45 protein-coding genes (2 of these 45 running past the window's edge) are annotated in these 57,671 nt (G+C 59.2%); 26 read left to right on the top strand and 19 right to left on the bottom strand.

Features of this window, described 5'->3' with window-relative positions; all coding sequences use genetic code 11:
- Positions 1-665 carry the 3' end of a M1 family aminopeptidase gene (locus J4D97_RS10420; RefSeq protein ID WP_208307525.1) on the top strand. Its footprint begins 1,795 nt before the window's first position, so 665 of the gene's 2,460 nt are visible here — the last part of the coding sequence; its start codon lies beyond the left edge, outside the window; its stop codon occupies positions 663-665.
- Between the two features lie 40 nt (positions 666-705).
- Here the strand turns inward: J4D97_RS10420 and J4D97_RS10415 are convergent, their stop codons facing one another.
- Positions 706-1,140: a winged helix-turn-helix transcriptional regulator gene (locus J4D97_RS10415; RefSeq protein ID WP_208307524.1), complete on the bottom strand. Its 435-nt coding sequence runs from the start codon at positions 1,138-1,140 to the stop codon at positions 706-708.
- A 99-nt stretch (positions 1,141-1,239) separates the two neighbouring features.
- On the opposite strand from J4D97_RS10415, the gene J4D97_RS10410 reads away from it, so the two are divergent.
- Positions 1,240-2,100: an SDR family oxidoreductase gene (locus tag J4D97_RS10410; protein ID WP_208307523.1), complete on the top strand. Its 861-nt coding sequence runs from the start codon at positions 1,240-1,242 to the stop codon at positions 2,098-2,100.
- A gap of 152 nt (positions 2,101-2,252) precedes the next feature.
- Here the strand turns inward: J4D97_RS10410 and J4D97_RS10405 are convergent, their stop codons facing one another.
- Both J4D97_RS10405 and J4D97_RS10400 read right to left on the bottom strand, forming a co-directional pair.
- Positions 2,253-3,089: an MIP/aquaporin family protein gene (locus J4D97_RS10405; RefSeq protein ID WP_208307522.1), complete on the bottom strand. Its 837-nt coding sequence runs from the start codon at positions 3,087-3,089 to the stop codon at positions 2,253-2,255.
- A gap of 106 nt (positions 3,090-3,195) precedes the next feature.
- Complete coding sequence (locus J4D97_RS10400) at positions 3,196-5,589, bottom strand: TonB-dependent receptor (RefSeq protein ID WP_243900240.1); 2,394 nt, start codon at positions 5,587-5,589, stop codon at positions 3,196-3,198.
- A gap of 270 nt (positions 5,590-5,859) precedes the next feature.
- Here J4D97_RS10400 and J4D97_RS10395 point away from each other — a divergent pair, with 270 nt between their 5' ends.
- Positions 5,860-7,197 (top strand): PepSY-associated TM helix domain-containing protein, encoded by a 1,338-nt coding sequence (locus tag J4D97_RS10395; protein WP_208307520.1) that lies wholly within the window; start codon positions 5,860-5,862, stop codon positions 7,195-7,197.
- A 10-nt stretch (positions 7,198-7,207) separates the two neighbouring features.
- Here J4D97_RS10395 and J4D97_RS10390 read toward each other — a convergent pair whose 3' ends face one another.
- The 4 genes from J4D97_RS10390 to J4D97_RS10375 all read right to left on the bottom strand — a co-directional run bounded on the left by J4D97_RS10390 (position 7,208) and on the right by J4D97_RS10375 (position 11,947).
- Positions 7,208-7,660, bottom strand: a complete 453-nt coding sequence (locus tag J4D97_RS10390; protein ID WP_185284077.1) for an ankyrin repeat domain-containing protein — start codon at positions 7,658-7,660, stop codon at positions 7,208-7,210.
- A gap of 243 nt (positions 7,661-7,903) precedes the next feature.
- Positions 7,904-8,932, bottom strand: coding sequence for a bile acid:sodium symporter family protein (locus J4D97_RS10385; protein WP_208307519.1), 1,029 nt, complete (start codon positions 8,930-8,932; stop codon positions 7,904-7,906).
- A gap of 189 nt (positions 8,933-9,121) precedes the next feature.
- Entirely contained in the window at positions 9,122-10,162 is a 1,041-nt protein-coding gene (locus tag J4D97_RS10380) for an LLM class flavin-dependent oxidoreductase (RefSeq protein ID WP_208307518.1), read from the bottom strand.
- A gap of 186 nt (positions 10,163-10,348) precedes the next feature.
- Positions 10,349-11,947 carry an MDR family MFS transporter gene (locus J4D97_RS10375; protein WP_208307517.1) on the bottom strand — a complete coding sequence of 533 codons (1,599 nt, stop codon included), beginning with the start codon at positions 11,945-11,947 and terminating at the stop codon, positions 10,349-10,351.
- Between the two features lie 134 nt (positions 11,948-12,081).
- Between J4D97_RS10375 and J4D97_RS10370 the strand changes: the two genes are divergently transcribed.
- Positions 12,082-12,852 (top strand): sulfite exporter TauE/SafE family protein, encoded by a 771-nt coding sequence (locus J4D97_RS10370; RefSeq protein ID WP_185284069.1) that lies wholly within the window; start codon positions 12,082-12,084, stop codon positions 12,850-12,852.
- Between the two features lie 172 nt (positions 12,853-13,024).
- Here the strand turns inward: J4D97_RS10370 and J4D97_RS10365 are convergent, their stop codons facing one another.
- Positions 13,025-13,492 carry a hypothetical protein gene (locus J4D97_RS10365; RefSeq protein WP_208307516.1) on the bottom strand — a complete coding sequence of 156 codons (468 nt, stop codon included), beginning with the start codon at positions 13,490-13,492 and terminating at the stop codon, positions 13,025-13,027.
- Between the two features lie 195 nt (positions 13,493-13,687).
- Between J4D97_RS10365 and J4D97_RS10360 the strand changes: the two genes are divergently transcribed.
- From J4D97_RS10360 to J4D97_RS10305, 12 genes are all read left to right on the top strand, one after another.
- Positions 13,688-14,713: an SDR family NAD(P)-dependent oxidoreductase gene (locus J4D97_RS10360; protein WP_185284066.1), complete on the top strand. Its 1,026-nt coding sequence runs from the start codon at positions 13,688-13,690 to the stop codon at positions 14,711-14,713.
- A 421-nt stretch (positions 14,714-15,134) separates the two neighbouring features.
- Positions 15,135-17,054 (top strand): tetratricopeptide repeat-containing sensor histidine kinase, encoded by a 1,920-nt coding sequence (locus tag J4D97_RS10355; protein WP_208307515.1) that lies wholly within the window; start codon positions 15,135-15,137, stop codon positions 17,052-17,054.
- A gap of 78 nt (positions 17,055-17,132) precedes the next feature.
- A complete protein-coding gene (locus J4D97_RS10350; protein WP_208307514.1) occupies positions 17,133-18,299 on the top strand; it encodes a hypothetical protein in 1,167 nt (388 codons plus the stop codon).
- Between the two features lie 177 nt (positions 18,300-18,476).
- Positions 18,477-19,106 carry a response regulator gene (locus J4D97_RS10345; protein ID WP_208307513.1) on the top strand — a complete coding sequence of 210 codons (630 nt, stop codon included), beginning with the start codon at positions 18,477-18,479 and terminating at the stop codon, positions 19,104-19,106.
- 65 nt (positions 19,107-19,171) lie between these two features.
- Positions 19,172-20,932, top strand: coding sequence for a tail fiber domain-containing protein (locus J4D97_RS10340; RefSeq protein ID WP_208307512.1), 1,761 nt, complete (start codon positions 19,172-19,174; stop codon positions 20,930-20,932).
- 57 nt (positions 20,933-20,989) lie between these two features.
- Positions 20,990-22,849, top strand: coding sequence for a tail fiber domain-containing protein (locus J4D97_RS10335; protein WP_208307511.1), 1,860 nt, complete (start codon positions 20,990-20,992; stop codon positions 22,847-22,849).
- A gap of 66 nt (positions 22,850-22,915) precedes the next feature.
- The gene (locus J4D97_RS10330) at positions 22,916-24,646 is read left to right on the top strand and encodes a hypothetical protein (RefSeq protein ID WP_208307510.1); all 1,731 of its coding nucleotides are present in this window, start codon (positions 22,916-22,918) and stop codon (positions 24,644-24,646) included.
- Between the two features lie 41 nt (positions 24,647-24,687).
- Positions 24,688-25,161 carry a hypothetical protein gene (locus tag J4D97_RS10325; protein ID WP_208307509.1) on the top strand — a complete coding sequence of 158 codons (474 nt, stop codon included), beginning with the start codon at positions 24,688-24,690 and terminating at the stop codon, positions 25,159-25,161.
- Positions 25,162-25,194: 33 nt separating this feature from the next.
- The gene (locus tag J4D97_RS10320) at positions 25,195-26,436 is read left to right on the top strand and encodes a hypothetical protein (protein ID WP_208307508.1); all 1,242 of its coding nucleotides are present in this window, start codon (positions 25,195-25,197) and stop codon (positions 26,434-26,436) included.
- 12 nt (positions 26,437-26,448) lie between these two features.
- Positions 26,449-27,864: a T9SS type A sorting domain-containing protein gene (locus J4D97_RS10315; RefSeq protein WP_208307507.1), complete on the top strand. Its 1,416-nt coding sequence runs from the start codon at positions 26,449-26,451 to the stop codon at positions 27,862-27,864.
- A 193-nt stretch (positions 27,865-28,057) separates the two neighbouring features.
- Positions 28,058-28,300 carry a hypothetical protein gene (locus J4D97_RS10310; protein WP_208307506.1) on the top strand — a complete coding sequence of 81 codons (243 nt, stop codon included), beginning with the start codon at positions 28,058-28,060 and terminating at the stop codon, positions 28,298-28,300.
- Between the two features lie 130 nt (positions 28,301-28,430).
- Positions 28,431-28,667, top strand: coding sequence for a hypothetical protein (locus J4D97_RS10305; RefSeq protein ID WP_208307505.1), 237 nt, complete (start codon positions 28,431-28,433; stop codon positions 28,665-28,667).
- Between the two features lie 242 nt (positions 28,668-28,909).
- Here the strand turns inward: J4D97_RS10305 and J4D97_RS10300 are convergent, their stop codons facing one another.
- The 4 genes from J4D97_RS10300 to tkt all read right to left on the bottom strand — a co-directional run bounded on the left by J4D97_RS10300 (position 28,910) and on the right by tkt (position 36,405).
- The gene (locus tag J4D97_RS10300) at positions 28,910-30,556 is read right to left on the bottom strand and encodes a MutS-related protein (RefSeq protein WP_208307504.1); all 1,647 of its coding nucleotides are present in this window, start codon (positions 30,554-30,556) and stop codon (positions 28,910-28,912) included.
- Positions 30,557-30,835: 279 nt separating this feature from the next.
- Positions 30,836-31,189: a spore germination protein GerW family protein gene (locus J4D97_RS10295; protein ID WP_208307503.1), complete on the bottom strand. Its 354-nt coding sequence runs from the start codon at positions 31,187-31,189 to the stop codon at positions 30,836-30,838.
- Positions 31,190-31,315: 126 nt separating this feature from the next.
- Positions 31,316-34,126 carry a bifunctional transaldolase/phosoglucose isomerase gene (locus J4D97_RS10290; RefSeq protein WP_208307502.1) on the bottom strand — a complete coding sequence of 937 codons (2,811 nt, stop codon included), beginning with the start codon at positions 34,124-34,126 and terminating at the stop codon, positions 31,316-31,318.
- Between the two features lie 227 nt (positions 34,127-34,353).
- The gene (gene tkt / locus J4D97_RS10285) at positions 34,354-36,405 is read right to left on the bottom strand and encodes a transketolase (protein ID WP_208307501.1); all 2,052 of its coding nucleotides are present in this window, start codon (positions 36,403-36,405) and stop codon (positions 34,354-34,356) included.
- Positions 36,406-36,641: 236 nt separating this feature from the next.
- Here tkt and modA point away from each other — a divergent pair, with 236 nt between their 5' ends.
- The 5 genes from modA to J4D97_RS10260 all read left to right on the top strand — a co-directional run bounded on the left by modA (position 36,642) and on the right by J4D97_RS10260 (position 40,666).
- Positions 36,642-37,409: a molybdate ABC transporter substrate-binding protein gene (gene modA / locus J4D97_RS10280; RefSeq protein WP_208307500.1), complete on the top strand. Its 768-nt coding sequence runs from the start codon at positions 36,642-36,644 to the stop codon at positions 37,407-37,409.
- 168 nt (positions 37,410-37,577) lie between these two features.
- Positions 37,578-38,252, top strand: a complete 675-nt coding sequence (gene modB, locus J4D97_RS10275) for a molybdate ABC transporter permease subunit (protein ID WP_208307499.1) — start codon at positions 37,578-37,580, stop codon at positions 38,250-38,252.
- Positions 38,249-39,103 carry an ATP-binding cassette domain-containing protein gene (locus J4D97_RS10270; protein ID WP_208307498.1) on the top strand — a complete coding sequence of 285 codons (855 nt, stop codon included), beginning with the start codon at positions 38,249-38,251 and terminating at the stop codon, positions 39,101-39,103. Before modB ends, J4D97_RS10270 begins: the two co-directional genes overlap by 4 nt.
- A gap of 253 nt (positions 39,104-39,356) precedes the next feature.
- Entirely contained in the window at positions 39,357-40,217 is an 861-nt protein-coding gene (mutM, locus tag J4D97_RS10265; RefSeq protein ID WP_185284047.1) for a DNA-formamidopyrimidine glycosylase, read from the top strand.
- 44 nt (positions 40,218-40,261) lie between these two features.
- The gene (locus J4D97_RS10260) at positions 40,262-40,666 is read left to right on the top strand and encodes an STAS/SEC14 domain-containing protein (RefSeq protein WP_208307497.1); all 405 of its coding nucleotides are present in this window, start codon (positions 40,262-40,264) and stop codon (positions 40,664-40,666) included.
- A gap of 181 nt (positions 40,667-40,847) precedes the next feature.
- Here the strand turns inward: J4D97_RS10260 and J4D97_RS10255 are convergent, their stop codons facing one another.
- Together J4D97_RS10255 and J4D97_RS10250 are read right to left on the bottom strand one after the other, a co-directional pair.
- Positions 40,848-41,726, bottom strand: a complete 879-nt coding sequence (locus tag J4D97_RS10255; protein WP_208307496.1) for a membrane-binding protein — start codon at positions 41,724-41,726, stop codon at positions 40,848-40,850.
- A gap of 214 nt (positions 41,727-41,940) precedes the next feature.
- Positions 41,941-44,259 carry a hypothetical protein gene (locus J4D97_RS10250; protein ID WP_208307495.1) on the bottom strand — a complete coding sequence of 773 codons (2,319 nt, stop codon included), beginning with the start codon at positions 44,257-44,259 and terminating at the stop codon, positions 41,941-41,943.
- A 396-nt stretch (positions 44,260-44,655) separates the two neighbouring features.
- Between J4D97_RS10250 and J4D97_RS10245 the strand changes: the two genes are divergently transcribed.
- The 3 genes from J4D97_RS10245 (at position 44,656) to J4D97_RS10235 (ending at position 47,980) form a co-directional block, all read left to right on the top strand.
- Complete coding sequence (locus J4D97_RS10245) at positions 44,656-45,087, top strand: YsnF/AvaK domain-containing protein (RefSeq protein ID WP_208307494.1); 432 nt, start codon at positions 44,656-44,658, stop codon at positions 45,085-45,087.
- A gap of 39 nt (positions 45,088-45,126) precedes the next feature.
- Positions 45,127-45,981, top strand: coding sequence for a YsnF/AvaK domain-containing protein (locus tag J4D97_RS10240; protein WP_208307493.1), 855 nt, complete (start codon positions 45,127-45,129; stop codon positions 45,979-45,981).
- A 196-nt stretch (positions 45,982-46,177) separates the two neighbouring features.
- Positions 46,178-47,980 (top strand): glycoside hydrolase family 15 protein, encoded by a 1,803-nt coding sequence (locus J4D97_RS10235; RefSeq protein WP_208307492.1) that lies wholly within the window; start codon positions 46,178-46,180, stop codon positions 47,978-47,980.
- A gap of 106 nt (positions 47,981-48,086) precedes the next feature.
- Here the strand turns inward: J4D97_RS10235 and J4D97_RS10230 are convergent, their stop codons facing one another.
- The 4 genes from J4D97_RS10230 to J4D97_RS10215 all read right to left on the bottom strand — a co-directional run bounded on the left by J4D97_RS10230 (position 48,087) and on the right by J4D97_RS10215 (position 52,464).
- Positions 48,087-50,279: a bifunctional alpha,alpha-trehalose-phosphate synthase (UDP-forming)/trehalose-phosphatase gene (locus J4D97_RS10230; RefSeq protein ID WP_208307491.1), complete on the bottom strand. Its 2,193-nt coding sequence runs from the start codon at positions 50,277-50,279 to the stop codon at positions 48,087-48,089.
- 575 nt (positions 50,280-50,854) lie between these two features.
- A complete protein-coding gene (locus J4D97_RS10225; protein WP_185284039.1) occupies positions 50,855-51,082 on the bottom strand; it encodes a hypothetical protein in 228 nt (75 codons plus the stop codon).
- Positions 51,083-51,450: 368 nt separating this feature from the next.
- The gene (locus tag J4D97_RS10220) at positions 51,451-51,651 is read right to left on the bottom strand and encodes a hypothetical protein (RefSeq protein ID WP_208307490.1); all 201 of its coding nucleotides are present in this window, start codon (positions 51,649-51,651) and stop codon (positions 51,451-51,453) included.
- A gap of 3 nt (positions 51,652-51,654) precedes the next feature.
- Entirely contained in the window at positions 51,655-52,464 is an 810-nt protein-coding gene (locus tag J4D97_RS10215; RefSeq protein WP_208307489.1) for a chemotaxis protein CheB, read from the bottom strand.
- A gap of 178 nt (positions 52,465-52,642) precedes the next feature.
- Here J4D97_RS10215 and J4D97_RS10210 point away from each other — a divergent pair, with 178 nt between their 5' ends.
- Both J4D97_RS10210 and J4D97_RS10205 read left to right on the top strand, forming a co-directional pair.
- The gene (locus J4D97_RS10210) at positions 52,643-55,714 is read left to right on the top strand and encodes a CheR family methyltransferase (RefSeq protein WP_208307488.1); all 3,072 of its coding nucleotides are present in this window, start codon (positions 52,643-52,645) and stop codon (positions 55,712-55,714) included.
- Between the two features lie 168 nt (positions 55,715-55,882).
- A complete protein-coding gene (locus tag J4D97_RS10205) occupies positions 55,883-57,538 on the top strand; it encodes a PAS domain-containing sensor histidine kinase (protein ID WP_208307487.1) in 1,656 nt (551 codons plus the stop codon).
- Between the two features lie 7 nt (positions 57,539-57,545).
- Here the strand turns inward: J4D97_RS10205 and J4D97_RS10200 are convergent, their stop codons facing one another.
- Positions 57,546-57,671, bottom strand: partial view of a hypothetical protein gene (locus tag J4D97_RS10200; protein ID WP_208307486.1) — the 3' portion only. Its footprint extends 114 nt past the window's final position; only the last 126 of its 240 coding nucleotides appear in the window; the start codon falls outside the window, past its right edge; its stop codon occupies positions 57,546-57,548.

Raw genomic sequence — 57,671 nt, 5'->3', positions numbered from 1 at the left:
AACAGCTGTTGGTAGCGGGCCTGGCCGATCAGTCGCCGGTACTGCGCCAGTTTGCTATCGAAGCCCTGGCGCTCCAGCAGGCGGGTTTGCGTAAAGCGGCTACGCCCGCGCTGCTACAGCTCGCTACTATCGATTCGTCGGTGCAGGTGCGGGCGGCGGCGCTGCTGGCGTTGGGTTCGCTCAAGGAGAAACGGTATGCCCCGCTGTTTGCGCAGGCTTTGGGAAGTCCGTCGTACCGGGTGCAGGGGGCGGCGCTGCAAGGGCTGTTGCCGCTGAATCCGAAGCTGGCTCTGACCCGCGCGTTGGCTTTGGAAGCCGACAATACGGGTGCCCTCACAATAGCCCTGGTGCAGGTATACGGCCAGGTAGGCACGCTGGCGCAATGGCCCCTGATGCGGAAAAAGTACGACGCCGCTACCCCCATAAACCGCCTCGAAATGCTACCCGGCCTGGGTGAGATACTAGGACGTCTCGACGACCCTACCGCCCTGACCGAAGGCATCTCCCGCATCAAAGACCTGACGGTGGGCTTCAAACCCTACCTAGATTTCAAGCGGCTGATTGGCCTGCTTCGTCAGATTCAGCAGCATCAGGCTGGTCGCCCCAACGCGGCGCTTGCAGCCACACTGGTAGCGCAGGCCGTAGCAGAAATTGAAGCAGCGTAGGCGAGGGGTAGGGCGAAAATGCCAGCTGCTGGTTGGGTTTCTACCCTTCGCTCTTTTCCCGCGCCGCAAATGCCTGCCGGGCTTGGGCTACTTCCTGGGCGTGCGCATTGGCCCAGGTGCCAAGTCCTGAGAAGGCTACGAGCAGGCTGTGGCCCAGCGGCGTGAGCTGGTATTCTACGCGGGGCGGCACCTCGGCGTACACGTGACGCTGCACCAGGCCGTCGGCTTCCAGGGAGCGAAGCGTGACGGTGAGCATTCGCTGCGATACGTCGCCGATTTGCTTGCGCAACTCGTTGAAGCGCAGCGTGTCGGTGGCGCCCAGGTGCAGGATGCAGAGCAACGACCATTTATCGCCGATACGGTCGAGGACGTGGCGCACGGGGCAAATGCTGGCGGCCGTTTGGGCATCTTGCAAAATTTTTTGCGCCTCAGCTCGAAAAACAAGGGGCTGATTATCAGTGATAGTTACGTGCATGTGCCTAAGGAATAAGAAAATGCCTTCTTGCAGACGATAAACACACCTGCTAGCTTTGGGTTACTAAAAGTAACTATTGTATTTAAAAGAACCAAGCACATGATTGCCATCACCGGAGCTACCGGCCACCTCGGCCAGGCTACCCTCAACGCCCTATTGTCTAAAGTTCCTGCCAACCAACTGATTGCGTTGGTGCGAGACCCGCAAAAAGCCACCGACCTGAGTGCCCAGGGCGTGCAGGTGCGACAGGGCGACTACAACGACCCCGCCACGCTGCAAGCGGCCTTTCAAAGCGCGGAGAAGGTGCTGCTGATTTCTGGTGACGACTTGGAAAACCGCTTACAGCAGCACAAAAACGTGATTGACGCGGCCAAGAAAGCCGGGGTGCGCCACGTGCTCTATACCAGCGTTACGAACCCCTCGGCCGATTCGCACTTCGGCGCTTCGCCCAGCCACGTGGCTACCGAGGCGTACTTAAAAGAATCGGGCTTGACGTACACGCTGCTACGCAATACGCTGTACCTGGACATTCTGCCGATGATGATTGGCGAAAACGCCCTACCCAGCGGCCAGCTCTTCGCCGCAGCTGGCGAGGGCAAAGTAAGCTACGCGCTCCGCCAGGACCTGGCCGAAGCCACGGCCACTATTTTAGCTTCCCCCGGCCACAACAACCAGACGTACGACCTGGCGCCCGCGCCGGCCTATTCCTTCCAGGATATTGCTACTGCTCTGAGTGAGGTAGCCGGCCAGCCCGTGCAGTATGTGCCCATTACGCCGGAAGCCCTGGCCGCCGGCATGCGCGAGCACCACGTGCCCGAACCCGTAGTGATGATGATGGTCGGCTTATCAAAAGCCATGGCCGCCGATGAGTTCAACCTCAGCAGCCCTACCCTGGAGCAACTGCTGGGCCGCCGCCCCACCGACTTGAAAACGTTCCTGACGGGCGTTTACGGTAAGTAAACAGCAGAATTATTCAGCAAACGGCCTCCGTTTTTACTTTACTCTGTAAGGTAAAAACGGAGGCCGTTTGCGTAATGTAGAGAGGCATTAGGTCACGTCACTGTACCGCCTGTTCTAGCCCAAGCGGGTAGATAGGGGAGGAGAACCAGCAGCTACTTGTCGCCCTGCGGATCGGGGAACTGGGGCTGTTGTCGGGCATACGGACCGGCTTCGGCGGGGGTGGCGCAGCCGGCCAAAACGGCGCATTCAAATGTCGCGCCGTGGTAATAGCGCTGAAAGAGCACCGCCACCAGCCACATAGAGGCAATGGGCGCCACAAAATACACCCACAGCCCCGTGAAATTGCCAGCCGCTACGGCTGTGCCCAGCGACCGGGCGGGGTTCAGGCTCATCCCTGAAAGCGGCGTTTCGAAGGCAATGTAGAGGGCCAGCAAGCCGGCCAGCAGCCAGCCGGCGTACTTGCGCCGCTGCTCGGAGTGCAGCGCCCAGAGCAGCACAAACATGAAAAAGGCCGAAATAGCGGCTTCGGCCAGCAGTGCCACACCCACGCCCCAGTCGCCGGGCACCGTCACGTTTTGCTTGATGTCTGGGTGAGTATACCAAGGCGCCAGTACCTGCTCCATCAGGAAGCCGCCGGTCAGAGCGCCCGCAAACTGAAACACCACGTACCAAAACGTATCGGTGGCGCTGAGGCTACCTAACTGCCAGAACGCCAGCGTGACGGCCGGGTTGAGGTGCGCCCCCGAGCGCTGCCCCCAGGCACTATACGTCATGAGGGCCACGGCCAGGCCAATGGGTAGGCCCAGCACCACGTGGCGCAGCAACTCGTTGTCGCCCAGCCACTGCCGCACTGGCGAGGTAGGGTGTTGGACCACCACCGCCGCGCACGACGCCACAATGATAAACGTGGCCGCTCCAGCTGCTTCCGCTACATAGTAGGCCCAATGGCGCCGGAGGGTAGCGAGCAGGCCAGAAGTGGAGGTGGACATAAACGGGGGCTGCGTGAAGCAAATAGTATTCGCTTAACGCAGCCCCGGTTAAAGTGTTGGCGTCGCTACAGTCGGGCTTTGCTTTGGGAGGAGCTGCCGCGGTTTTTTACAATTGGTAGGTGAGCGTAGCGGCCATTTGGCGTGGCGCAATGGGGTTGATGCTGTTATCGTCGTGAGCGTTGTAGCTAAGCTTATCAAGCAGGTTGGAGAGCTTCAGGCGCAGCGTGAGGCGCTGGTAGGCATAGCCCACCGACGCATCAAACTGCGTGTAGCCAGGCAGCGGAATCAGCTGGAAGGTGTCGTTGATGGGCTGGCCGTTGCTGCCAACCAGGCGGGTGTTGCGGCCTGCCTGCCGCTCGCCCACGTAGTAGGCCGTGAAGCCGGCTTGCAGCCCGCGCAGCGTGGAGTGGTCGAGGGTGTAGAACACGCTCAGGTTGGCCGTGTGGTTGGGGTTGTAGCGCAGCAGGCTTCCTACCTCGTAGATGTTGCTCTTGGTGTAGGAGGTGTGGTTATAGCTATAGCCCCCAATCAGCGACCAGCCTTTATAGGGCTTGCTAAGAATGTCCACTTCTAAGCCCTTGCTGGTCACTTCACCCGCCAATTCTTGAGCATTGGGAAAATCTGGATTAAAGCTTGGACTGTTTTGCAGAATGGTCTGTACCTGTCCGTCGTTCACGATGTGGTAGGCCGTCACGTTGGCCGACACGGCCCCGTTGAACAGGTCGTTTTTCACACCTACCTCAAACTGATTGAGGGTGGACGGTGGCAGCGCACCGCCAGTTTGACTAATACCCGAGTTCAGCACAAACGAGTTGGAGTAGGAAGCAAAGATGGAGCTGGTCTTGATGGGCTGATACACCAGGCCCAGGCGCGGCGAAAAAGCGTCGTCGTAGCGCTTGCTCTGCGTCACGGAGTAGTCCTTGTATGACAGCGACTTCGTACCGGTTTCCTGATACGTATAGCGCACGCCGGCCAGTATCTTCACTTTTTCGTCCACGCTGATCAAATCCTGCACGTAGGCCCCTACCCGCCGGATGGGGGTGTGATTGCGCGAGGCCAACGATAGCGCCGGCAGGTCGGCCCGCTGCTTGTACTTGTCTAGATCAAGGATGTTGATTTTGTCATAGGCTACGGCCGTGTATGAGGGCGTGGTGGTATTGTACTTATCGGCATCCATGCCTACCAGCACAGCATGGCTGAGGAAGAACGTTTTGAACTTGCCCGTTACGTCCAGCTCACCCAGAAAGTAGTCCTGCATAGTCTGGCTGCCTTGGGCGTTGCGGCTCCAGTCGCCGTTTTCAAGCACTCCAATGGGACGGGAAGTGCTGCGCTGGTCGTTGTCGTAGCCTTGGTAGCCGCCAATCAGGCGTACTTGCCAGCGGTCGGAAAGGCGGTGGGTGAGGGTAGTGGTGAGGCTGGTCTGGTCGGTGTTGTTATACGCCCATTTGGATCCTAAGAACCGGCTGCGCGGCACGTCCACAATGCGGTAGTTGATGGTGCCAATACCGTAGTCAGGGGTGCGTTCGTCGTGGAGGTAGTCGCCCTCCACCAGCAAATCCGTTTTCTCACCTACCTTAAAAAGCAGCGATGGATTCACGTAGAAGCGGTTCGACGACACGCCCTGGCGGAAGCTGCGGGCGTTTTCGTAGGTGGCGTTCACCCGGTAAGCCACGTGCTCGGAGCTGTTCACGGCGCCGTACACATCCACAAACGGCTTGTAGAAATCGTAGCTACCCACGCGCATCCCTACCTGCCCGCCCTGCTCGAAACGGGGCTTTTTGGTGACTAGATTGATAATACCGCCAGCCGCCACGTTGCCGTACAGAATAGCGTTGCTACCCTTCATCACCTCGAAGCTTTCCAAAGCCGTGGCTTCCGGCAGCGCGCCGTTGTTGTAGCGCACGCCATTTTTGAATGTGTTGTTGCTGCCCATCGAGAAGCCCCGGCTGGCCAGTTCTTCCTGGGTGCCGCCGGTGGTACCCATCACGTACACGCCACTCACGTTGGCCAGCGCATCACTGATGCGCAGCACCTGCTGCTGCTCCAGCACCTGCTGGTCGATGGTGACGATGCTCTGGGGCAGGTCTAGCGGGCGTACCGGCAGCTTGCCTACGGCCACAGGTTTCTCGTTGATGGAGCGGTTGCCCGTCACGGTCACCTCCGAAAGCTGGCGTTGGTCTTTTGCCAGCGTTAGTGGGGCCATCGCAACGGCCTGACCGGCTTTCACTTCCACCGTCAGTAGTTGAGTTACATAGCCTACGTGGGTAACAGCTACCGTCAGCCAGCCCGCAGGCGCCTGCAAGCGAAAACGCCCGTCTGCATCCGTATTCGTGCCCAGCGAGGTGCCCTGCACAAGCACTGCCACCGATTCCGCAGCTTGCCCGTCGGCTAGCCGTATCTGGCCGGTTAGCGTTCCGGTTTCCTGTTGCACCTGGCGAGCTGCCGTACGCGGTATAGACTGCGCCAAAGTATCCACAGGAAACGAAAGGCCAAGAAACAAAGGGAGGAAGAGGAGACGTGTTGCCATACCTTATTTGTAATGATTCAAAATATTGGCAAAGCAACTTCTAAATTAGAATTAAAACAAATAAGCTTTAGTCTATTTTTATTACTTCTAAATAAGAGGTAAAATTGAATAATGAAACGCTTGACCCATGAAGAGCGGGTATGTGGAAAAGATGGCTCCCACACGTAGCGATTTAATTTATAATTAATCTAAATTAGCGTCGCCTTCTTCCTTATTCATTTCTTACCCTTCATTCCATTTCCCGTGACAACTGAGAAAAGTGGTTACACGCTACGCAAGTTTATCCTAGACATTCACCTATGGTTGGGGGTAGGTAGCGGCCTTATCCTGTTCATTGTGTGTCTGAGCGGCACCCTCTATACCTTCCGCACCGAAATTACACAGGCCGTGGAGGCAGATGCCTACCATGTAACTCCGCCCGCCGCCGGGCAGCCGCTGCCGGCCTCTACTCTAGTAAGCCGCCTGGAGCAAGCCTACCCAGCCAGCAAAGTGGTAGCCCTAAGCATTCCCGCCGACTCCGAGCGGGCCTGGGCCTTCTCGCTGACTACCCGGAAAGCCCTGGCGCGCCAGCAAGCCGAGGAAAAGGCGGAGCAACAAGCAGGGAGTAAGCCCAGCCGTGAAGGTCACCGGGGCGGCGGCGGCAAGGAGAGCCGGGGTGGCAAAGGCGGCAAGCACGGCAACCAGGACTCGCAGACGCTGCTCGTGAATCCCTACACCGCCGCCGTGCAAGGCAACACCGAAACCGGCCTGTCCAAGTTCTTTATGGGCGTGATGGGCCTGCACCGCTGGCTGCTGATTGAAGGGGGAGTGGGCCAGATACTGGTAGGAACTGCCACACTGATTTTTGTGGTGTTGCAGCTAACCGGGTTGGTGTTGTGGGCGCCGGCTAAGTTAAAGCAGTGGAGCAAATGGAAAATGTGGCGGCCCGGCTTCGTCATTAAAACCAACGCAAGCCGTAAGCGCCTCAACTACGACCTGCATAATACACTGGGCTTCTACGCGCTGGGCCTGCTCACAGTGATGTCGCTGACGGGTCTGTGCTGGTCGTTTGAGTGGTACCGCGATGGCCTAAGCAGCTTGTTGGGCGCCAAAGTATTTGGGGGAAGGGGCGAGAAGCCACTGCCTTCGGCCGTGCCTGCCACCACTGGCCGCACCCTCTCCGCCGACGACTACCTGGCCTTGGCCAACCGCCAGTTGGCCTACTCCGGCGATGTACGCCTGACCCTACCCAAAGGCCCGGAAGGCTCGGCTAGTGTTCAAAAAACAAAAACGGGCTTCTTTGCCCTGGCTGGCACCGACCGCCTCACGCTGGACCAGTATAGCGGCACCGTGCTCAAGGCCGATATCTTCGCCGCCAAGCCCTTCAATGAGCAACTGACTAGCCTCATCAAACCCCTGCACACGGGCGAGGTAGCAGGCACCTTTTCCAAGATTCTGTATTTTCTGGCTTGCTTAATCGCCACCAGCCTACCCATTACGGGGGTAATTATCTGGCTGAACAAGCGGCAGAAAAGCAATCGGCGTTCTATTGGGCGGTCAGCGGCTATTGGGCAACCGGCAGTGGTAGGCCGGCCGGCGTAGCACCCTAGCGCTACTTGGTTTTGGGTTCGAGGAGGGCAACTACGGCAGCGTGGTTGCCCTCTTTGGCGAGTGCCAAGGCGTTCTTGCCGTCGTCGTCCTGCATCTTGGCGTCGGCACCGCTAGCGAGCAACAGTTGCACTACCTGAACATGGCCTTTGGCGGCGGCAGCCATCAGGGGCGTATTCCGAAAGTTATCTGCTTTGTTTACCGAAGCCTTGTGTTGGAGCAGGCTTTTCACAATATCGAGGTGGTTTTGCCCGGCTGCAATAATCAGATAGGTGGTCGGGAAACCCGGTACCATCTCTACGGAAGCGTTGGCATCGGCCCCGCTGGTAAGCAGCGCTTCTACCTCAGCCGACTTATTCTTGAGAACTGCGGTGTATAAGTCTTTGGCTGGCGTTTGTGCAGAGGCAATACTTACAAGCGTCAAGGATACTAATAGCGTAAGGAAAAGTTTGCGCATGAGAAAGCGAATAGAAAAATCGGTCGACCAAAAACAGTAGGTAAGCGCGAGGCGTAACCAAAAATTGTGCGCGAACTGATAGATCTACTGAAAATCATGTTTCACCGCGTAATAAAGCACTCGTTATTAGATAAAAATTAAATTTTTTGAAGTTAGAGGTAGCTATAACGATACAAAATAGAGTCTCTGACAAGAGCAATTTGGCTACTACTGCACGCGATGCGTGTTACACGCTCTTTGTGTTCACACGACGGAAATGACTGCTCGTTTCCCCATGCGCTGCGCCATGGTACTCGCCACAATGATTTGCAACGCGTGATATAGCATCAGCGGAAGCAGTAAGGCCCCGGCAGCCGCCCCCGGAAACAGCAGGCTGGCGAATACGCTGCCGTGAACCAATGATTTTTTAGAACCGCAAAAAACGGCCGTAATCCGGTCTTCGCGCGGAAAACCCAATAGGCCACTCACTCCCCACACAATTCCAAATACGGCGAAGTACAACCCTACCATACCCAAGCTTAGGCCCACTACATCTTGCAAGGCATAGCTACTGAACACGCCCTCGGCAAAGGATTCGCAAAATGCTGTAAAGACGATCAGTAGGATAATCACCTGATCGGAAATGCGCAGCAGCTTGCCATTGCGCTCGGCAAATGCGCCCAGCCAGCGGTTCAGTAGCACGCCGGCCGCCACGGGCACAATCACCTGCCCAACCAAATCCAGTACCAGCTCTTGCAGCGGAATACCAGTGGCGCTAGTTTGCAATACTAGTCCGGTAAGCAGCGGGGTCAGCGCAATGCCCAGCAGCCCCGACAGCGTGGCGTTGAAAATAGCCGCCGGAATGTTGCCCTGCGCAATGCTCACCATCACCACCGACGTAGACACGGTGCTAGGAAGAGCACACAGAAAGAAAATGCTTTGCCAAAGCAACGCACCCTCTGCACCCGTGAAAAAGGGCCGTACGGCCAGCGCCAGCAGCGGGAAAAGCACAAACGTAGTTAGCTGCGTAACCAGGTGGAGCTGCCAGTTGCGCATGCCGGTTTTCAGCTTGGCCGGGCTCAGGCGTAAGCCATACGCAAAGAAAATGATGCTCACGCCTACCGTTTTGATGGTGTGCCAGGGTAGGGGGCTGGCATTGCTGCCAGCATTCGGAAAAAGGTAGGCAAGCAACACCACGCCAGCTAGACCTAATAAAAACCACTCGCTCGCAATACGGGTTAGCAGGGCGGAAAAGCCAGTAGGAGGGGTCGGCGTGGGAGCTGGTTGGGACATGAAAAGGAAGAATAGTATACCGGCAAAAGTACTACGACTATAAGGGGGCTGCTATTAGAATTCTATTAGATAAGTGCTGGGTAGAGTGATATACTACTGGTATTCTGAAACACAACGAGGAGACCACGCATCGATAGGACATTCACGAAACAGGCCCGATGCATTGGCATCGGGCCTGTTGATCGGGGGCTAAACCAGTGCTGGCGCTGCGGCTGGCTGCAACGCAAACGCCTCCGCCAGCAGCTCATACGAACGGAGCCGGTCTTGGAAGTCGTAGGTGATGGTAACGGCCATGATTTCGTCTACGCCGTATTCGGCGGCCAGCTTTTCCAGCTGCATTTTCACCTGAAGGGGTGTGCCGCTCACCATGCGCTGGCGGTTGTACTCCAGACGGGCGCGCTGGGCGGGCGCCAGGGGGTAATCGCGCACGGTAGCGTAGGGCGGGGTAGGGCCGCGCGAGCCGGTTTCGAGCAGGGTCATTTGCAGGGCCAGCGTGTCTTCCAACTCCTGAGCTTTCTCCTCCGTATCAGCGCAGAGCACGAAGATGGCCATGCTGGCTGCGGACTTGGGTAGGCGCGTGGAAGGCCGGAACTTCTCGCGGTATTGCTGCACCGCCTCGGGGCCACCGTGAGGGTTGATGAAGTGCGCAAAGGTGAAGGCCATGCCCAAGTAGGCCGCAAACAGCCCGCTTTGCCCGCTGCTGCTCAACAGCCACAGCTCGGGCACGGTATCAATCAGCGGGGCGGCTTTGATTTTGGTTTGGATGGTTTCCGGGTCGGCGCGGTCAGTGAGGTAGCGGTCCAGGTCCATGAGTTGCTCGATGAAATCCTGTTCGCTGAACTGATTGCTGGGGTTGAGCACCTGCGCCGTGAGGCGGTCGGCACCGGGTGCCCTACCTATTCCCAGATCGATGCGATTGGGGAACAGGCCTTCGAGCAGGCGAAAGTTTTCGGCCACCTTCAGGGCTGAGTAATGCGGCAGCATTACCCCACCCGAACCAATACGAATGTGCTTGGTCTGACCCGCCAAATGGGCCATGAGCACCTCGGGAGTAGTGCCCGCCAGCGACTCCGAATTATGGTGCTCCGACACCCAGAAGCGGGTGTAGCCCAGGGCCTCGGCGTGTTGGGCCAGCTGCACCGTTTCGAGCAGGGCCTGCCGGGCCGTGCCGCCCTGCCGCACCGGCGACTGGTCGAGCACGCTCAGACGGATAGAAGAAGGCGTTTTCATATAAGATAGTTGTCAGTTGTTAGGGAATAGTTGTCAGAGAAACGTCTGTCATCCTGCGCTTGCGAAGGACCTTTGCACGGCAGAACGAGTCATCAGCACCTATTGGTCAACGTGATAAGGTCCTTCGCAAGCGTAGGATGAGAGTTTCTCTATCGAACTTACTAACAACCAGCCCCACCCAAAGTTCTACTCGGCCAGTGCCGGCTCACTCACCTCATTGGTTTTGCGGAGGGGCCTTTCGGGCACAAACCACGTGGCTGCCCAGCCCAGCGCAGCTAGTGCAATCACCACCAGGTATACCCGGTGAATGGCTTTGGAGAATGCTGCACGTACTACCAGCGTTGGGCCGACGGCGGTAGGTGCGCTGGCTAGCTCCGGCGACAGGGTAGGGCTATCGGTGGTGGTAGCAGCCGTGCGGGAGGCGGCGCCGGCGGCTGTTTGTGCCGTGGCGGGTAGGGCCTCGGTCAGCGTGAGTGTGAGCACCGTACCCAGTAGGGCCGTGGTAATGGCGCCGCCAATCTGCCGGAAAAACTGGCTAGCAGAGGTGGCCTGACCCATTAGTGGCGGCTCCACGGCATTCTGAATAGCCAGTGTGTAGAGCGGCATGGTAGGGCCTAACCCGATACCACAGATGGCGAGGTAGACCAGCACGCGGGTATAAGATACATCCGCGGGCATGGTGGCAAGTAGGCTCAGACCCGCGAGCAATACTACGCCGCCCCCCAGCATCCAACGCTTATAATGCCCAAAGCGCGACACCATCTGCCCGGCCACCACCGAGCCCGTCACCACCCCCAACGACTGCGGAATCAGGCTGATACCGGCCTTGGTGGCCGATACGCCCAGCACGTTCACCATAAACAGCGGCACAAAAATCACCAGTCCCAAAAATGCCCCGCCTAACAGAAAAATAGCCACATTGGCTGCTCGAAATACCGGATTTTCAAACAGACTAAAGGCTAAAATAGGATTGTCGGAGCGCAACGACCGGAGTACAAACAGCGTGAGGGATACAACGGCCCCTACCAGCAGCCCTAGCGTGAGGGGAGAGGTCCAGCCATAGGTGGCCTTGTTGAGTTGTAGGGCAATAACCAGCGGTACCAAGCCCGTTAGAAGTAGTAGGGCCGCCAGGTAGTCGAGGCGTTTGCCGGTTTCCTGCGGAGCCAGCTTGGGCATGTATGTCAGAATAAACCACAGGGCCAGCGCGCCCAGCGGCAGGTTCACGTAGAACACCAAGCGCCAGCCTGCCACGCCCGGAATCCAACCCGTGCCGTGGTCGGTAAGCAAGCCGCCCAGAAAGGGCCCCAGCACCGACGACGTGCCGAATACGGCCCCCGTGTACCCCTGGTATTTGCCCCGCTCGGCCGGCGGAAACAAGTCGGCAATGATGATGAACGCCAGCGCAAACAGCCCCGCACCGCCCAGTCCCTGAATCCCCCGAAAAATGACCAGCTGGTTCATCCCGTCGCCCAGCAGAGGTAGGGGGCCAAACTCGCCCGCCAATCCGCACAGCACCGAGCCGATCAGAAAAATAATGACTACCGTGATTTCCAGCGTACGGCGCGGATACATATCAGCCAGCTTGCCGTAGATGGGCACCAGCGTAGTGCTGGCCACCAGGTAGGCCGTGGCCACCCACGTGAAGCGCTCCAGGCCGTTGAGGTCTTCTACGATGCGGGGTAGGGCCGTAGATACAATAGTTTGATCGAGTGCGCCGAGGAACATGGCCAGCAGCACGCCGGCCAGCGTCAGGAGTTTTTCGCGGTGGGAGAGGGTCTCCGTCATACGGGGGAGGGTAGGATTCCCGCAGAGGTACGCGCCCGGTGCGTGGAGGTTGGTAGAGTGAAGCTATTAGCTGATGGCTAATAGCTAATAGCTTTTGTTCGAGCTATCAGCTAATCAACTCTATCTTCGCCCGCATGATTGCCACAAGTACCATTGCCCTGCTGTGCGGGTTTGCCTTTCTGGCCGGTTTCATTGATTCCATCGTGGGCGGGGGCGGCCTGATTCAGACGCCCGCTATGCTCTTGCTGCTACCTGGCGTGCCGGTGCCCACAGTGCTGGGTACGGGCAAAGTATCGTCGATGATGGGTACGCTGATTGCCCTGCGCCGCTATGCTGGGCAGGTGCCCATTCGGTGGCGGGTGGTAGGGCTGGCAGCGGGCACGGCGGGCGCTTTTGCGCTGCTGGGGGCACGGGCCGTGAGCCATCTACCGCAAGACTTGGTGCGGCCGCTGGTGTTGGGGCTGCTGGTGGTTATTGCCATCTACACCTTCTGGCGCAAGGATTTTGGGCAGCTGCACGCCCCGCGTCTTTCGCACCAGCGCGAGCTGCTCTACGGTGTGCTGGTGGGAGTAGGGCTAGGCTTCTACGATGGCTTTTTCGGGCCGGGCATGGGCAGTATGCTGCTATTCACGTTCGTGGGCCTGTTCGGCTACGACTTTCTCACGGCCTCCGGCTCAGCCAAAATGGTGAATGCCGCCACCAACTTCACCAGCCTTGCCTACTTTGCCTTCACCGGCCAAATCATCTACCGCGTGGCCTTACCCATGGCCGCCTGCAATATGCTGGGTGCCACCCTAGGTTCTCGCCTTGCCCTGAAAAAAGGGGTAGGCTTCGTGCGGGTGCTGTTTCTGGTAGTGGTCAGCGGCGTGATTCTGAAGCTGGCTTGGGAGACGTTTGGGGGATGAGGTGGTGAGTTTGTGAAGTTGTGAGTTTAGGAGTTAAAAAGTGTGTGTCATCCTGAGCTTGCGAAGGACCTTATTACGGCTGAACGACTGGCGTAGCAACGACTCGTTCTCACGTGATAAGGTCCTTCGCAAGCTCAGGATGACACACACTTTTTAACTCCTAAACTCACCTTTATTCCCCATAACCGCCGGGTAGGCCAGGGGCAGGGTTGCCTTGGGCGGCGCTGCCGGTGGGCACGCCCATTTTCTCTTCGCGCTTGCGCTGGTAGCGGTCAAACTGGGTAGGCGAGAGCACCTCCTTCAGCGCGGCCAGGCGCGACTGACTTACGTCTTCCACCACGCCGGCCATCTTGCGCAGGTCGCGGCGGTACTGGGCGCGGGCGGTTTCCACGGCCCGAATGCTGGTAAGGTTGATTTTCTGTACTTTCTCTACCTGCTGCGGATTCAGGCCCAGACCTTTTTGCATGTTGGCGGTGAGGCTAGTGGCGCGCTCCGTGAGTTGGGTTTCATTAAGCAACGGCGTGGCGGTTGAGGCAGCCGACGTGTTGGTTTTGCTGGGCAATGGTTTGGTGTTTTGCGCCAGCAGGGTAACAGGTGCGGCCAGCAAAAAGACCGATAAAAGCAGGGAGGTTGATTTCATATCGAATGCAAAACTACGGCAGAAAGCGAAAGGTGGGCTGGGCGTAAGCACGCCGCCTGTGCTACTTCCTCTAAAGATAGTGCCAGACTATCTGGCTTAGCCCAACACACGACCGGTTGTTTTGATGCCCGGCACCGCAGAATCTGTGCGCGTCGGGCGTAACCTTTTGGGCGCACTTTGCATACAGCTTTTTATATGAAGCGAGAAACCCGAACGAACTGGCTGACTGCCCTAGGCGCAGGCGCCCTACTGGCCGCCGCTACCCTCTACACCAACCGCCGGGGCAGCTATGAGCTGCGCAACCGCGTGGTGCTCATCACGGGCGGCTCGCGCGGGTTGGGCCTGTTGCTGGCTCGCCAGGCTGTGGCCGAAGGCGCCAAAGTAGCCATCTGCGCCCGTGATGCTGACGAGCTGGAACGCGCCCAACGTGAGCTGACCGCCGACGGCGGGGAAGTAATTGCCCTGGTGCGCGACCTCACCGACCCCGTAGCCGTGCGTACGCTCGTCACGGAAGTGCAAGGGCAGCTTGGGCCGATTGATGTGCTGATCAACAACGCCGGCATCATCTCCACCGGTCCGCTCGACAACCTGGACGAGCGCGACTTTCAGGACTCGATGAATACGCACTTTTGGGCGCCTCTGCATGCCATGCAGGCCGTACTACCCGATATGCGCCGCCGGGGCGAAGGCCGCATTGTGAACATTGCTTCCCTGGGTGGCAAAGTAGCCGTGCCACATCTGATACCTTATAGCGCCAGCAAGTTTGCGTTGGTAGGATTGTCAGAAGGCTTTCGGAGTGAGTTAACTCAGCACGGCATCAAGGTAACCACCGTATGCCCCGGCCTGATGCGGACGGGCAGCCCCCGCCACGCTATTGTGAAGGGCCAGCACCGCAAGGAGTACGCGTGGTTTATGATTGCCGACTCGCTACCCGCCATTTCCATGAATGCCGAAACAGCGGCCCGCCAGATCTGGAATGCCTGCCGCCGCGGCGACGCTGAGTTGATTCTAGGCCTGCCCGCTAAGCTGCTGGCTACCTTCCATGGCCTGTTCCCAGGCCTGGCTGCCGACGTGCTGGGCTGGGTCAATCAAACCCTACCCGACCCCGCCGGCGACCTGGGCGATGTGCGCCGCCGCGGCAGCGAACTGGAATCGGACATCACCCGCTCCTGGATAACTACGCTGACACAGGAAGCAGAGGAGGAGAATAACGAAGTGTAAGGCCTTGTTGCTAACAAGCCGTCTTTTTGTGAAACGAAGCTCCACGTGGTTTTGCATGAATCACGTTGGAGCCTCGTTTCAGCGTTTTGATACACTGACCTATACAAAGACAAGGGCATTAGACGTATTCTTCAAGAACAAGTCTATTCTGTATCTGCTTCAAAAAAACAGGCAATAGGCTGTTAAAGAGATAAATAGCGACTGTCGGCAGGCCGCGTGCTGGTGCCTGTAGGTGCTTTGCTGAGTGGCAATATGTCGCGGATGTATTTCCTACTGACATAGGTGAAAAGCGCGGTTGTTTTGTTTCTTTGCCTGTATGGCGCAACGGTATCCATTTGGTTTCTGCTGGATCATACTGTTGTTGGTGTACCCACTTGCTGGTTCCAGCCAAACCGTACCGCTTCCGCCGGTTCCAGATAGTTTGCGTGCCGTAGTATCTGCCACCAGGCCTCCCGCTGCCGCGGCGTTGCTGCGGGTAGCGCAGGCCTATTTGGCACCGTTCGACTCGGCCGGCGTGGTAGGGTACGCACGCGCGGCTGAGCGCGCCGCGCGCCGTGCCCGGCAGCCCCACGTTGCCGGGCAGGCCCTGGACTTGCAGGGCGACTATTACCGCCAGGCCGGTCGGCCGGCGCTGGCGCTGCCGCTACTGCAGCGCGCTGGGCAACAACTCATCGGTGCCCCGGCCCAGCTGCAGGCTGAGGCCCGCTACCACTTGGGCATGGCCCTGGGCGACCTGGGCCAGCCCGGCCAGGCTCTGGTGCTGTACAGCGAAGCCGGCCGCCTGGACCCCACCAACCGCGAGCTGCAGGCACAGCTGCTAAACTCCACGGGCCTGATTTACGCCCGGCAAAGCCGGCTTGACTCGGCGGCAGCCTGCTTTTTTCGTTCGTTGCGGCGGGCCGAGGGGTTGCCGGCGGGCATCGGCCCCGCGGCTGCCACACTGGGTAATTTAGGGCGGGTATACCTGCGGCAGGGTCGCTGGCGTGAGTCGGCCCGCTACTTGCGCCGGGGCATGGCCCTGGAAGCGGCTGACCTCGACACGATGGGGCTGGCCTCCTCCTGGCAGTTTTTGGGCGAGGCGCTGCTGGGTCAGCCCGATAGCCTGGCAGCAGCGCTGGCCTGCTTCCGGCGCTCAGAGCGGCTGGCCCGGCGCAGCCACCTAGCCAACTACCTACCCGCTGCCTGGCTACTGCTGGGCAAGGCCTATGAGCAGCGCGGCCAGCTCGACTCGGCCCAACACTATCTAACGCGGGCCGTAGCGGCCCAGCAGGCCCGTGGGGCGGCGGGGACGCTGGCCCCGGCCCTGATGGCTCTAGCCGAGTTTCGGGGGCGGCGGGGCCAGTGGCCGGCCGCCGAGCAGGCGGCCCGGCGTGCCGAAGTGGCCCCCGGCACCACGCTGCCCCTGCGGGCTCAGGGCTGGGAGGTGCGCCGCCGCGCCGCCCTGGCCCGCCACGACTACGCGGCCGCGTACGCCGCCCTGGTGCGCCAGCAGGCCGTGCTGGATTCCATGCGAGCCCGCGACAATCAGCAACTCACGGAGCTGATGCGGGCTGCGTACGAAACCGATGAGGCTGAGGCCCAGGTAAGTGCTCTGCGCCACGAGGGCGAACTGCTACGCCTGCGCCAGCAGCGGCTGCTGTTGGTGTTGGTGCTGGGTGCAGTGCTGCTACTGGCAGGCGCGGGGCTGCTGCTGAGTGCCTACCGCCGCCGCCAGTTGCGCCAGGAGCTGGCCTTGCGCACCCGGCTCTCGGCCGATTTGCACGATGAGGTAGGGGGCTTGCTGACGCAGATTTCAATGCAAACCAACCTACTGGGAGCCGGCCTCTACTCGCCTGACGAGCAGCAGGTGCAGCTGCAAGAAGTAGCCACGGCCAGCCGCGCCGCCGCCGCCCAGCTGCAAGACGTAGTGTGGGGCTACGATGCCCACAACGACACGACCAATAGCCTGCTCGACCGCATGCGCGACTACGCCTACGAGCTATTAGGCAGTGGCGAGCGGACCCTGTTCTTCACCGCCGACACGGCCCAGCTACCGCCGCAGCTGCCGATGGAAACGCGCCGCGCCCTGTATCTGATTTTCAAAGAAGCCCTGCACAACGTGGCCAAGCACGCCCCGGCAGCCCAGCAAGTAAGCGTGGCTCTGGCTGCCGCGGAAGCTGAGCTGGTGCTAACGGTGGCCGACGATGCCCCCGCCCCGGTTCGGGCGCCGCGGGCCAGCGGCCACGGCCTGCGCAACATGGCCGCCCGGGCCGAGGCGGTAGGCGGTAGTTGCGTCAGCGGCTACGGCGCCGTGCCGGGCCACCCGGGCTGGGGCGTGCAGGTGCAGGTACCAGTGCACTAAGGACGAGCCTGGCTGAGCGTAACGGAGTACATCAAGATGTACTTACGCCGTATGGGGGTAGGACCGTGCTTTGCAAACATGAAACATCCCTACCTGCTCTTCGCGCTGTTGGCCCCGCTGGCCGCTACGGCCCAAACCGGCGGCGTGGGCATCGGCACGAGTGCGCCTGATGTCTCGGCCGTGCTGGAGCTGTCAGCTGAGAACAAGGGGCTGCTCGTGCCCCGGCTGGATTCGGCCGCACGTGTGGGCATTGCCCATCCGGCCACGGGCCTGCTCGTGTTCCAAACCGCACCACGTCTGGGCTTCTATTACTACGGCGGCGCGGCCGGCTGGCTTTTTCTGGCTGATAAGGCCCGCGGCGGCGACAACCTAGGCAGTCACACCGCCACCCGTAACCTGAACCTAGGCGCCAACCAGCTGGTGGGCAACGGCGGCACAACGGGCCTGACCGTCAGCAGCACCGGCCGCGTGGGCATCGGTACGGGTAGCACTGCCCCGCGCGGGCCGTTAGACGTGGCCGGCGCGGGCGACACGTATCTGGTAGCGGACCCCAACAAAGGCAGCGGCCAGAGCGTGTATCTGCCTGGCCACCTGTACCTGACCCCGTACAGCAGCGCCGATCCGGTGGCCTACGTGCAGGCCCGCGTGCCCAGCCCCACAACCAGCACCAACCTGGGCCTGACCCTGCGCACCACCCATGACGGCACGCTTACGGACGCCCTGACCCTGAACGCCGATGGCAGCGCCGGTACCGCTGGCCCACTCAGCACCCAAGGCAGCGTGACAGTGCCCGCCACTAGTGCCTTCGCCTATGCCGCTCCCAAAGCCTACGTCCTGCACCTGAGCCGGGCCGACTTTGCGGCGCAGAGCGGCGGGGCAGCGCGGCAGGAGGGCGTTCTGCGTACCTTTTACCTGAGCAGCGGGGAAGGCGTGTTCGAGGCCCCGGTGCATCTGCCTCAGGAAGCTACCATTACCAGCTGCGACGTGTTTTTGCGGGATGCCAATGCCAGCAGCCAGCTGACCGTGTCCCTGCAAGCTGCCGACTTCACGGCTAGCACCCAGATTACGCTAGGGGCCTTATCGTCGGTGGACAACGCCAACTACCAAACCGTCAACATGCCGACGAGGGGGGTAGTCGACAACACCACGTACAGCTACTTCCTGCTAGTGCGCTTTCCCGCCAACAGCGCCAACCTGAGCGTGGGCAGCGTACGGATATACTACACCATTACCCAGGCCGAGTAAGCCCCGGCTGGGCCGGGTCGCTGACGCTTTACAACGGACTGGACTTCGTTAGCTTCGCGGGCGGTAGCAGCACTGGAAAGCTGCTGATGCGCACCTACAATGCAGGCGGCACGCTCACCGACCGGGGCTTCAGTTTTTGGTATTTCAACCCTGATATTTCTACCGTTCTTTATGGCTATGTCGTTGACCCTGGCTATCATCGAAGACCTGCCGGCCGTGCGCCGGGGGCTGGAAACCTACCTCTGCGCCCAGCCCGAGTTCAGTTGCACGCTGGTGGTGGGCTCGGTGGAAGAATTTCTGGAAAAAATCGGGCAGGAGGCTACCCCGCCCCGCCTGGTGCTCTCCGATATTGGCCTACCCGGCCGCTCGGGCATCGAGGGCGTGGCCCTGATCAAGCAGCGCCTACCTCAGACTGAAGTAGTGCTCCTCACGGCGACTATGGGCGACCCTGCCCGCGTGTTTCAGGGGCTGTGCGCCGGGGCGGTGGGCTTCTTTCTGAAAACCACCCCGCTGCCCGACCTCAAGGCGGGACTGCTGGCCGTGGCCGAAGGAGGTAGCAGCATGAGCCCGGCCGTGGCCCGCGAGGTGGTCAAGTACTTCCAGCCCGCCCCCGACCCCACGCAGGTGCTCTCGGCCCGCGAGCTGCAAGTGGTGCGCGCCATCGAGCAGGGCCTGAGCTACAAGCTGATTGCCGACCAGCTCGGCATCAGCCTCAACACCGTGCGCCGCCACATCAAAAGCGTGTACGCCAAGCTGCACATCAACAGCAAAGGCGAGCTGCTGGCCCGCAACGTGCGCCGCGGCTGAACCCGCCCGGCAGGTACATCAAGATGTACTTTCGCCATATAAAGTAGGACGCGTGCTTTGCAATCATGAAAGCACTTCTCCTCCCTACCCCTTGCCGGCTGCTGTTGCTTGTGCTGCTGAGCGTGCTGGCTGGCCCTACCCTAGCGCAAACGGGTGGCAGCGTGGGTATCGGCACCACCACTCCGGACGCCTCGGCCGTGCTCGACTTGTCGGCCCCGAACAAGGGCCTGCTCATCCCGCGCCTGGACTCGGCGCAGCGCGTACGCATCGCGGCCCCGGCCACGGGCCTGCTCGTGTTCCAGACCAGCCCGCGGGCGGGATTTTACTACTACGCCGGCCCGGCCGCCGGCTGGCGCTACCTGCCCGACCAGACGCGCAGCAGCAGCGGCGACAACCTGGGCAACGGGGTAGCCACCACCACCGTGAACCTGCAAGGCAATGCGTTGGTGGGCAACGGGGCCGAGCTGCCGGCCGGTGTGCGGGGGGTAGGCGTACGCGCCGATGGAGGCCTGAATGTAGGCCAACACACGCCAGGCGATAACCTGTACCTGGGCTACCAGGCCGGGCAAGCCAACACGGCCGGTTACTACAACCAGTTTATTGGATACCAGGCCGGGCAGGCTAACACGACCGGCTACTACAACCAGTTTACTGGTTACCAGAGCGGCTACCACAACACGACCGGTAGCTTTAATCAGTTCAGCGGCTATGGTAGCGGCTATAGCAACACGACGGGCGACCAAAATCAATTCAGCGGCTACGAGAGCGGTGTTCTTAATACGGAGGGCAGCAATAATGTATTTAGTGGCTACCAGAGTGGCTACCACAACACAACGGGCAGCTACAACCAGTTCAGCGGCTACCTGAGTGGCTACTACAACACGACCGGCAGCTTCAACCAGTTCAGCGGCTACCGGAGCGGCTACTACAACACAACGGGCAGCAATAACTGGGCCTTCGGCTACCTGGCCGGCCCTACCACAGGCAACCTGACCAACGCCGGGGCTATCGGCTACCGAGCCCAGGTTAGCCAGAGCAACTCGCTGGTGTTGGGTGGCACGGGCAGCAACGCCGTGCGCGTGAGCATCGGTATCACGGCGCCGTATTCGCAGCTCAGCAACACGGCCGACAACGTGGTGGGCAGCAACGGCTTCGGCGTGAGCAGCCCCTCGCTGACGTGGAGTAGCCCCGAGCAGGGCTACACGGCCGCCTTCTACAACGGCAACACCAGTGGATCCGGTGGCGGGGCGCTGGCCGTGAAGGTGGCTTCGGCCTCGGCCGGTACCGCAGTCCTGGACGTGAGCCGGGGAAGCACGCAGAACGCCACCGGTACGACGCTGCTGCTCGTGCGTGCTGATGGCAACGTGGGCATTGGTACGAGCAGCCCTGGCTACACGCTGGATGTGGCCGGTACCATTCGCGGCAACAACGTGTCGCCTTCCGATGTGCGCTTCAAGCAGCAGGTGCGGCCGCTAACCGGGGCCCTGGCCGGAGTGCTGGCGTTGCACGGGGTGCGCTACCGCTGGAACGCGCTGGGGGTGGCCCACGGCGGGGTAGCCGGGGCCGAGCAGGTAGGCTTGCTGGCGCAGGAAGTGGAGCAGGTCTACCCGGAGCTGGTGAGCACAGATGCGCAGGGCTATAAGGCCGTCAACTACGCCCAGCTCACGCCCGTGCTGCTGGAGGCAATCCGGGAGCTGGCGGTCCAAAACGAGGTGCTACAGGCGCAGCTACGCCTACAACAGCAGCGCGCCGATACCAGCACAACCGCCTTCGAGCAGCGCCTGCGGGCCTTGGAAGCCGCGGCTGACCGCGCCGCCGTCCGCTAGCCCGGCAACCGTCGCCGCCATTTCTCTTCCGCACTTCCACACTTCACCTATCACGATATGAAACACACTCTACTCCAAGCCTGCCTGCTACTGCTGCTGAGCCTGCTGGCCGGCTCTACCCTGGGGCAGACGGGCGGCAGCGTAGGCATCGGTACCAGTACGCCGGCCGCCTCCGCCGCCCTCGACCTGACGTCAACGAGCAAGGGCTTTTTGCCGCCGCGCATGACCGTGGAGCAGCGCAACGCTATTGCCAGCCCGGCGGCTGGCCTCAGCATTTTCAATACGACCAGCGGCCAGCTCAACTATTACGACGGCAAGCAGTGGCGTGAGTCGGTGGCGGTAGCGGCCGATAATACGAGTGTACCGGCCGGCGGTACCTACACGTACACCGTACCAGCCGGCGTTACCAGCCTGCGGGTGGAGCTGGCCGGCGCCAGCGGCGGCAGCTCCGTTGGCAACGGCGGGCGGGGTGGTCTGGTGCAGGCACAGCTCAGTGTGAAGCCAGGGCAGGTACTGTACGCCGTGGTGGGTGGGAGTGGGGTCCAAGGGCCGATAAAGCAAGGTGGCGGCGGCATAATTCTCCGTACCACCGACAATGAAGGCAGCGGCGGCTTCAACGGCGGCGCTAGTACGATGTCTGGCGTTGCAGGCGGCGGTGGCGGTGCCAGCGACCTGCGCGTGGGTGGTACGGCGCTGGCCAACCGGGTGCTGGTGGCCGGCGGTGGCGGCGGCGGCGGCTACTACCTAAACTCAACCGGGGGCGAAGCAGGCGGCAGCGGCGGCAACCAGACCGGGGCTACGGGGCTCTACCACGGTGCCCTTACCGGGGGGAAAGGCGGTAGCCAGACGGCGGGCGGAAAAGGCGCGACCAACGATAATCCCTACTGGGTAGGGAACGACGGTGTGCTGGGCGAGGGTGGTATTGGGGGTGGAGGTGGGGGCGGCGGCGGCTACTACGGCGGGGGAGGCGGAGCTAACTACCGAACCCAATACGCTTACCAGGAGTATGGCAGCGGCGGGGGCGGTGGCAGTTCCTACGCCGCGCCATCAACCTCCGAGCTGGGTATCAGCAACGTGACGATGACGCCGGGCGTGCAGTCGGGCGATGGGTACGTGACCATCACGCCGCTCTACGCCAGCTACCCCGCCCCGGCCCTGGACGTGCGCAACTTCGTGAACAGCCCCTGGCGCAAGCAAGGCACTATGGTAAGCACAACGGTGGGTAGCGACCTGGTAGGCATTGGCACCAGCTCGCCTTCTGCCCAGCTTGAGGTGCAGTTGCCTGCATCCACGGCTGCCGCCTCGCTCAAGCTCGAGCACCGCGGCTCCAACCTGATTGTGCGCCCGCTCAACGGTGGCAATTCGGCTAGCATCATCGAAAACACGGCCGGTAACCTGTTGCTCGAACCCAGCGGCCAGGGCAACGTGGGCATCAACCAGACTAACCCTACTTACCGCCTCGACGTGGGCGGCAGCATCTACGCCACGGGGGTTATCATCTCGTCCGACCAGCGCTTCAAAACGCAGGTACGCCCGATTACCGGGGCCTTGGCCGGGGTGCAGCAGCTGCGCGGGGTGCGCTACCGCCTCAACGCGCTCGGGCTGGCCCGCGGCGGTAATGCGGGCGAGCAGGTGGGATTTCTGGCGCAGGAGCTGGAAAAGGTGTATCCCGAGCTGGTGAGTACCGATAACCAAGGCTACAAATCCGTGAATTACAGCCAGCTGACGGCCGTGCTGGTGGAGGCTCTCAAGGAGCAGCAGCGCCAGCTCGACCAGCAGCAGACTCAGCTTACAGAGCTGCGCGCCCGCCTGGGCGATCAGCAGGCCGACCACGCCGCCCTACTCACGCTGCAAGCCCAACTGGCCCGGCTTCTGGGCGAGGCCCCGCCGTCTGCGCCGGCCCCCGCCGCCCGCTGATTCGCCCGTGTTCTACGTCTCAGTGCCTACCCTCATTCTTTCCGCAACGATTAGCACGCTTACTACATGAAAAAAGTATTCCTGATACCCCTGGTAGTCCTGCTACTGGGCCACCGACCAGCGTGGGCCCAGCAGGAGCGGGTCGGTATCGGCACCCTCAACCCGACCCAGACGCTCGACGTCGACAGCACCCTGCGCGTGCGTACCCTCACGCCGCCCAGTGGCAACCAGCTGCTGGTGGCCTTGTCTGATGGTACGCTGGGCCTGAGTGAGCCACTGGCAGCTACGGCGGGCCTGGGGCTGTATGCCCAGGTGGCCGGCACCAACCCAGTGATGATAGGCCCTGCCAGCGGCACAGCCTACACGCGGGTGGCGGCGGCCGGGCGCTACCTGTTCGTGGCCGGCGGCGACCAGTTCAAAGTCTACGACGCGCAGGCTACTCCCACCTTACCCGTCTACACGGGCATCAATTCGTCGATGAGCGGTACGGTAGGCGCGCTGGCTGCCAGCGGCAATACCCTATACGCGGCCTCTACAGCGGGGCTGGACAAATTCACCATCTCCAACGGCTCCACCTTGGCGCTCTTCGCCCAGTACAACCTGCCCCTGGCTCCGGCCGGCACCACCAGCACCGCTATCTATGACGCTGTAGTGGCGGGTCGCTACCTCTACGTAGCGGCCTGCTTCAGCAATTCCAGCAACACCGTGGTGCGCGTTCTTGAGTTGAGCACCGGCCAGCCCACGTCCGTGGCCACGCTGCCGCTGGGCCTAACTGGCCGGGTGCAGCAGGCGGCCGACGAAAGCCGCGGCCGCCTGCTGGTAGCGCCCGATGCAGGGGCTTTGCAGGTGTACGCCCTGGCCACGCCGACGGCGCCTACCCCTGTGCTGGTTGCCACGGCTCCGGCTACGGCGCCGAGCCTACCTACCTTCGAGGGAGGGGTGGCGGTGGTGGGCGGCATCCTCTACGGAGCCAACAACGCCACCACCCCGCCCACCCTCGACGTGTACGACGAAGCCAGCCCGGCCGACCCATCGCAGCCCGCGGCGCTGGGCGCGGTGCGCTTGCCCAAGAAGGTGCGCGACTTGGCCGTGGCCGGCGAATATGCCTACCTGCTCACGGCCGATGCCAGCAGCTACGAGCTGGTGGCGGTGCGGGTGGCGGCCCCGGCCCTGGTGGGCCTCGACGCGGCCGGCAACGTGGCCAGCGTGGCGCCGGTGCTGCCACCCACCGACAACCTGGGCAACCACCGCGCCACCCAAAACCTGAACCTGGCGGGCTTCCAGCTCGTGGGGAACGGCGGTAGCCAGGGCCTGCGCCTCGACGCGGGCGGGCGGGTAGGCGTGCTGACGGCCCCCAGCAACAACTTCCGCCTCGACGTGGGCGGTACGCTACGCACCACCCGCACCGCCGTGACGGGCACCCTCGCCACGCCGACGCTTACGGCCAGTACCAGCCTGAGCACGCCCAGCCTGCTGGCCCCCGTTACCGGTGCGCACCCGTGCCTGGCGGCGGCCACTGGCCAGGTAATCGTCAGCGGGAGCAATACGGCGAGCAGCGGCAGCGACAATTACTCGGTGGCGCGCACCGGCGCGGGCACCTACCGCCTCACGTTCACGGCCGGCCCGCTAGCGACGGGCAATCTGCAGGCGGCCGCCTTTTTGGCCGCGCTGGTGGGCACCCCGGGGTTCGTCACGTTCACCGCCTCCACTACCAACCCCTACATCGACGTGTATACCCGCAACCCCAGTGGGACGCTGACCGACCGGGACTTCACCTTCAGCGTGTTTCTACCTTAACCTCATCCTACCTTTTCCTTCTATCCACGCTTTTTTCTGATATGACTACACCTTCTACCCTCTTATGGTGGCGAATGGGGCTGTTGCTAGTGAGCCTGCTGCTGAGCGGCACCGCGGCTCTGGCCCAGCACATTGGCATCGGCACCAACGCACCAACCCAAACCCTCGACGTGAACGGCAACCTGCGCGTGCGGGGCCTGAGCAACCCCGGCCGCAACGGCCGCCTGCTCTCGGTGAAGCCCGATGGCACGCTCACGGTGGGCGATACGCTGGGCGGGCTGTCGGGCCTGGGAGCCAGCTCGCAGTTGCTGCCCGCGCCCGTGCTATCCCCAATACCCCTGGGCAACAACACGTACTACACCGATGAGGCAGCCGATGACCGCTACCTCTACCTGCTGGGCAACAAAGAAGTGCGCGTGTACGACATGGCGCGGCCCACCCAGCCCACGCTGGCGGGCCCGCCGTCGGCCATAGTCCCCAATCGGGGAAAACGGCTAGTTGTAGCCAACGGCTAAGCCTACATCTTCAACTTTACCGATACGCTGGACGTGTACCAGATCACCACACCCACCACCTTCGCCTTCCGGCGCACCGTCATCAACCGGCCGCCCGGGGCCTCCAGAACGGCGTATATGGATATAGCAGTGTCTGGCAACTACCTGTATTACGTGGGCTACTTCCCCGGTCTTAGCCCAACCATTAAGCTGCTGACCTATGACCTGACCGACCCGGCCAATCCCACGCTGCTGAACATGCTGGACGTGCCCAATAGCCAAGGGGAAGTCCGCCCCGTGCAGCTGGCCGCCGACGAGCAGACCAATACGCTGTACGCCCACATCGGGGGGTACCCCTATTCACTATACCAAATGGCCGCGCCGGGTAATCCCACGTCCCTGCGCACCACGGGCCCCTTGAGCGTCACGAGCCCGCGCTTGGTGGAGAAAATGGGCGCGTTGGGCGGAATGCTCTATCAGATAAATATCGACCACGTCCACCTCCACATACTCAACGTAAGCGGTAGCCCCGCTGCTCCGCAGGACCTCGTTTCGATACCCATTCCCACCCGCGTTTATGACGTAGACATTATCGGCCGCTACGCTTACCTTTCTGGTTCTACGGGCGGCGGGTATAGCGTATACGCGGTCCAGATAGCGGCGCCCTCGGTGCTGGCCTTCGACCCCAGCGGCAACATCAGCACCCAGTCGGCGGTGCTGCCTACCAACTCTGGTAACCTCGGCAACCACACGGCCGTGCAAAACCTGAACCTGGCCAGCTACCAGCTCGTCGGCAACGGCGGCGGCAGTGGCCTGAGTATCAGCAGCAGCGGCCAGGTGGGCATTGGCACCACCACGCCCGCTGCTACCCTCGACGTGAACGGCGCCACCCGCGCCACCAACCTAACGGCCACCGACGCCGTCCAGGCCGCTACAGTGCTAGCCAGCACCAACGTGCAAACTTTCGCCGTGCTCACGCCCGCCACCGGCAGCCACAACATGCTGGTGCAGGCCTACGGCTCCATCGGCAGCGCGGGCAATGCCTACGGCTCTACCGACAATTATTCCGTGAACCACACGCCCGGCAGCAACACTTACCGCATCCGTTTCACTCCCGCCAGCGGCCTGGGTACTACCGTCCTCAGCGCCGCCGTGGTCAACCTCACGCTCTACGGTGCTAACCCCGGCTTTGCCACCTACACGGCCACCGAGTCGGGTAGTATCGACGTGACGACAACCAACGCCAACGGCCAGGCGGCCGAGCGGGGTTTCAGCTTTACCGTGTACCTACCCTAACCCGTCATCGTTATGCAACAATTCATTTCAATGGCGGGTCTGCTGCTAGGACTCACGGCAGGCACCGCCGCCGCCCAAACCCTCACGACCACCGCCGGTAGCAGCCTGACCGTGCAAAGCGGCGCCACGCTCTACGTAGTGGGCGGCGTGCAGCAGGCCAGCGGGGCTACCCTCACCAACGCTGGCACCGTGCAGCTTACGGGCGACCTACTCAACGCCGGCACGCTGACTTCGCCAGGCCTGCTGCTGTTTAGTGGTAGCCAGGACCAGACATTCTCGCCCGGCTCCGCTACGGTGGACAAGCTGACGGTGGCCAACACCGGTGGCGCTGGCAATAATCGCCTGCTACTGCCGGCTGACCTTACCATCGGCACCCAGCTCACGCTCACGCAGGGTTTGCTGCGCACCCAGGGTAGTGCTACCCTGCTGATCCCCAACGGTGCCCGCGTGGAGGGCGAGGCCGACGGCCGGTACGTACAGGGCCGTCTGCAAGTGAAGCGAACGGCGGTAAATGGCACCGTGGACTTCACCAACGGCTTCACGCTCACTACCAACGGCCAGAACCTAGGCACCGTGACAGTAACGCGTACGGCGGGTCTGCAAGTAGGCGGGGTCAGCTACGGGCAGAGCGGGAGCGGCACCAACCAGGGCATCGACCGAATGTGGCAGGTGGAGGCTACCCAGCCGCTCGACCCAGCTACTCCGGCCACTGTGAAGGTGAGTTGGGTGGCCGACGACGACCACGGACTGACGCTGCCGACCACGGCGCAGCTCTGGCGTGCCGAGCAAGGCACGGGCCCGTGGGCGCCGCAGGGTGCGCCGGTCAGCGTCAGTGCCCGTTCGTTTACGACCAGCGTTGGGCAGCTGGGCATGCTTACCCTTAGCAGCTCCAATCAGCCCCTACCTGTGGAGCTGGTGCGCTTCACGGCCGAGCGCCGCGGTGCCGCGGCGCTGTTGCGGTGGAGCACCGCCTCGGAGGTGAACAACAACCGATTTGAGGTAGAAGTGAGCGAGGATGGGTACGCGTTTCGGCGTATTGGCCAGGTGTCGGGGCACGGCACGAGTAGCCTACCCCACGAGTATCAACTGCTTGACCCAGAGTTGGCTCGCTACGGGGCAGCACTGGTGTACTACCGCCTGCGGCAGGTAGACCACGATGGCACCACCCACTTTTCGCCCGTGCGCACAGTAGTTGTCAGTGGGCAGCCGGAGCTGGCTTTGTTTCCAAACCCAACCAGTGAGGCTACCACACTAATGGGTGCGCTACCCGGAGCAGCGGTGAGCGTGTATGACTCTATGGGCCGCCTGGTGCACACGAGCACCACCGATGCAGCCGGCTCGGCCCAGCTACGGCTGCCGGCTGGCAGCGCCGCGGGGGTATATATGGTGCGAACTGGTCAGCACGCCCTGCGCCTAATAAGGCAATAGGTAGGCGGTAACTATTCTCTCATGGGCTTTATTCAGCCTCCACAATCCACCCGCTGACGTGCTGGGCTGAGTTAAACCGTGACGCAGGAAGTGGAGAAGTAGGAAGGGTAGCGCAAGAAGTTGAGCAGTGCAAACTACTCAGGTCCTCAACCCGTTATGTTGAGGACCTGAGTAGTTTCCGTATATTCCATCAATGAACCAAGCCAAACGCATGAAAACCATCTCGATTCTCCTTGCTAGCGCTGCGCTGCTTTATATCTCGGTTTCGGCCGCTGCTCAAACAGCTCCGAAACCGAAGGTTAAAACAACTACATCTTCTCAACCGCGCACCACTAAGAAAGTGCCTTCTAAAAATCTGGCTGTTATTAGAGATACAGCTACCTTCCTGCGTTCGAGCCAGCCAAATGATGGCCGGATACGTGTTCCGATCCTGTGAAAGTTAGAAGTATCGGGTAAGCCTTACTTCAATATAACTACCTGTATATTTTTGGCAGGCTCCGCAGTGGTAGCCATGCTTACGCACTCACTCGGCACGGTCGAAGCCCTAAATAAACTAAGATAATACTATGAAAACCCTATCCATGCTTCTTGTAGGCGGCACTTTGTTGTGCCTTTCGCTATCAGCCGCCGCACAAACAACGCCGGCTGCAAAACCGAAGGCTAAGACAATCATTTCCGATCAGCCGCGCACCAATAGAAAAGCGGCTTCTAAAAATCTTACTGTTATTAAAGATACGGCTGCTTTCCGCCGTTCGAGCCGGCCCGGCATGATGCCTATTCGTGTGAAGCCCAGTCTTAAGTAGGCATTACTCAGCTCTGACGCGAACAGTGGTTTATGTTTTCCGCCATAGGTTGCGCAACAGCGCACACGTTACTACTCAGCTCATAGCAATAATGGAAGCCGTGGAGCCACGGATAGGCCGGAAGTAAGTAGTTCTGTCTCTCAGTTCGATATAGCTAACAGGCGTACCGACCACACCGCCGCCACGGTGGTAAAATACTAAGAATGAGCTCGGTGTAGGGTAATGTTGATGTAAAGAACTCTCTAGCTTAACAAATTCTCCTCGTAGCTGGCAGAATCGGCTACAGCACTGGTTTCTGCCGGCGTGGTCAGGTGCATGCTATTTGGCTGTACCCGCGTAGCCAGTGTAGCGCTGAGCGCCTGCGCCGCCGCTACCACCTGCGCCGGGTAGTGTAGGCGCGCCAACAGCCGAATAGCATTGCGCGTGGTGAGCGGACCCGCTTTGAGGCGGTAGTCGAAATACCAGTCTTCCTCCGTGACGGTTTCGCAAAAGTGGTACTCAATAAAGCACGACTGCAAAAGCGTGCCCAGCTCCCCGTCGTGGGTGGCTGCCACTACCCAGCTGCGGGACTGCAAGTATTCTAGCACAGCCTTGTTGGCAGCGATGCGCTCCTGCGTGTTTGTGCCTTTGAACAGCTCATCCAGCAGCAGCAGATAACTGCCGGGGGCCGCGTCGCAGGCCAACAGCAGTTGCCGCATGGTTTCGGCCTCGACCAAATAATAGCTTTTGCCCGTGGACAGGCTGTCGGCCAAGTTGAGGCTGGTGAGTACCCGGCAAAAAGGGGCGCGATAAGCGGTGGCGGGGCACGTGGCTATTGTCTGGGCCAGTAAGGCGTTTATGCCCAGCGTGCGCATGAAGGTGGTTTTGCCCGCCATATTCGAGCCGGTGAGCAGTACGGCGAATTCGGTCAATGTGAGGTCGTTGGGCACGCACCCTGGCACCAGCGGGTGGTAGCCGCCTTGCAATTGGATGCCCTCGGCAGGCGGCCCAAAGTGCGGCACGCAGGTGGCATGGCGCTGGCGGAAGCTGGCCACCGCCAAGGCGCTATCTACATAGCCCACGGCCTCAAAGACAGCTCGAATGGCGGGCGCCTGCCGCTGTATAGCCACCCGGCAGCGGGCATACAACAGCTGGTCAACTAGCAGCAGCATCTTGAGCAGTTCCAGCAGCCCCATATTATCCTCTACCTGAAAGAAAGCCGCTTGCCGTAAGATACCTCCCAATCGGGCCAGGGGCGCGGCCAGCAGTTGCAGCGGCTGTAGGGGTAGGGCTGCCCGCTGCAACTCTCGCCCTGCCCGGTGCAAGCGGCCCAGTTGCAGCAGCGGACGAACATAGAGCTGAATCCGGGCGCGATGCCGAAGGTGAAACACCGCATTGAAGCAACCAAACGCAAGCGTGCCCAACCAAAGCACGGGCAGCCAAAAGCCCCCGAGCAACGTGGTCAACAGCCCCAGCGCGAGCAGCGCCGCGAAACGTACGTTGGGCAACGCGGGCAGGGGCTCCTCGCCCAGCAAATCAACCAGGTAGTACGCCTCTGGGGCCGTCAGCTGGTCGAGGGCGAGTAGGGCTTGCCCGCGGGCTGCGGGTTGCTGCGCCAACAGGGTCGCGGCGGCGTCAAACTCCTGTAGGGCAGCCTCATCGGCGAGCGGGCTGCGCAGGCGGTGGTAGAGGCATTGCTCGCCTACCGGGCTCACAGTGGCATCGAGCAGACCGAAGAGCGCGTCGCCGTTCAGGTCGGCCCAGGTTTGGTCGGGTAGGCGGTGGTAGGCGGGCTCGTGCTGCACATGGTTGTAGTAGCGGGCCACTAGGGGAGTACGAGGAGTGTGCGCAGCCGGCTGTTGCCAGGCCGATTCCAAGCGGCGTAAGCGCTTGCGGGTAGAAGTCCACATAAGAGGATAGGGTAGCTACCAGGGCACGGGCAGTGAGGTGGTGCCACTGGTCATTATAAGTAGCGCTAAAGGTAGCGCAGTAATGATTAATAAAAGGGCTTTATACCGAGTCGTCTGCCGGTCGGACGCCGTAGGCATCCGACCGGCAGACGTCGATAGAAGCTTGGTGTTTAAGTACTGTTTAAGAGAGAATTACTAGACTGGTTACAATAGATGAGCGAGCTAAAAAGTGTCATTATTTCGAGGCGAGTCCAATAAGTCTGGCTACCTTCAACGCCACTACCGCCACAGCTTCGGCAGGCTCCGCAGCAGCGCCCATGCTACGACCCCGCTCACGGCAATGATGGAAGCTGTAGAACTGCGAATCGGCCGGAAGCGGGTAGTGCCTTCCTTCATCTCGATATACCCAACAGGCGTGACAACCACGCCTCCACCGCCGCCCGAACCGGCTGCTTCGGGTAGGCGGCCGCCGCCACCACCACCAAAACCATAAACGACCCGCGCCACAGGAATCACGGTGGTGCCGTTGCGTTCTACAGGCTCGCCGTATACGGTGCGGGCAGTGACGGTAGTGCTGAGTTGTTCGGCCAAGTTTTGGGCGACTGTGAGGGTAGGGGAATCAGAAGGAGTCATGAGAAAATCATTTGATAAAAGACTGTCATGCTTCGTCAAGCTCAGCATGACAGTCTAAAGAAAGTAAACAAAAAGAAGCCAGCGGCATACACCGCTGGCTTCTTTATTATTCAACTGAAATCTACTTTAGAAAGCAGCCAACAGCGTTTTCAAACCTGCGGCAGCATCGTCGCCGAGGTGCACGTGCAGGGTGCGACGGTCGGCGCTTTGCAGGGCCTCCAGGTCGCCTTGGGCCTGGGCATCTTGCAGGGTGCCGAAGGAGTAGGAACGGCCGGGTAGGGGCAGATCCTGCGGGTGGCCTGCCGTCAGTTGCAGGAATAAGCCCGTGTTGGGGCCGCCCTTGTGGTACTGACCGGTAGAGTGCAGGAAACGCGGACCGTAGCCAAACGTGGTAGCCACGTGCAGCTTGTCCTGAATCTGCTGACGCAGCTCCGCCGTCTCTTCGTTCACCGCTGCCGATTCGGTGAGGTAGGCTTGGATAGATACGTAGTCGCCGGCCTTCGCTTGCGCGAAGAACTGCTGCACCAGTTCCTTAGCTGAGCTGCCCGACACTGCCGAGTAGTAATCCAGCCCGCCTTCCGACAGAGCTTTCTGCTGCTCCGGTAGGCTGCCTTTTTCGGCTACCTCCTTCATAATTTTGTCGGTAGCGGTTTTGGCGGCCTGCACGTTGGGCTGGTCGAAGGGGTTGATGCCCAGCACCGCGCCGGCAATGGCCGTAGCGGCTTCCCAACGGAAGAATTCGGCACCCAGGTCCAAGGCATCCTTCATGCGGATAGTGATAACCGGGTGGCCGGCCTCTTGCAGCGTCTTCAGCTTCTGCGTGTTATCTTCATCGGCTTCGTTTTCATAGCCCACGTACACAAACACGCGGTCCTGGCCGTACACCTCGGGCTTACCCAGGTGCTCGCCGGCAACCGGCAAAATGCCTTTGCCTTCTTTGCCAGTGCTTTCAGCCAGCAATTGCTCCAGCCACAGGCCCAGGTCGCTGAGCGACTGAGGAACTACCAGCGTGAGCTTGTCGCGGCCTTTGGTAGACAGCACGCCCAGGGCGGCGCCCAGCTGCAAGCCGGGGTTGTTGTCGCTGGGGCCGTAAGCACCGCAGGCACGCATCATGATAACGGCGCGGGCCAGCAGCTCGCCCACGTTGATGCCGTAGAGCGCAGCCGGTACCAAACCGAAGAACGTGAGAGCCGAGAAACGGCCGCCTACCTCGGGGAAGTTCAGGAACACCTTGCGGTAGCCCAGCTCCTTGGCCGTCTCGATGAACGGGGAGCCGGGGTCGGTGATGCCGATGAAATTTTCGCCGGCTTTCTCGCCTTTTACGGCTTTCACCTTCTCGTAGAAATAGTCGCCGAACGCCAGCGGCTCGGCCGTAGTGCCCGATTTGCTGGCTACGATGAACAGCGTGTTTTCCAGCGGTACAGCCTTTTCAATCTCTTGTACTGTACCAGGGTTGGTGGTGTCCAGAATCAGCACGTCGAGGCCGTTTTCACCTTTTGGGAACGACTTCTCGAACACGATGGGGGCCATGGTGCTGCCGCCCATGCCCATTACCACTACGTGGGTGAAGCCGTCGGCCTTAGCTTCCTGCGCAAACTGCTCCAGGCGGCCTACCTCGTCTATCATGGTTTCGGCCACGCGCAGCCAGCCCATGTAGTTGCGGATGCTCTCCTGACCTTTAGCGTCTTGCGTCCACAGGTCGGCCTGCTTGTTCCAGAAACCCGTGATGAAATCCGACTTCTTATACTCCTCAATCTTGGCGTCTACCTCTTGCTGGTACTCGCCTAGTTGCATCTCAGCTTCTACCGGCTGCAAGTCCAAGGCTTGCACGCGCTTTTTCTCAATCGAGTCGATCAGCTTAGCGAAGGGTTCCTTGAACTTCTTACCGCCGTCTTCTTCCAGGAACTGGGTACGCTCCTGCAAGTCGATGCCCAGCTTGGGTAGGGCGTTCAGCACTTCGTCTACTTGGTCGAGGTTGGTTTCCAGCGTGTTGGCTACTTTGCCTTTTTCGCGGAACAGGTCCAGGGTTTCCACCGGAATGGTGTTCACCGTTTCCGGACCAATGAGGCCGTCTACGTAGCGCAGGTCGTCGTACTTGGGGTTTTTGTTGCCAGTGCTGGCCCACAACAGGCGCTGCGAGTTGGCACCTTTCTCCTTGAGGGCTTCCCAACGTGGTCCGGCAAAAATGCCTTTGTAGAGCTGGTAAGCCTTCTTGGCGCTGGCCAGAGCTACCTCGCCCACCAGGGGCTCGGCCAGCTTGGCCTTCTCGCCGCCTTCTTCCACCATTTTCTCTAGCACGGGATCCAGCAGCACATCGATGCGCGAGAGGAAGAAGCTAGCTACGGAATTGATGTTGTCGATGGCGCCGCCGGCTTTCACGCGGTCTTCCAGGCCCGAGATGTAGGCTTCGGCTACGGCCTCGTAGCGCTCCAGCCCAAAAATCAGCGTCACGTTTACGTTCACGCCTTCCGAGATGAGCTTGCGGATGGCGGGTAGGCCTTCCAAGGTAGCCGGTACCTTAATCATCACGTTGGGGCGGTCTACGGCTTTCCAGAAGCGCAGGCCTTCCTCAATGGTACCCTCAGTATCGTTGATGAGGTTGGGGCCTACCTCCAGGCTCACGTAGCCGTCGCCGGAGTTGTCGTGGCTGTCGTAGAGCGGGCGGAACAGGTCGCAGGCGTGCTGCACGTCGGCTACGGCCAGCTCGGCGTAAATGTCGTCGGCCGATTTGCCTTGCAGAGCCAGAGCCCGGATGGTGGTATCGTAGTCGTCGCTGCCGCCAATGGCTTTCTCGAAAATAGCCGGGTTCGACGTCACGCCACGCAAATCTTCTTCCTTGATGCGCTTTACCAACTCACCGTTGATGAGGATTTTGCGACGGATGAAGTCCAACCAGATGCTTTGGTCGAATTCGCGGATTTTGTTGAGTGCGTTCATAAAAAATGGGTAGAAGCTGGGGCCGGAGCCCCGGCCGGAAATGTGTTAGGACAGTTCGCGGCGCTAAGCTAGGGAAAACCAAATATTCAGGCTAACGGATTTAAGAGGGAGAATACCGAAACCGTTGCCGAGGTAGGGCAGAAGAGTTGTCATTCCGAACGTAGTGAGGAATCTGAGTAGCAAGTAGCTGTTTTCCTCAGATTCCTCACTGCGTTCGGAATAACAGATTACTTCAGCACTTCCTTCTTCTCAATACCCACGTCGTTGCCTTTCAACAACTCGCGGGCTTGCTTTACAACGTTTTCTACGCTGAAGCCAAATTCGGCCATCACTTCCTCGCCGGGGCCCGATTCGCCGAAGCGGTTCATGCTGATGGTCGTGCCTTCGTCAGTCACGTATTTGTGCCAGCCAATGGGTGAGCCGGCCTCAATGGCAATGCGCTTGCGCACGGCGGGGGGTAGGACTTTGTGCTGATATTCAGTTTCTTCCAGCTCAAACAACTCCCACGACGGCATACTTACCACGCGCACGGCCACGCCTTCCTGCGTCAGCTTCTCCTGGGCTTCCAGGGCCAGCGACACTTCCGAGCCGGTACCAATCAAAATTAGCTCTGGTTGGCCGTTGTCGGCGTCTTTCAGGATGTAGGCGCCTTTAGCCACGCCTTCGCGGGCTGAACCCATCGTTTCCTGGTCCAGCACCGGCAGTTTCTGACGGGAGAGGATAAGCGCTACCGGCGTTTCAGCCTGGGTAAGCGCAATGCGCCACGATTCCACGGTTTCGTTGGCGTCGGCGGGACGCAGCACAATCAGGTTGGGTACCGTGCGCAGGCCAATCACCTGCTCCACCGGCTGGTGGGTAGGGCCGTCTTCACCTAGGCCAATGCTGTCGTGGGTGAACACGAACGTGGCCGTGGACTGGGCCAGTGCCGTGAGGCGGATGGAGCCGCGCATGTAATCGGAGAAATTCAGGAACGTGCCGCCGTAGGGACGCACGCCGCCGTGGCGGGCCATGCCGTTGAGGGCACCGCCCATGGCATGCTCGCGCACCCCAAACCAGATGTTGCTGTCCTCATAGCGGCCCGGCTGGAAGCTGTCCTCGCCCTTAGTCGACATTTCGTTGGACGAGGCTAGGTCGGCGGAACCGCCAAACAGGTAGGGCACGCTCTTTTTGAGAGCCGTAAGGGCTTTACCCGAAGCCTGACGGGTAGCCAAGGGGCCATCGGCGGGCTTGAACACAGGCAGTTCGGCATCCCAACCCTGGGGTAGGTCGTGGCTGAAAGCGGTTTCGAACTGCTGAGCTTCGGCCTCAAATTCCTTTTTATACGCAGCAAACTGCTCGTTCCATTCTTGTTGCAGCTTGGCGCCGCGCTGGCCGGGTTCCAGCAAGTGCTGCTTCACCTCATCAGGCACAAAGAACTTCTCGTCCGGATTCCAGCCCAAGAACTCCTTGGTTTTGCGCACGTTTTCAGGGCCGAGGGGCGAGCCGTGCGACTTATTGGTGCCTTCCAGCGGCGAGCCGAAGCCGATAATCGTCTTCACGGCAATAATCGAGGGGCGGTCCGTCTCGTTTTGCGCTTCGCGGATAGCGGCTTCAATGGCGTCTAAGTCATTGCCGTCGCCTACCGTCTGAGTGTGCCAGCCGTAGGCGTCGAAGCGGGCCATCGGGTCTTCGGTGTACGCGAGGCTGGTAGGGCCATCGAGCGAAATGCTATTATCGTCGTATAGATAAATCATCTTGCCCAGCTTGAGGTGACCCGCCAGCGAGGCGGCCTCCGAGGCAATACCTTCCATCAGGTCGCCGTCGCTCACTAATACGTAAGTATAATGGTCGACTACATTGTGGCCGGACTTGTTGTAGGTGGCGGCCTGGAAAGCCTCCGTCATGGCCATGCCTAACCCGTTGGCAAAGCCCTGGCCCAATGGTCCGGTGGTTACTTCCACGCCCGCCGTCAGGTTCGACTCGGGGTGACCGGGCGTTTTGGAGCCCATCTGCCGGAAGCGTTTCAGCTCCGACATCGGCAAATCGTAGCCGTAGAGGTGTAACATGCTGTAGAGCAGCGCCGAACCATGCCCGGCCGACAATACAAACCGGTCGCGGTTGGGCCACTCGGGGTCTTGGGGGTTGAAGCGCAGGAAGCGCGACCACAGCACATAAGCCATGGGAGCGGCACCCAGTGGCAAGCCGGGGTGGCCGGAGTTGGCCTCCTGCACCATATCAACGGATAACAGACGTAGGGTGTTGACGCTCAGCTGGTCCAGGGATTGTTGGTTTTCGGGCATGATACGGAAAGATTGAAAGAAATTTAGGTGCAAAAGAAGAGTAACCGGCATCGTTGCCAGTAGCCTTGGGGGCTGGTTGCGCCCAGAGACGTTACTACTTAGTACGGGAAAAACCGTGTAAACGATGAATAAAACCTGGGGCTGACGGGCAGAAGCGCAGCCAAAAAACCAGATTCATCGTTATACCTTTGTGTATACAACGCTCGTTCTCGTACACTACCCCGCTTCTACGTATAATGTCCCGTTTGCATCTCGCGTTGCCTGCGCTGTTGCTGCTATTGTGTCTGGTAGGCGCTACCCCGCCCCAGCCAGCAGCGTCCGCGCCCCTCACCATTGCCGCCGCCTCCGATTTGCAGTACGTGATGGATTCGCTGCTCACCATCTACCGCCGCCAGCAGCCGCAACAGCACGTAAAGGTGGTGTACGGCTCCTCGGGCAAATTCTACCAGCAGCTCAGTCACGGCGCCCCGTTCGATATCTACTTCTCCGCCGATAGCAACTACCCTCGCAAGCTGCACCAGCAAGGCCTCACGGCCAGCGCGCCCCAGCGCTACGCCACTGGCCGACTGGTGGTGTGGAGTAAGAAGCTCGACCCACGCCCGCAGGGTCTGAATACTTTGCTGAACCCAGCCATTCATAAAATTGCCATGGCCAACCCCGCCCACGCCCCCTACGGCCAGAAGGCGCAGGAGGCTCTGCAACACTACCACCTCTATGATAAGCTGAAAGCGCACCTCGTGCTAGGCGAAAACATCAGCCAGACGGCCCAATACGCCACCACCGGGGCCGCCGATGTGGGACTGCTGGCGTTGTCATTGGCTCGTAGTCCGCAACTACGCCGGCAGGGGCACTACTATCTTATTCCCGCTGATGCGCACACGCCCTTGGAACAGGCCTATGTGGTGATGAAGCGCGCTGCTGGCAACTCGGCGGCTACCTCGTTCACGGCATTTATCAGCAGCGCCCCGGCCAAAGCCGCGCTGAAGCGGTATGGGTTTGAGTAGGGTAGGAGCCTTGAAAGTCGTCCGTCATATTTATCTGTCATCCTGAGCGGAGCGAAGGACCTTCCCACGGCAGAACGAAGTCGTTCATTAGTAACTCCAACGTGAGAAGGTCCTTCGCTCCGCTCAGGATGACAACCTAAGAAAACATAAAAGAATACCGCTTCCACTTTGTCTGACTTCTCCCAAACCCTACTACTCACCGCCAAGCTGGCTACTCTCACTACCCTGCTGCTCTTGCTGCTGGGCGTGCCGTTAGCCTACTGGTTGGCGTATGCCCGGTTTCGGGGCAAGGCGGTGGTAGAGGCGCTGGTGAGTTTACCGCTGGTGCTGCCACCTACGGTTATCGGGTTTTACCTGCTGCTGGCTTTTAGTGCCGATAGTGGGGTAGGGTACTTCCTGGTGCACACGCTGGGACTGGAGCTGAACTTCACGTTTGGCGGCATTCTAATTGGGTCGTTGGTATATAGCCTACCCTTTATGGTGCAGCCAGTGCAGGCCGCCTTGCACAATGTGCCCCGCTCGTTGCGGGAGGCCGCGTACACGCTGGGCAAGTCGCGGTTGACGACCTTGTGGCGGGTGCTGCTGCCCAATATCCGGCCGGCGTTGCTGAGTGCTTCGGTGCTGACCTTTGCGCATACCGTGGGCGAGTTTGGGGTAGTGTTGATGATTGGCGGCAACATTCCGGGCCAGACGCGGGTTGCTTCCATCGCCATCTACGACGCCGCCGAAAGTCTCGACTACGCCCGCGCCAACCACTACGCGCTGGTGTTGGTAGGACTATCCTTCGCGGGGCTATTGCTGCTGGCCGCTTTCACCAAACGCTCTGCCAGCCGCCTACTGTGATTGACCTGCACCTCACCAAGCCCCTGCAAACCGCGCACGGCCCGACCCTGCTAGACGTGCGCCTGTCCGTAACAGCCGGTGAGTTGGTGGCCGTATACGGCGCCTCGGGCGCCGGCAAAACCACGCTGTTGCGCCTGTTGGCGGGCCTAAGCCGGCCCGCCAGCGGCCATTTACGGGTAGGAAACGATGTGTGGTATGACCAGCAAAGCGGTATCTGGCTACCACCCCAGCGCCGTAGCATTGGCTTCGTATTTCAGGACTACGCGCTGTTTCCGAACATGACGGTGCGCCAGAATCTAGAATTTGCCCTACCTGATGCGTCGGGCAAGGTGTTGGTAGACGAGCTGTTGGAACTAATGGACCTAGGCGAGCTGGCCCGGCGGCGGCCGCAGCAGCTTTCGGGGGGGCAGCAGCAGCGCGTGGCCCTGGCGCGGGCGCTGGCCCGGCAGCCCCGCCTGCTCCTGCTCGATGAGCCCCTGGCTGCTCTGGACGTACCTACCCGCCTGCGGCTGCAACAGGCGCTGGCCGCGGCGCACCAGCGCTTTCAGCTCACTACGCTGCTCGTAAGCCACGACTACGCCGAAATAACGCGGCTGGCTACCCGTGCCGTGGAGCTGGACGGGGGTAGGGTAGTGCGCAACGGCTTGCCGTCGGCGGTGCTGCCCGGCACTGACACAGCTCCCAACTTCCGGCTGACCGGCACCGTAGTAGCCGCCGAGCCTTCGGCCACCGGCCAGACATTGCAGGTAAGGGTAGGAGAGGAGGTAGTAACCGTGGAAGTAAGTGCCGCCACACCCTACCAAGCAGGCGACACGCTAGTGCTAACAGGTAGCGTGCAACGGGAGAGGTAGCTATTGTTTGAGTTAACTATTGTCCGGTGTAAAGACGCATATTTGCGTCTCGTCGTTGTTGATGTTGTTTGCTGAAACGGTGCTGACGCGAGTTCTTCAATGAAGAGACGCAAGTATGCGTCTCTACACATCTTTTCAGCTAATTCAAATAGCCGCTACAGCAAAGGCATTTGAGTGTTTGAATAAAGGCGAAACTCCACAGTAAGGCAGCGCGTTTCTTACGCATCATTCGACCACTCACCATTTCCCGCCCGTGCCCGAACTACCCGAAGTCGAAACCTACCGCCGGTTTCTGGATGACCTTATTCTACATCAACCCATTACGGCAGTAGAAGTGCGCGACGCCCATGTGCTCACCACCGATGAGGACACGCTGCGGCGCTACTTGGTGGGTAGGCAGGTAATGGCCACGCGTCGCTTGGGCAAAAACTGCTTTCTCGAACTCGACAACGACACTGTGCTGGCCTTGCACTTTGGCATGACCGGTGACGTGGGCGCCTACCGCGACGACCCCGACGCCCCGCGCTTCACCCGCGTGGCCCTACACCTGGCCGACGGCATGCGCATCGCCTTTGTAGACCCGCGCAAATTCGGCCGCATCCGGCTGGCTGGCAGCGTGGCCGAATACCAGAAGCTGAAAAAGCTTGGTCCCGATGCGCTCGATATCACTTCTGAGCAGCTGCAAGCGGCGCTCAGCAAAAAGAAAACGCTGCTGAAGCCTGCTCTACTCGACCAGCGCATCACTGCCGGCTTGGGCAACTGGATTGTGGATGAGGTGCTGTTTCAGGCCAAAATCAACCCCGAACGGCTGTGCAATACGCTTACCGAGAAGGAGTTCAAAGCCCTGCACGCGTCCATTCAACTGGTGCTGAAAACGGCTATCCAGCAGGAGGCCACGTACCGCAACTTCCCGGCGTCGTTCCTGATTCATGCGCGGGAGTGGGACGACTCGGCCACGCCGGGTACCGACAAGCACCGGTTTTGCCCGCGCCACCCGCGCACTGAAATTGAGAAGAAATACGTGGGTGGTCGGGCTACCTACTACTGCCCCAAATGCCAGCCAGTGCCCGTCACGGCCAGTGAAAAGCCAACGGCCAGCGGAACCCAGGGGTAGGGAAAGCGTAAAAAGTAGCCCCTCCACTTTTAACGAATTCGCTTATGTTTCGCGCAGTTGATTATCCCGATGAAAACCTGCTGGCCCTTTATATCGGTGGCATGCTCACCAAAGCCGACTACCAAGGCGTGGTGCCTACCCTCGAAAAAAAGGTACAGCAGTACGGTAAGGTGAACGCCTACCTCGAATACCAGGGCATTGAAGATGTGACTTTGAAAGCGCTCTGGGAAGAGTTGAAAGAAGATGTAAAGCACTTCACCAGTTTCAACCGCGTGGCTGTGGTCAGCAACGACAATACATTGGTGAAAGCCGGGGCGGCGCTCAGCTCCGTCATCACGCCCAGCGACGTGAAGCACTTCAACCCCGACGAAAAAACGGTAGCCCTGCAATGGGTGCGCGGCGAAAACGCCGTGGCCTCGCCGCGTACTGTAGATGTGTATTCCTCGTAGAATCAATAGAGGCGCGTTACACACGCCCATCGTTGCGTCTGTTTTGGTGAGAAAAATCAAGTTTTCAATGCCAAGTCAGATGAATATGCCGCAACAGACGCGTGCAACGCGCCCTTACAACGCAAAAGAGCCAACCGCACGCGGTTGGCTCTTTGTATTTCCTGCTACGCCTTCTTTTTGCTTACGAAGCGTCGGTGAGCATCGCTACCAAGCGGCCGTTGGGGTTGTACACCGCTCCCGAAGTATCGATGTATAGGCGGCGCTGCTTAGAATCAACCAGGATCAAAGGGAAGTCCTCGTCGTCGGAGCGAGTGATGCGGCCCACTACTTCGGCGGTGCGGGTGCCGGGCTCTACGTGCACCACGTTCAGGCGGTCGGTGAGGTAGAAGGGCTCATCGGGAGCGTCGCGGAAAGTAAGCTTGCCCACAATGGCGGTGCGGTTAGCTACGTTGCGGGCCACGGCAGGCGCCGTAGTCTGCGGACGCAATACGGCCGGCGCGGACGAAGGAGCCGTAGTACGCGTACTGGCCGCAATCTGGGTGTTCGACTGCTGCCAGCCCCGGCTGATGGCCGCGAGGCGTTGGCTACGGCCAGGGTGGGTTGCGGAGCCGTGCTCGTCCGATATCACCGCCATAGCGGCCTGCGCTTGGGCCAGGCTGGCGCCCATCTTGCGCAACACAAAGCCCGAAAACTCATCGGCTTCCAGCTCATCGGCGGGGTTGGAGCCGCGGCCTGTGAGGGTATGACCGTTGAGGTGGTGCCCCATTTCGTGGGCCAAAATGCTGGTGCCGGCCCAGTCGGTGCGGCCGGCGCGGTTTACGGCTGCCACAAACTGCGGATTATACAATAGGTAGCGCTGGCCATTGTAGACCACGGCCGCGGCATTGTCTACCTCCGAGGTAGCCTGCAACTCGAAACGCGGTTTCAGGCCTACCACCGAGGTAATATCGCGCAGCACGTCGCGCTGGCCGGTGGAAGTTTGGGCGTAGGAGGTGCTGGTCAACAGGACCCCCATCACCAGGAAAAGACCCGCCAAGCGGCGGAAAAAGGCGTAGGACATGGAAGTGAGTTCTGAGTGGCTGATAATAGAAGGCAAATAATACGCCATAAAATCCTATTTGGCAGACATATCGGCTTCTATCTATACAACGCAGAACGCTACCTTTTTCGTTTACTTTTCCTGCCCTGGCGAGCCTTTTTTACAGAAAATACACCAAAAAACAGTGGGGCGCCTCCCATCTGGAAAGCGCCCCGCTGTATGATAGGTAGTAGGGCTATAAGCGCACGCCGATACCCGGCCCAAAGAGGAAGAACAATTTCCCGCCATTTACTAAGTAGCCTCCGCCAAGATAGAGTGGGAACGTAAGCTTAGCGTCGCTGCGGGTCGGGTAGACCGAGCCGAGCACTACAATACCCAAGTCGCGGTTGGCATTGCTAGTAGGACTCAGGTTGAATGCATTGAGTGCTACGAAACCTGCACCTACTTTATAAGGGCGGGGCTTGTTGATTTTATTAGGATTGTAAAACGTTAGCTGGGCCAGCGTGGCTAGGCTGATGCCGCTAAAGGCTGTATAGTTGTTGTTCTCGCCGTTGCCATTTATTTGCTTGGTAAGCAAACCGGCCGGGAAGCTAATGTCGATGTCAAACTTCACCCTACGCTGCAACACTAGGTCTAGCGTTTGCGAGTAGCCCTTGTCGCCGTACTGGCTGGCCACGTGCTGCACGGTTACGTAGATGTGCGCCCAATCGTCGAGGTCGTAGGTTTTGCGGGAGAGCAGGCTGTTGAGGTTGATGTTGCCGACCTGGCACTGCGGGTCGCGGTAGAAAGCGGCCCGCAAGGAGTTGTCGCCGGGACACACCACCACGTTTTCAATGGTGCGCATCTCAATCAGGTTGCCTTTGGCGTCCTGGGTTCTGATCTGAAACGTGAGGTACTGCTTCCCATACAGCTGCTGGTCAGCGTCGATGGCGTTGGCATCGAAGGAAAACACCACGTCGCGCACGGTACGGGGGTAGAGGATGGGGCCGTTGAGGGTCGTAACGGGGCGCGCTGCCTCCCCAAACGTCACCTTCACGAAGTCCAGCGGGTGAGGGCGCTGAAACTCGCGCACGTTCAGGCCCTGGCCCGTGTTTTCATTGCCGTTGTAAATGGCCACGCGCTTCTTATCAATCCCAACGGGCACCTGCAAGCGGTAAATCACCGCCGACTCCGAGCGCACCGATGAGTCGGAGGGAACCACGCGCACATCCTCGAAGCGAAAAGGCGCCTTCAGCAGCGACTCGCCCTCTAGGCGTACATCTACCGTTTCGCCGGGATTCACGTTGGTGTTGGTGGTCCAGTCGCCGCCGCGGTGCCGCACGCTCACCGTAGTAATGGTGGTTTTGGGCGAAATGTTGAGGTTGGTGATGTATTTGGGCTGGTCACCGTCCTTTATATATAAGTAGCTGTCCGTTTGGCGGTGGGTGTTGTATACGCGCAGCCAGCACAGCACCCGGTCGTTGGAAAGGTACTGGCGCGTGAAAATTTCAGCAACGAGTGCCCCGCCGGCTTCTTCCTGATCTTCTACCCGGTAGGTGTGCTTCAGGTCGAAGGTGCGGCCGTTGTCGAGGATGATTTCTACGCCCTTGCGGCGGGAGCTTTCATCCAGCGTAATCTCTTTTTTGTCGACGCTCAGGAAACGTAGGCGGCTGCTCTTCACCGTGAATTCCTGCCGGATAGGGGGTAGGGAGTAACTCAGCTTCCGACCATTCTCAATCAGAAAGGGCCGCTCGGTTTGCATGCGCAGCGTGATGCTGCGCGTGCCCGTTACGTTGGGCAGCACGTGCAGCTTCAGGCCGCCATTTTCCTGCGCTATGCGGTAGTCGATGTCCTGGCCGTGGGTCCACTCGCCGGTGGCGCGCACATTTTTTACGTTGTTACTGGTCAGGTCGAACACCTTCTCCTCGCCCACAAACAGCTCCGTATCGGTGGGGCGGAAGTCGAGGGAAGTGCGCGTGACAGGCAGCAGCTGCACCGTTTGGGTGAATTGCGGGCCGCGCAGGCTGTCGAGGTTGGCTTGGGCAAAAGTGAGGCTGAGGTAGCGCACCCCAGTCAAGGCCTTGAAGCGAATTTTGGTGCGATAGTACTCGTTGTTGACCGGCGTGAGCGAGTCCAGCTGCTGGAAGTCGGCGGAGCGCACCAGGCGCAACGGCGCACTGGGGTTCATGCGCACAGGATAGGCCATAATTTCGGCCGTTTCGTCTTCCTGACGGTAGTAGAAATACAGGTTCAGCTCGCCCTGCACGGCAATCATGTTGCGGCTGAGGGCGTAGTTGGTGGTGTCGGTGCGCAGCAGCAGCTCGCGTAGCAGCGTGGCGTTACGGGTGGCCGCAGGGCTAACTGTCGTTGGGGCCGGTGCTTGGCTAGTGCGGTAAGTAGGGGCAGGGGTAGAGGCTGGCACATCTGGCACCGGGGCCGGGCTGGTAGGCTGCTGGGCCCAGCTACGAGAAGGAAACAACCACAACAGCACAAAAAACGACAACCAACCTGTGCCCCGTAGGGCACGACGCAACAAAGTAGGCAATAGCACGGGCAGCAGAACAGAGGCGAACAAACAAAGCAAGCGCCGAAGCGCAAGCAAAGGTAGGGCCACGAGGCCGATTCGCGCAGAAAATTCGGCTTGCTACCTCTCTACATGCCGGTTCCTACTGGAAAGGCAGGCTTGCACATCGAGTTAATTTCAACTTTTTATTGTCCATAAAAGCCCACGGAGCGCAGTCATTTTCTCCAACTTCTAGCCTACCCTTGAAGAGGGACCAAACGGACTGATACGGTGTGTATAGGGGCAGATAGCAAGCCAAAGAAGAATAGGCTATATATAAGAATAATTATATCGATAAAAAGAGCTGTATACTCAACAGTAAATTGATTTTCAATAACTTAATAGGAGAGGTCGCGTAAGATAAGACAGATAGTTTAGAATCTGATCCAGGTTAAAAGCCTGTTGCCAATGCCTACCAACGACCTTGCTAATCAGCCGCCACTTTCGTCAGCGAAAGTCCCCATAATAGAGGAGAGGGCGGTGATTCACCGCGAGGTAGTGGAAAATGGTCGGGTGCGGTTATCCAAAACCGTACACGAGCACCAAGAGGATGTAGACGTCATCCTACGCCACGAGGAAGTGCAGGTAGAGCGCGTCGCCGTCAACCAGTTTGTGGCCGATGGCGTGGCCCCTCCCACACCGCGATACGAGGGCAATACACTCATTGTACCAGTAGTACGCGAAATCGTGATGAAACGTCTGCTGATTGTAGAAGAACTACACATTCTGAAACAACAAGTGGAAACCCACGAAACGGAAACCGTAACGCTACGTCACGAGGAAGTGAACGTGGAGCGCTACCCCGCCAACGGAGCAACTGACGCTTCTCCTGATCAGTAACATTCTCTCATACTTAACCACCACCTAACCCCTAAAAAAATGACTCATACCGTAATTGGAATGTTCGATACCGCCGACCAGGCAAAATCTGCTGCTCAACAACTTGCTAGTGCTGGCTTCAGCCTAGACCATGTAGACGTAGCCTCGCGTAACGACGATACAACCGATACTAATGATGTAAATCGCGGCCGGTACCGTAGCAATACTAACCGCACCGAAGAAAGCTCTACCGACAGCATCGGCGACTTCTTCAGCAATCTGTTCAGCGATGATGACGACAACGCTAATCGCTATGCTCATGCAGCCCGCGAAAGCGGCTCGTTGGTAACCGTACACGCTCACTCCGACGAAAACGCCCGCCAGGCCGCCGAAATTCTGGACCGTTGCGGCGCTGTTGACGTGAACGAGCGTGCCGAGCAGTCGGGTTATAAGGGCAAGGCTACGAATACAAACGCAAACAACGCGAATGCCAACGCCAACGCAACCAATCAAAACACCAATGATCAGGTGTCGGCGAAGGTAATCGAGGAAAACTTACAAGTAGGTAAGCGCGTAGAGCAAACGGGCGGTGCCCGTCTGCGTAGCCGCATCATCGAGCGCCCCGTGGAAGCCAGTGTGCGTCTGCGTGAGGAGCATGTGAACGTAAACCGCAAGCCGGTAGACCGTCCTGCTTCGGAAGCTGACTTTGAAGCTTTCAAAGAAGGTAATATCGAAGTAACCGAAAGCGCCGAGCGCGCTGTAGTGGGTAAAGAAGCCCGCGTGGTGGAAGAAGTAACGCTGGGCAAAGAAGTAACCGAGCGTGAAGAAACCATCCACGACACTGTGCGCAAGACGGAAGTAGACGTAGAGAAGTTGAACAACAACGACCGTCCTGCCGGTGACCCACGTCGCTAGAATCAAGGACCAATCCTTATAAATACGTAGAAAAGACGGCTGCTTTGCAGCCGTCTTTTTTATGCTCATTGCCTAAGATTTACTGCTGTAGCATGGTAAGAATGCCGCATTGCGCAACCCAACACTAGCCTGCACGGTATTAGAAAAGCACTAGGTACCTGCCATAGTGGCCGGGCCATTCCTTTCACTTTCCCGAATGACCACACCTCCCCCTACCTCCCGCACCCATACTTACAACATGGGCCTGATTGGCAACTGCGCCTTCCTGGGCCTGATTGGAACTGATACGGCCGTGCGCTGGCTGTGCTGGCCGCGCTTCGACAGCAGCTTTGTGTTTGGTAGTCTGCTTGACTCTCACAAAGGCGGTGAGTACAGCATCCGACCCGCCGAGGGGGAGTTTCGGAGCAACCAGTACTACCTCGACAACACCAACGTGCTGTGCACCGAGATTGAAACCCCTGACGGCCGCTACCGCGTCACGGACTTTGCCCCGCGCTTCACGCAGTACGAACGTAACTACAAGCCCCTGATGTTTGTGCGGAAGGTGGAGCCCTTGCAGGGTACGCCCCGCGTGCGGGTGCGCTGCCAGCCGGTAGGGCAGTACGGCGAGCAGGCACTCAGCCGCCGCCGCAGCTCCAACCACATTGCGTTTCTGGGCTTGGAGGAAGAAATTCGTCTCACTACCAACATTCCCCTTACCTACGTGCTCGATGACCAGGATTTTGTCCTGAACGACACGTTTTATCTAGTGCTTACCTACGGCGCTCCGCTGGAAGCACCCTTGGAAAGCACCGCCGAACGGTTTCTGCGCGAAACCACCCAGTACTGGCGCAAGTGGGTGAAGAGCATGAGCATCGGCACGTTCCATCAAGCAGCCGTAATTCGCTCAGCGCTAGCCCTAAAGCTGCACCAGTACGAGGACACGGGCGCTATTATTGCCGCCACTACTACCTCCCTACCCGAAGCGCCTGGCTCGGGCCGCAACTGGGACTACCGCTTCTGCTGGATGCGCGACACCTATTATATCCTCACGGCCTTCAACAACATTGGTCATTTCGAGGAGATGGAGCGCTATTTCCACTACATCGCCAATATCTCGACCAAGGTAGAGGACAAGTATCAGCCCCTGTACAGCATCAGCGGGGCTTCCAAGCTGATTGAGGAGGAACTGGACCTGGAGGGCTACCTTGGCAACCGCCCCGTACGTATCGGCAACGATGCCTACACGCACATTCAGAACGACGTGTATGGGCAAGTGCTGGTTGCGCTGCTGCCGCTCTACGTAGACCGGCGCTTCATCGATTTTGAACGCACCCACACCGAAAAGCTGATCTACGACGCCCTGCGCCTGATTCGGCAAACCATGAACCAGCCCGACGCCGGGCTGTGGGAGTTCCGCACGTTGTCGCAGTACCACGCCTACACTTACCTGTTCCATTGGGCGGGTAGCCACGCGGCGTGCAAAGTAGCCAGCTACTTCCAGAACCCCGAAATACAGCGTATGGCGCAGGAGTTGATGGACGAGGCGGCTGATAAAATTGAACAGTGCTACAACCAGGAGCGTGGTGTATACACCAACGCCATTGGCTCACCCCACCTCGATGCCAGCACTATGCAGTTGATCCTGATGGGCTACCTCGACCCAGCTTCCGAAAAAGCCCGCCAGCACTTGGTAGAGTTGGAAAAGGAGCTGATGACGCCTGAAGGCTTGTTCTATCGCTACCGCCACGCCGACGACTTCGGCACGCCCGAAACCACGTTCCTAATTTGCTCTTTCTGGTACGTAGAGGCCCTGGCCGCCGTCGGCCGTCTCGATGAAGCCATACGCGAGTTTGAAAAGCTGCTCAAGTACACAAACCATCTGGGCCTGCTTTCCGAAGACGTAGACGCCAAAACCGGCTCGCAGTGGGGCAACTTCCCGCAGGCTTACAGCCACGTGGGCTTGGTAAACGCCGCCTACCGCATCTCCAAAAAGCTGGACCGCCCGAACTTCTTGTAGGGTTATAAAAAAGCTGTTGGCCGTTAGCTGATAGCTGTTAGCTTCTCTAAGAGATAGAAAGCTAACAGCTATCAGCTAACGGCCAACAGCTTTTTTATCAGTGATACTACTGCGGCACGCTCACCTCTGCCAGGCTTTGCAGTAGCTCCTGCACCTCTGTGGTGCCGGGCACGTGGAAGCGCGCCAACGAGCGGCTGTTACGGCCTACCTTAATCGTGAAAGCATCTTTGGGCATTGCGCCGAAGGTATCCTCGTCGGTGCGGTCGTCGCCGATAGCCAGGATGAAGTCGGGCTGGTAGGTGGCCACCCAACGGGCGGCGGCGGTGCCTTTGTTGAGGCCGGCAGCCTTAATCTCAATCACTTTGTTGCCCTCCAACACTTGCAGGTCGCTGTTGCTGGTCAGGAAGCTGAGGTGGCTGATAAGCTCGCGCACGCGCACGGCAGCTAGCTCGGCATCGGCGCGGCGGTAGTGCCACACCAGCGAAAAGTCCTTGTCCTCGATAAATGACCCCGCCGTGCGGCTCACATACAGCTCTAGGGTAGGGCGGATTTCCTTCATCCAGTCGTTGCGCATGGGCTGAAACAGTGTCCAGTCCTGGCCCGCGGCCCGCAGCCATACGCCGTGCTCGGCAATGAAATCGACGGGCAAATGGCCCAGCCATTTTTGCAGCGTCTGCCGGTCGCGCCCGCTGATAATCACCACGCGGTTGTGCGGGTCGGCGCTCAGCGTAGTCAGGGTTTCCAGTATTTCCGCCGAGGGCGCCGCCTTCTGCGGATTGGGGTGGAAGGGCGCCAGCGTGCCGTCGTAGTCGAGCAGCAGCAGGCGTTGCGAAGCGGTAGTATATTGTTGGCGGAGCGTGGTGGCTTCCGTCGCATCCAGCATTTCGGTGGCGAGGGTCATCTGTTTGATTTTAGTATACGCCAGACGATTCATAAACAGCTCCGTCCAGTGGTAAACGTTGTAGTGCTGCACCAAGGCCTGCATGTTGGCTAGGCGCATTTTCTGCTCCTCCTCGGGCATTTCCAGCGCCTCATGCATGGCTTCGGCTAGCTGGTTCATGTCGGAGGGGTTGATGAGCAGGGCGTCGGACAGCTCGCGGGCGGCGCCGGCCCGCTCACTCAGAATCAGCACACCGCTATGGTCGGCCTTGCTGGCAATAAACTCCTTGGATACCAAGTTCATCCCGTCGCGGATGGGCGTTACCAGGGCTACCTCCGCCATGCGGTACAGGGCCGTTAGCTCTTCCAGGGGTAGGGAGCGGTAGAAATAATGAATCGGGTTCCAGGTGATGGTGCGGTAGTCGGCATTGATGCGGCCCACCAACTCGTCAATCTCCTCCTTCAACTCCTGATATTGCGCTACCTGGTCGCGCGAGGGCACTACCAGCATAATCAGCGTAGCGCGGCCCTGCCATTCGGGGTAGCGCTGGAGCAGCAGCTCAAAGGCCCGCAGCCGCTGGGCAATGCCCTTGGTGTAGTCGAGCCGGTCGATGGATAGGATGATGCGGGCGTTGGGTAGGGCCGCCAGGTAGTTTTGCTCGTGCTCCTGCGCCACCTCCGAGGCCGCGGCATTAGCGTAGCGCTCATAATCAATGCCCATCGGGAAAGCATCAATCAGCACCGTACGATTCTTCAACTCTAGGCGGCCGTTCTGGCTGGGGTAGCCCAGCAACTGCGACACCGAGCTGAGGAAGTGCCTCATGTAGCCGAAGGTGTGGAAGCCAATCAGATCAGCGCCCAGCATGCCTTCCAGTAATTGCGTGCGCCAGGGTAGGGCGCGCAGCAACTCATACGACGGAAACGGAATATGCAGGAAAAAGCCAATGGTGCTGTGCGGCCGGGCCTTGCGTAGCATTTGCGGCAGTAGCAGCAATTGGTAGTCGTGTACCCAAATGGTATCATCGTCGCCGGCTGCCTCCAGCACGGCATCACAGAATTTCTGATTCACGGCCACATACGTCTCCCAGTGCTGCTCATTGTATACGGCATACTGGCTGAAGTAGTGGAAGGTAGGCCACAGCGTTTCGTTGCTGAACCCCTCGTAAAAACCCTTTATTTCGTCGTCGTTCAGGAAGACCGGCTGCATGCTGTCGGCCTGTAGTTTGGTGGTAATCTGCTGCCGCTCCGTTTCGTCGTCTGCTACCAGGCCGGGCCAGCCGATCCAGACGTTGCCCTCGGCCCGGTAAATAGAGCCCAGCCCCGTCGCCAATCCGCCTTCACTGGGTGTAAAAGCCAGATCGTCGTCGGTGCGCTGTACTTTGGTAGGCAAACGGTTAGAAACAATAATAGTACGCGACATAGAAAGAAAGCTTGGTGAAAGAAAGAGTAGGCATTCAAGTAATAAGTAGTACGGAGTAGAATTGTTTATTACCGAATGGGAATAACGATTATTACAAACGATAGGTTAGGGTAAGGTCATCAGGCACAAGTCAACACCGCAGTAATTCTGTTTTTTGGTATAATGGCTGATCTTATTGCTACTCACAGAATACAACAGAAATTACTATAGTACTACTGTAATCGTCAATAATACTATCGTGCTGTGTTTTGCTGCACGACTGTCCTGTGTGGTGCAGTTATTCCAGTGGTCGTAGGTAAAGAAGACTATTGATTTTTAGGGGTGATGTGCTATACATGAGTAGAGCATTGAAAATCTGTCAACATTTTTTCAATAGAGAAAAATACTATTGTCCTTACGCGGTATAGAATATCCTGCTGTCAGAGTACACAAGCAAGTAACCCGCATTTCATGAGTTAATTGCTGTGGTACAGTTGTAGCGGAGTGTAGCTTGGGGTAGATGAACCAGTAGCACTAAAAATAAAAGTCCGATTAGCGGCAGCTAATCGGACTTTTAAAAACAGGGGCCGGATAAATTACTCGGCAGTTTCGGCTTTGCGCGGACGGCCAGGCTTGCGGGCACCTTCAGCACGAGGCTTACGCTCCTTGGCGGTAGGCGTGTAGCCGGGCTGTAGCATTTCGTTTAGCTCTTCTAGCAGCGAATTTACTTTCGTAACGTTTTTGCGAATCTGATTGAGTAATTGCTCGTTGGTGGCGGCATTATCAACAATTTCCTGCAGGCGGGCAATATCCATGGTTGCCATTATGAGTTAAGTTGTGAGTTTAAATTAACGTGTTGTAAATGTTACGTGACAAATATAGTGTTAGTTCCTGAGTGGTAATAATAAAAAATAAATTAATTAATAGATGTATGAATGATATGGTTTGCACAAGATTACGCCTGCGGTTTCTTCTCTTGTTTTTTATTATTACGTCAATGCGTGTAATAGTTATGCTGAATGGTTGAAAGACAATTTTTTAATGACGCTGCTATCTGAAAAGATGAAAAATACGCTTACAGCTTACTTAGATATACTTGAGATAAATATATCTAAGTAGTTCAGTAGTAGTAGCTAAAGATGAGTGTATTCCGCAACACATTGCAAATGCTGCTTATAGCCACAGCAGTAGACTATACTTTTCTCGCAGCTGAACTAGTATTTTCACTACCGCTCAGCAAAAATTCGCGCAGCCGGTTGATGTGGCGTTTTATTTCTTCGATGCGTTCTTCCTGCTGGGCGCTCCAGTACCCTTCGCCGTGGCTAGCCATATTGCTGAGTAGGTTTTTGCGCTCTTCCATCATGCGCAAGGCCACCCACAGCGTTTCCTCCATTTCCTACTGCGAAGATTCGAGCAAGGACTCAGCGGTGTAGGCGTGGCCAGTGTGGCAACGAAAGCGCAGCACGCTGCCTTCGTTCACTTTCCACAGGTTACCACCGCAGCCGGGACACGTGAGGGGTAATTGGTGCCCAATCTCACTAACTTCGTCTACTGTACCCATAACACGCTCGGCAATAGCCGCTTCTAGTTGTAAGTCGTGCGGAATGTGTGGGCGATGCTCCGGTTTACTGACCTGCTGACCTACCAAATCCATCAGCAGTGCCCCCATCTGGCTGATGGGCACCACGTAATCGACGGCCACGTGGCGCAGGGCGCTTTCGGGCATGCTGGCAAACTCGGCGTCGGCGGGGTCTTGCACCACGGCAGTGCCGCCGCAACGCTTCACAAAGTCAAGGCCAGCGGTACCATCGTGCAGCATACCCGTTAGGACCACGCCAATGACATGGGAATCGAAAGCCACGGCGGCCGAGCGAAATAGCGCATCGGCGGCCGGGCGGTAGTTGTTTTCGTGCGGGCCTTTGGTAACCAGTATGCGGTCTTCGTGCGTGAGCAGGTGCCGGTCGGGCGGGGCTAGGTAGAGGGTACCTGCTTGCAAAGGCGTTTGGTCTACTGCCAGCTGGCAGTGCAGGGAGGTGTGCATGGACAGCCTGTGCACCAGGGGCTGGCCCGTCGAGTCGGGGGCCAGGTGTTGCACTACCAATACGGCTGCCGGAAGCGTAGCAGGAAGTTGCGCTACTAGGCGCGTGAGAGCCGGCATACCACCGGCGGAAGTGCCAATAACAATAAGATAAGAAGGAGCAGCCACGGAAAACGTAAAAGGTTAAGATAGAACGCCAGGCGCAGGGCGGTTGTATACTACGCACCAAAACCACAAGCGGGCTATGTCGAATTAACTTATTTTTAATTGAAATTTGTCGATTCTGTGCCCTGGGACGCGTTTACTGTTCTGCTTATTTTCTTCTTCTATTCCCTTCTGATTGTGTATGAGTTCATCTAAACAGCCTTCCAAGCAACAGCACAGTGGCCCAACTGCCCAACCCGTGGAGGAGGCCACAACTGATGCTACGCCGGCTCATCTGATTCAGGAGCCGTTGGGGGTAGGCGTCGCGCCTGTCCGCCACGAGGAAGACCGGTTTACGGTGGTAGCGCTGGGGGGCTCGGCGGGCTCTTTGGAAGCATTCAAGCAGTTTTTTCAGCATTTGCCCTCGCATACGGGCCTGGCCTACGTGGTGGTCACGCACTTGTCGCCCACGCAGGAGGGGGAGATGGCGCAGGTGATGCAGCACTTCACCTCCATGCCCGTTATGGAAGCGAAAGACGGCATGCGGGTGCGGCCCAACCACGTGTACGTGATTCCGTCCAACCACGACCTGAGCCTGCTGCACGGGATTCTGTACTTGCTCAAGCCCACCCAGGCGCCGGGGCGCCGCCTACCCATCGACTTTTTCTTGCAGAGCCTGGCCAAAGACGTACGCGAGCGGGCGGTGTGCATCATCTTCTCCGGCATGGGCTCCGATGGTAGCCTGGGCCTGAAGCTGGTGATGGAGAACTTTGGGATGGTGATGGTGCAGGACCCCGAAACGGCAGCGTACGACTCGATGCCCCGCGCCGCCATGGCCACCGAGTTTGTAGACTTTGTGCTGGCGCCGGAAATGATGCCCGCTAAGCTGCTCGACTACGTAGAGCGGCCCCTGCTGGGGCGCCCGCCCCGCCTCAGCGAAAATCGGGACGACGCCAATAGCAAACCGGCCCACGCCCTGCAAAAAATCTTCCTGCTGATTCGCTCCCAAACCGGGCACGACTTCAGCTACTACAAGCGCAACACGGTGTTTCGGCGCATCGAGCGGCGCATGAACGCGCACCAGATCAAGGAATTCACCCACTACGTGCGCTATTTGCAGGAAAACCCCCACGAGGTAGAGCAGCTGTTTCGAGAATTACTGATTGGCGTCACCAAGTTCTTCCGCGACCACGAGGCCTTCGAGCACCTGAAAACGCATCTGCGGCCCGTGTTGCAGCGCAAAGAAACCGATAGCACCATACGCGTGTGGGCGCCCGGCTGCTCTACCGGCGAGGAGGCCTACTCGCTGGCCATGCTGCTGCTCGAATGCCTGGACGCGGTGGACCCCAGCCGCTACCTTAAGATTCAGATTTTTGCCACCGATATCAGCGCCGAGAGCATCGACTTTGCCCGCACTGGGCTCTACCCCGAGAACATCGTAGCCGATGTAAGCCCGGAACGCTTGGAGCGCTTTTTCCAGAAGGTCGACGGCCACTACCAGATTCGCAAGGAGGTGCGCGATTTGGTGGTGTTTGCCCTGCACAACATCAACAAAGACGCGCCCTTCACGAAGCTGGACCTGCTGTGTTGCCGCAACCTGCTGATTTACCTGAGCGGGGAACTGCAAAAAAACCTGCTGCCCGTGTTTCACTATGCGCTCAACCCCAACGGCATTCTGTTCCTGGGGCCGAGCGAAAACATCACGGGCTTTCAGGATTTGTTTCAACCCCTGGATGTGAAGTGGAAGATTTCGCGCCGCACCGAAACGGCCGCGTCGTTGCCGCGGCTTGCCAATTTCCCGTTTTCTCTATCAAGCCATCCCATGGCTTTGCCCGTACCGCCCGTGCTAGTTCCTGCTTCTTCTTCTGCCCGCCGCGATGGTGGACCTTTTGCCTCCCTTATTCAGAAAGAGCTGCTGCGCACGTACGCGCCGCCGGCAGTGGTTATCAACAGCAAGGGCGAAATCCTGTACGTGAATGGCCGCACGGGCAAATACCTGGAGCCTGCCCCCGGCCTGAGCGGCATGAACCTGTTTGAGATGGCCCGCGAGGAGCTGAACTTTGAAATCAGTGGGGCCGTGTTCCGGGCTACCCAGTCGCGCGAGGATGTGGTGGTCGACAACGTGCGGGTGCGCACGGATACGGGCCAGCAGGTGCTGCGCCTATCGGTGCGGCACCTGGGCGAGACCGACAACCTGGCGGGCTTGCTGCTGGTGGTATTCGAAGATCAGCCTACCCCCCGTCGCCTGCGGCTGGGCAAGCAGAGTGGTTCCCTTGAGCAGCGCAACGACGTCGCCTCGGCCCTCGAAAAGGAACTGCAATACACCAAGCACCGCCTCCAGACCACCATTGAGGAGATGGAAAGCAGCCTGGAAGAGCTGAAAAGCACCAACGAAGAGCTGCAATCGGCCAACGAGGAACTGCAAAGCACCAACGAGGAGGCCATGACCAACAAGGAGGAAATGCAGAGCCTGAACGAGGAGCTGCTGACCCTGAACATGCAGTACATGGCGCGCACGGAGGAGCTAACGCAGTCGGCCAACGACATGAAAAACCTGCTCGATGCCACCGAAATTGCCATTATCTTCCTTGATAACGACATGCTGGTGAAGCGCTTCACGCCGCCTGTAAGCCGCATCGTCAACCTGATGCCCAGCGACGTGGGTAGGCCTCTCATGCACTTTGCTTCCAACCTGCGCTACGAGCACCTCGTTCGCGATGTGCAGCAAGTGCTCAGCCGCCTCACCAGCCAGGAGGCCAACATTCAGGCCGTAAACGGGCAGTGGTACACCATGCGCATTTTGCCCTACCGTACCCTCGACAACTACATCAGCGGCGCCGTCATCACCTTCACGGAAATCACCAGCCTGAAGCAAATGGAGAAGCAGCTACAGGAAAGTGCCCGCTTTGCGGCCAGCATTCACGAGGCCGTGCGCGAGCCCCAGCTCACGCTCGACAAACAGCTGCGGGTGCTAACGGCCAGCCGCTCGTTTGCTGAGGCATTTCGGGAGCAGGCCAGCGAGCTGCCGGGCAAACCACTGGTTAGCCTCAGTGGCGGCGCCTGGGACAAGCCCGCCCTGCGCCACCAGCTGCACCAGCTGCTCGATCCTGAATCGGACCAAATGGAGTTCAACGACTTGACACTGGATATGGCACTGCCAGAGGTAGGGCGGCGGCAAGTGGTGCTGTATGGTCGGCGCCTGCTGCACTTGGAGCAGCCTACCAACCAGGTGTTGCTAGGCGTGAAAAGCATAGCAGAGGATACCACTCCCTAAGCCGCGCCGCCGCGCCAGGTTGCATACCTGTTGGTTCTTTATAGGGTAGGAAAAGCCCGTATATCTTCAGCAGGACAGAAAGCGGCTGCCTGGCTTTTTCAACTACACTCCGGCTCTGTTCCTACCCCCACTACCTACCAAATTCATTATCTATAACCGGCTTGTTGTATGGGAAGGCTTGAAGAAGGAGAGCAACCTCAAGATGTTTCCCGCGCTAAGGCAGCGCTGGAGAGCCTGCGCCAGCGCACCGAGCAGCGCCGCTATCTGGTTACGCAGCCCACACCAGTTGATACGCCGGCCGAAGTGCGGCAACTGGTGCAGGAGTTGCAAGTGCACCAGATTGAGCTGGAAATGCAGTACGAAGAACTGCTGCTGGCCCAAATGGAAGCCGAAAAAAGCCGGGCGCAGTACATTGATCTATACGAGTTTGCGCCCATTGGCTACTGCACCATCGCCGCCAATGGGCAACTGCAACAGCTAAACCTGCGCGCCAGCCAGCTATTGGGCGCCCCAAGGCAGCAGTTGCTGGGGCGGCGCTTAGCGCTGTTTGTGGAAATGAGCAGCCGGGAGCCATTCGTAGAATTTCTGCAACGGCTACTCAGCACCGGACATCGGCAGACCCTGACGCTGCCCATGCGCCGTGTCGACAACATTTTGTTTTATGCCCGCCTGGAAGGCATGGCCACGTCTGCGGACCTATCTGAGCTATGCTGCCGCTTGGCTTTGTTTGACGTAACGGAGCAATACCAGGCGCAGCAAGCATTGACCATCAGCGAAAAGCGGTTCCGAACGCTCTTCGAGCTGAGCGAAGACGGTATGTTGCTGCTGCGCGACAATCGGTTTGTGGACTGCAACGACAGCGTCCTGCGCCTGTTGCAGCTACCCGATAGAAAAGCCTTACTTGGCCAGCATGCCTCGGCCTTCTCGCCCGAGAAGCAGCCTAATGGCCTGCGGTCCTACTCCCTGGCCAATCAGTATTGGGAAGAAACGCTGCTGCGCGGCTCCTTGCAGTTTGAGTGGTGCCGTCTGCGGGCCAACGGCGAGCCGTTTTGGGAGGAAGTGCTTCTTACCAGTATTCCTGAAGAAGTGGGTAGCGCGTTGGTGCACGCCAGCTGGCGCGACATCACAGACCGCAAGCTGGCGGAAGCCGAGCGGGCTACCCAGCAGCAGCGCCTCGCCGATGCCGTGCTGAACGCCCAGGAAGTTGAGAAGCGCCGCATTGCGGAGTCGTTGCACAACGGGTTGGGGCAGTCGCTGTACGCCGCCAAGCTGCACCTCGACCATATTCAGGTAGGGGACGACCAAGTTTCGCAACAAGTGAAAGCGAAGATAGAGCACCTGTTATCCAGCGCCATCAAGCAGGCCCGTACGTTGTCGCACCAGTTGGTGCCCACCACGCTGGAAGACTTTGGCCTGGAGGCTGCTATGAGGGATATCTGCCAGATTTGCAGCAGCCCAGCCTTGCAGCTACGCTGCCACGTGCAGACCCTACCAACCAGCATCCCCAAAAACCTGCAAATTGCTGTGTACCGAATGGCGCAGGAGTTGACCAACAACATCGTGAAGCACGCTCAGGCCACGCAGGCAAGTTTGTACCTACGCGAGGAACACGGCTACCTCATCCTCCAGGCCCGCGACAACGGCCAGGGCTTCGATGCGCAGCAACCCTCCTTTGATGGCTTGGGGCTGAGCGCCATTCGCGACCGGGTGCGCTTGCTGAACGGTACCCTGAACGTCGACTCGAAGAAGGAGCAGGGGACGGACATTACAGTTTTCCTACCCCTGGCCCCGGATAGGTCGGCTACCGTGCCAAGCATAAGCTGAGCGGCACCTAAAGCGACTGACGGTCGGAGCCGAAGGGTACGGGTGAGGGTAGAGCGCTGGGCGCGGCCAGCAAGTCGCAGACTTCCTGCCAACTCAATTCGCCAGCCACGTACCGTTGATATAGGGCCTGAGC

The sequence above is a fragment of the Hymenobacter defluvii genome, assembly GCF_017589435.1.
GTDB classification, from domain to species: domain Bacteria; phylum Bacteroidota; class Bacteroidia; order Cytophagales; family Hymenobacteraceae; genus Hymenobacter; species Hymenobacter profundi.
This window is presented reverse-complemented; position numbering and strand designations above follow the sequence as displayed.

Bases quoted from the DNA above. Each gene is read 5' to 3' on its own strand.
- J4D97_RS10375 (WP_208307517.1), bottom strand. From the start codon at position 11,947: ATGACGGAGACCCTCTCCCACCGCGAAAAACTCCTGACGCTGGCCGGC.
- modA (WP_208307500.1), top strand. From the start codon at position 36,642: ATGTCCCGTTTGCATCTCGCGTTGCCTGCGCTGTTGCTGCTATTGTGT.
- J4D97_RS10240 (WP_208307493.1), top strand. From the start codon at position 45,127: ATGACTCATACCGTAATTGGAATGTTCGATACCGCCGACCAGGCAAAA.
- J4D97_RS10415 (WP_208307524.1), bottom strand. From the start codon at position 1,140: ATGCACGTAACTATCACTGATAATCAGCCCCTTGTTTTTCGAGCTGAG.
- J4D97_RS10210 (WP_208307488.1), top strand. From the start codon at position 52,643: ATGAGTTCATCTAAACAGCCTTCCAAGCAACAGCACAGTGGCCCAACT.
- J4D97_RS10295 (WP_208307503.1), bottom strand. From the start codon at position 31,189: ATGACTCCTTCTGATTCCCCTACCCTCACAGTCGCCCAAAACTTGGCC.
- J4D97_RS10260 (WP_208307497.1), top strand. From the start codon at position 40,262: ATGTTTCGCGCAGTTGATTATCCCGATGAAAACCTGCTGGCCCTTTAT.
- J4D97_RS10225 (WP_185284039.1), bottom strand. From the start codon at position 51,082: ATGGCAACCATGGATATTGCCCGCCTGCAGGAAATTGTTGATAATGCC.
- J4D97_RS10410 (WP_208307523.1), top strand. From the start codon at position 1,240: ATGATTGCCATCACCGGAGCTACCGGCCACCTCGGCCAGGCTACCCTC.
- J4D97_RS10385 (WP_208307519.1), bottom strand. From the start codon at position 8,932: ATGTCCCAACCAGCTCCCACGCCGACCCCTCCTACTGGCTTTTCCGCC.
- J4D97_RS10350 (WP_208307514.1), top strand. From the start codon at position 17,133: ATGAAACATCCCTACCTGCTCTTCGCGCTGTTGGCCCCGCTGGCCGCT.
- tkt (WP_208307501.1), bottom strand. From the start codon at position 36,405: ATGCCCGAAAACCAACAATCCCTGGACCAGCTGAGCGTCAACACCCTA.
- J4D97_RS10330 (WP_208307510.1), top strand. From the start codon at position 22,916: ATGAAAAAAGTATTCCTGATACCCCTGGTAGTCCTGCTACTGGGCCAC.
- J4D97_RS10315 (WP_208307507.1), top strand. From the start codon at position 26,449: ATGCAACAATTCATTTCAATGGCGGGTCTGCTGCTAGGACTCACGGCA.
- J4D97_RS10325 (WP_208307509.1), top strand. From the start codon at position 24,688: ATGACTACACCTTCTACCCTCTTATGGTGGCGAATGGGGCTGTTGCTA.
- J4D97_RS10405 (WP_208307522.1), bottom strand. From the start codon at position 3,089: ATGTCCACCTCCACTTCTGGCCTGCTCGCTACCCTCCGGCGCCATTGG.
- J4D97_RS10205 (WP_208307487.1), top strand. From the start codon at position 55,883: ATGGGAAGGCTTGAAGAAGGAGAGCAACCTCAAGATGTTTCCCGCGCT.
- J4D97_RS10230 (WP_208307491.1), bottom strand. From the start codon at position 50,279: ATGTCGCGTACTATTATTGTTTCTAACCGTTTGCCTACCAAAGTACAG.
- J4D97_RS10255 (WP_208307496.1), bottom strand. From the start codon at position 41,726: ATGTCCTACGCCTTTTTCCGCCGCTTGGCGGGTCTTTTCCTGGTGATG.
- J4D97_RS10390 (WP_185284077.1), bottom strand. From the start codon at position 7,660: ATGCGCAAACTTTTCCTTACGCTATTAGTATCCTTGACGCTTGTAAGT.
- J4D97_RS10310 (WP_208307506.1), top strand. From the start codon at position 28,058: ATGAACCAAGCCAAACGCATGAAAACCATCTCGATTCTCCTTGCTAGC.
- J4D97_RS10235 (WP_208307492.1), top strand. From the start codon at position 46,178: ATGACCACACCTCCCCCTACCTCCCGCACCCATACTTACAACATGGGC.
- J4D97_RS10220 (WP_208307490.1), bottom strand. From the start codon at position 51,651: ATGGAGGAAACGCTGTGGGTGGCCTTGCGCATGATGGAAGAGCGCAAA.
- J4D97_RS10290 (WP_208307502.1), bottom strand. From the start codon at position 34,126: ATGAACGCACTCAACAAAATCCGCGAATTCGACCAAAGCATCTGGTTG.
- J4D97_RS10305 (WP_208307505.1), top strand. From the start codon at position 28,431: ATGAAAACCCTATCCATGCTTCTTGTAGGCGGCACTTTGTTGTGCCTT.
- J4D97_RS10340 (WP_208307512.1), top strand. From the start codon at position 19,172: ATGAAAGCACTTCTCCTCCCTACCCCTTGCCGGCTGCTGTTGCTTGTG.
- J4D97_RS10360 (WP_185284066.1), top strand. From the start codon at position 13,688: ATGAAGCGAGAAACCCGAACGAACTGGCTGACTGCCCTAGGCGCAGGC.
- J4D97_RS10300 (WP_208307504.1), bottom strand. From the start codon at position 30,556: ATGTGGACTTCTACCCGCAAGCGCTTACGCCGCTTGGAATCGGCCTGG.
- J4D97_RS10380 (WP_208307518.1), bottom strand. From the start codon at position 10,162: ATGAAAACGCCTTCTTCTATCCGTCTGAGCGTGCTCGACCAGTCGCCG.
- J4D97_RS10365 (WP_208307516.1), bottom strand. From the start codon at position 13,492: ATGAAATCAACCTCCCTGCTTTTATCGGTCTTTTTGCTGGCCGCACCT.
- J4D97_RS10335 (WP_208307511.1), top strand. From the start codon at position 20,990: ATGAAACACACTCTACTCCAAGCCTGCCTGCTACTGCTGCTGAGCCTG.
- J4D97_RS10370 (WP_185284069.1), top strand. From the start codon at position 12,082: ATGATTGCCACAAGTACCATTGCCCTGCTGTGCGGGTTTGCCTTTCTG.
- J4D97_RS10345 (WP_208307513.1), top strand. From the start codon at position 18,477: ATGTCGTTGACCCTGGCTATCATCGAAGACCTGCCGGCCGTGCGCCGG.
- J4D97_RS10245 (WP_208307494.1), top strand. From the start codon at position 44,656: ATGCCTACCAACGACCTTGCTAATCAGCCGCCACTTTCGTCAGCGAAA.